A 46,191-nucleotide genomic window follows, 5' to 3' on the forward strand; every position below is an offset into this window, starting at 1 on the left:
CTCTCTGCCATACCGCTGAATGGCCGCTATTCGCCGCGAGGCGCGGCTCCTACGAGAAGCAGCGACGCGGTTAACCCAGCAGGTTTTGCACAGTGCTGCGCAGCAGATCCAATGAGTAGGGCTTGGTGATGGTAGCTGTGGCAGCGCCTTCGCCGGTCTGGCTCGGTACACCCTCGCCATAGCCGCTGGCGAACAACACAGGCAATTGCGGGCGTAGGCTGCGGGCGCGAATCATCAGTTGGTGGCCGTCCATGCCTGGCAGGCCGATGTCGGTCATCAGCAGATCCAGCGGCTGATCGCTTTCCAGAACGACCAACGCCTGTTGCGCATCCGCCGCTTCAAGTACCTGATACTCCAGCTCCATAAGCACTTCGAGGGTGAGCATGCGCACGATGTCGTCATCCTCGACCAACAGAATGGTGCAGTCGCCAGCACTGCGCAGTGCATCGTCATCGGTGCCGTGAGTCCGGTCTTGCATCCAGTAACCTCGTTTGGGCGGGGCGGCTTCGCGACCGGCACCCTCTAATGGGCCGGCGAGTTTATTCGACACTTTTCGACACGTGTGGGTTCAGAAGACCGACGGTCTTATAGTACGCCGCGCATCGTTGTTCAGGCACAGTCCTGGGCCGCGCCGCGCGGTTTTTTCTTCGATCTTGGAAATGCGTGCTTTTTCGCCAGGCTTTACGGCAGAATTCCCGAAATTTCCCGCCAATTGGAATGGATGATGAACCCTATGTCGACTGTGGACGAACGCAGCTTTCGTCGTGTGCTGCGGCGTAACCTGGCGTTACCCCTGGGCATAGGTGTCTTCACGGCTGTGTTTTTTGTGGGCCTGATTGTCTACCTGCTGAGCGTGCTCAAGTGGGTGGAACACACCGACCGGGTCATCGGTAACGCGGGTGAAGCGGTGAAGTTGTCCATCGACCTGGAAACCGGCCTGCGTGGCTTTTTGATTACCGGCGATGAGGCCTTCCTGGCGCCTTATGAGGTGGCCAAACCGCGCATCCGTGCCGAGCTCGAAAGCCTGGCCGAGCAAGTGGCGGACAACCCCGATCAGCTTGACCGCCTGCGGCGGATTCAGGCCCTGCATCAGGAGTGGGAAGGCTTCGCTGACGAGATGAAAACTGTGCGCCGCAGCGAGGGCGACTATGCCGATGTGGTAAGCAGTGGTCGCGGTAAACGCCTGACCGATCAGCTACGCGAGGAGTACGACGCGTTCGTCGCGGTCGAACAGCAATTGCGCCAGACGCGCAACCAGGCCGCTAACCGCACGGTAGTGATCAGCGTGGTCGCTTTTCTGCTGGTCAGTCTGAGCCTCAGCGCGGCGCTCGCCCTGTTTGGCCGGCGTGAGTTGATGCGTCTATCGCAGAGCTATGCGCACAGTCTCGAGTTGCAGCGCCTCACGGCTGAGCAGATTGAGGAGAAAGCCTGGTTGCGCAGCGGCCAGAGTGCCCTGGCCGAACAGGTACTGGGCCAGCTCACCTTGCCGGTACTGGGGCGCAATGTGCTGCGTTATCTGGCGGCCTACCTGGATTCACCGGTGGGCGCGTTTTATGTGCGTGATGATCAGGGCGCGCTGGCGCGGGTCGCCAGCTATGGCTTCAGCCGTGAGCAGGAGCAGGCCGAGCAGCGTTTCCATGGCCAGGACACCCTGGTCGGCCAGGCAGCTGCCGAGGGCCGCATGCTGAGCCTGGAAAACCTTCCGGTCGATTACCTGAAAGTCACCAGCGGCCTGGGCGATACCACGCCATTGCAGGTGCTGGTGCTGCCGATTCGCAGTGAACAACAGGTCAATGGGGTACTCGAGCTGGGCTTCCTGCGGCCGTTACAGGCGCGTGACCGCGAATTCCTCGAGTTGATTGCGGAGAACATCGGGACCTCCATCGAGGCGGCCAAGTACCGTCAGCGTCTGCAGGATGTGCTCGCCGAGACCCAGCAACTCAACGAGGAGCTGCAGGTTCAGCAGGAAGAACTGCGCACCGCCAACGAGGAGCTGGAGGAACAGTCGCGGGTGCTCAAGGAGTCCCAGGCGCACCTGGAAATCCAGCAGGCGGAGTTGGAGCAGACCAACGAACAACTGGCCGCGCAGACGCAGATGCTCGCCGAACAGCGTGACGCCCTGGATGACAAGAACGCCGTGCTCAACCGCGTTCAGGTGCAGTTGGAGGAGCGCGCCGAAGAGTTGCAGCGCGCCAGCCTGTACAAGTCCGAGTTCCTCGCCAACATGTCCCATGAGCTGCGTACGCCGCTCAACAGTTCGCTGATCCTGGCCAAATTGCTCGCTGACAACGCCAAGGGCAATCTGGATGCCGAGCAGGTGAAGTTCGCCGAGTCGATCTACGCAGCCGGCAATGATCTGCTCAACCTGATCAACGACATCCTCGATATTTCCAAGGTTGAAGCTGGCAAGCTCGATGTGCGCCCACACGACATGCGCATCGATCGTCTGATCGACGGCCTGCAGCGGGTATTCGCGCCCATCGCAGGGGAAAAGCAGCTGAGCTTCAGCGTCGACACCCTCGCGGGTGTGCCGCAGATCCTCCACAGCGATCAGCAACGGGTCGAGCAGATCCTCAAGAACCTGCTGTCCAACGCGCTCAAGTTCACCGAGCGCGGCGGCGTCACCCTGACCGTCTCACGCCAGCCCGGCGCCGGGATCGCCTTTGCGGTCAAGGACAGTGGCATCGGTATCCGCGCCGAGCAGCAAGAGGCGATCTTCGAGGCGTTCCGCCAGGCCGATGGCACCACCAACCGCCGCTATGGCGGCACCGGCCTGGGCTTGTCGATCTCCCGCGACCTGGCCGCCCTGCTCGGCGGCTCGATCAGCGTGGTCAGCGTGCCAGGTGAAGGCAGTACCTTTACCCTGAACCTGCCGGAAACCTTCGAGCCTTCGCTCAGCAGCCCGGCACCGGCACTGCTGCCGCAGATGCCCGCCGTGTTGCCGGTCGCGGCCGCCGCGCCGCAACCCAAGCCCGAAGTGCCGCGTTTTGCCGATGACCGTGAGCTGTTGCCCAGCGAGGGGCGCTGCATCCTGGTCATCGAGGACGAGCCCAAGTTCGCGCAGATTCTCTACGACCTGGCCCATGAGCTGGGTTATCGCTGCCTGGTCGCCCACGGCGCCGACGACGGCCTGACCCTGGCCGAAAACCTGCAGCCCGACGCCGTGCTGCTGGACATGCGCCTGCCCGATGCCTCGGGCCTGACCGTGCTGCAGCGGCTCAAGGAAAACGCCGTTACCCGGCATATTCCGGTGCATGTGATCTCGGTCGAGGACCGCATGGAGGCAGCCCTGCAACTGGGCGCCATCGGCTATGCGGTGAAGCCGGCCACCCGCGAGCAGCTCAAGGATGTGTTCGCCAAGCTCGATGCCAAGCTGGCCCAGCAGGTCAAACGCGTGCTGCTGGTCGAGGACGATGCCCGCCAGCGCGAGAGCATTGCCCGGCTGATCGGCGACGATGACATCGAGATCACGGCCGTGGAGTTTGGCGAGCAGGCCCTGCAACTGCTGCGCTCACAGGTGTTCGACTGCATGATCATCGACCTCAAGCTGCCCGACATGCAGGGCAATGAGTTGCTCAAGCGCATGTCCAGTGAGGACATCCGCGCCTTCCCGCCGGTCATTGTCTACACCGGTCGCAACCTGACCCGCGATGAAGAAGCCGACCTGATGAAGTACTCGCGCTCGATCATCATCAAGGGTGCACGCTCGCCCGAGCGCCTGCTCGACGAGGTCACGCTGTTCCTGCACAAGGTCGAGTCGCAGCTCTCCAGTGACCGGCAGAACATGCTCAAGACTGCGCGCGCCCGTGACAAGGTGTTCGAGGGGCGGCGCATCCTCTTGGTTGACGATGACGTGCGCAATATCTTTGCCCTGACCAGCGCGCTGGAACAAAAGGGCGCACTGGTCGAGGTCGGCCGCAATGGCCATGAAGCCCTGGCGCGGCTCAATGAAGTGGCCGATATCGACCTGGTGCTGATGGATGTGATGATGCCGGAAATGGACGGCTACACCGCCACTCAGGAAATCCGCAAAGACCCGCGCTGGCGCAAGCTGCCGATCATCGCTGTGACCGCCAAGGCCATGAAGGATGACCAGGACCGCTGCCTCAAGGCCGGCGCCAACGACTACCTGGCCAAGCCCATCGATCTGGATCGGCTGTTCTCGCTGATCCGGGTGTGGATGCCCAAACTGGAACGCATCTGATGGCTCCCGAACGCGATATCGAGATTGAACTGCGCCTGCTGATCGAGGCCATTTACCTCAAGTACGACTACGACTTTCGCGACTACTCCGGTGCATCGCTCAAGCGCCGGGTGCGCCATGCCCTGGTGCAGTTCGAGTGCCAGACCGTCTCGGCCCTGCAGGAGCGCATCCTGCACGACCCCAACGCGTTCATGCAGTTGCTGCAGTACCTGACGATTCCGGTCAGCGAGATGTTCCGCGACCCGGGCTACTTTCTCGCCCTGCGCGAGCAAGTGGTGCCGCTGCTGCGCACCTACCCTTCGGTGAAGATCTGGGTGGCAGGCTGCAGCACCGGCGAGGAGGTCTATTCGCTGGCGATCCTGTTGCGCGAGGAAGGCCTGCTGGAGCGCTCGATCATCTATGCCACCGACATCAACCCGCGCTCGCTGGAAAAGGCCGAGCGCGGCATCTACCCCCTCGAGGCTATTCAAGGCTTTACCAACAACTACCAGAAGGCCGGCGGTCGCCAAGCGCTGTCCGATTACTACACCGCCGCCTACGATGGCGCGCTGTTCGACAAGTCGTTGCGCGCCCAGGTGACGTTCGCCGACCACAGCCTGGCGACCGACAGTGTGTTTTCCGAAACCCAGCTGGTCTCCTGCCGCAACGTGCTGATCTACTTCAACAAGACCCTGCAGGACCGCGCCTTCGGGCTGTTCCACGAGTCGCTCTGTCACCGCGGCTTCCTCGGCCTGGGCAGCAAGGAGAGTTTGGATTTTTCCAGCTTTGCGCGCGCTTTCGAGCCGGTGAGCAAGCACGAACGGATCTTTCGCAAGCGATGAGCGCGCCACTGTTACCCCGACGTATACCCCTTCAGGCGCTGATGCTCGGTGGCTCTGCGGGCGGCGTGACCGCGCTGCTGTGTCTGCTGGAGACGCTGCCGGCCGATTACCGCCTGCCGGTGGTGATGTTGCTGCACCTGCCCGATGACCGTCACAGCGAGCTGGCCCAGGTGTTCCAGCGGCGTCTGGCACTGCGCGTCAAGGAGGCCGAGGGCGGTGAGACATTGCAGCCTGCCTGCGTTTATGTGGCGCCACCGGGCTATCACCTGCTGATTGAGCAGGACCGCAGCTTTTCCCTGAGTCGCGAGGCGCCACAGCACCATTCGCGGCCCTCGATCGACGTGCTCTTCGAATCTGCCGCCGATGCCTATGGCGCGGCGCTGGCCGCTGTGTTGCTGACCGGCGCCAACCAGGACGGCGCCGCCGGCCTGGCCGCTGTCAAAGCACGCGGTGGCCTGACCATCGTGCAAGACCCCACCGATGCCCAGGTGCCGACCATGCCGGAAGCGGCACTGGCCCTGCACACGCCAGACTATGTCCTGGCGCTACCCGACCTACGCGCGTTGCTCAAGGAGCTGGACAAGAGCCCATGCTAAGCAAAATTGAGGCGAAACTACTGATCGTCGACGATCTGCCGGAAAACCTGCTGGCACTGGAGGGACTGATCAGGGGCGATGACCGGCAGGTGTACCAGGCCAGTAGTGCCGATGAGGCACTGTCGCTGTTGCTGCAGCATGAGTTCGCCCTGGCCATTCTCGACGTGCAGATGCCGGGCATGAATGGCTTCGAGCTGGCCGAGCTGATGCGCGGTACGGAAAAGACCAAGCACATTCCTATCGTCTTCGTCAGCGCGGCAGGGCGTGAGCTCAATTACGCCTTCAAGGGCTATGAAAGCGGTGCAGTGGATTTCCTGCACAAGCCGCTGGATATCAAGGCGGTCACCAGCAAGGTCACCGTGTTCGTCGAGCTGTATCGCCAGCGCCAGGCCATCAAGCAACAGGTTCAGGCGTTGGAGAAGAGCCGGCAGGAGCAGGACACCCTGCTGGCCGAGCTGCGCGCCACCCAGGAGGAGCTGCAACTGGCCGTGCGCATGCGCGATGACTTCATGTCCATCGTCTCCCATGAAGTACGCACACCGCTCAATGGCCTGATGCTGGAAACCCAACTGCGCAAGCTGCACCTGGACAAGGGCAATATGGCGGCCTTCACCCCGGAGAAGCTGCGGGCGATGAGCGAGCGCGACGAGCGCCAGATCAACAGCCTGACCCGGCTGATCGAGGACATGCTGGATGTTTCGCGCATCCGTACCGGCAAATTGTCGATCTTGCCCACCGCTGTGGACCTGGCCGAACTGGTGGCGCGGGTTGTCGAAAACTTCGAGTCGCAGCTCAGTGCTGCCGGCTGCAGCATCAGCCTCGATGTACAGCCGGTGACCGGTTACTGGGATGCCTTCCGGCTTGAGCAGGTGGTGGCCAACCTGCTGACCAATGCCCTGCGTTACGGCGCCCGCCAGCCCGTCGAGATCAGTGTCGAACGCCAGGGCGAGCAGGCCTGCCTGCGGGTGCGTGACCACGGCATCGGCATCAGCAGCACAGATCAGGAGCGTATTTTTCAGCAGTTCGAGCGCGTAGCCTCGACCTCGGTGCGCCAGGGACTGGGGCTGGGATTATTCATCACCCGGCAGATAGTCGCGGCGCACCAGGGCCATATTCAGGTGTACAGCGAGCTCGGCCAGGGGGCCTGCTTCGAGGTGAGCTTGCCGCTATCGCCCAGCTGAACTAATTGCCGTGCGGCTCGACTAAGAGACGCTACCGTCTACCCCCCGCTTGCTGGAAATCGCAGTCATGGCCACTGAAACACGCAAAATCGTGCTGATCGTTGAAGATGAACCGGTGTTTCTGTCGATCCTCGCCGAATACCTCGACGAGGAAGGCTATCAGGTGCTGCAGGCCCGCTCGGCCAGTGAAGCGTTCAACATCCTCGCCAGCAAGCCCAAGCTCGACCTGCTGATCACCGACTTTCGCCTGCCTGACGGGGTCAGCGGCGTGATGATCGCCGAGCCGGCGCTCAAACTGCGCCCCGAGCTGCGCATCATCTACATGAGCGGTCACCCGGCGGAAATTTTCGACTCCGGCACGCCGACCCTGGCAGTGGCCCCGATTCTGGCCAAGCCGTTCTCCCTTGACGCGCTCAAAACCCAGATTGAACGCGCGGTAGGCTGAGTTTCGCTACGCCCAGCGTGGGACCGGCTTAAGTGCGACACCGAACAATCGTGCAACTTGCAATGTCCGTAATGGTGCATCGTGCAGACTGCAACACCGCGCCCCTCTTATGTTGTCGTAACTATATGATTTTATTGAATATTTAGGCGTGTTCCGGGTTGGCACGAGCGCTGCTAATCACCTCTGTATTGATTGATGCAGATGGAGATGCTCCCATGACCCGCCCACTTCCGCTGTTTTGCGCCGCTGCCATCGCCCTGAGTGCCGTGTTTGGCCTGCCGTCGCTGCCGGCTTCTCCGGTGCTCGATACCGATTCGCAGTCACTGGCCGAGCGCCGCGCGATTTACCAGGTCATGCAGGCTCAGGCCGCGCGGCCTGCTGCTCAGCACCTGGCCATCAAAGTTCAGGGCAACTCGGCGCTTGCGCCGGTGGCCGGCCATCCGCCAGTGACCGAACGCTGGGTGTTCTAAGCGCGCTCCCGAGGAAGGAAGAAGACCATGTCCAAAGCCGCATTCACGTTACTCGTTCTGCTGAGCCTGGCCGGCGCTGTGCTGCTGTTCGTACCGCTGCCTGAGGCCCTGGTGACTATGGCCAAGGTGTTGTTCGCGGTGCTATTGGCTGGCTTCGTGGTCGCCCTGGCACTGGGCCGACGTTTCAAATTTGATCCGGTTTTGCGTTCCAGTATTCGCTAGAGCGGCAGTGCCATATAGAACTGCGAGCCTTCTCCCGGCCGCGAATACAGGCTGATCCGCCCCCCGTGCAACTGCACGATCTCCTTGCACAGCGCCAGGCCAAGGCCGGCGCCGCCCTTCTTGCGACCGATCTGCACGAACGGCTCGAAGATCCGTCCCTGCTGGCTGAAGTCGATGCCCTCGCCACTGTCCTGCACGCTGAGAATCAGGCGCTTGCCATGCCGGCGTGCCTGCAGCGTGATGGTGCCGCCGGCCTGGCTATGGCGCAGGGCGTTGGCCATCAGGTTGTCGAGTACCCGCTCGATCTGTGCGCGGTCGAGCTGGATGAAGGGCATCTGGCCCATGACCTCTGCAGTCAGGGCGAGCCCGCCGGCTGCGGCCGCCTCGGCATGACGTAGGCGGGTCTGCTCGACCAGATCCGCAATGTCCACGGGCGCCAGTTCCAGGGTCTGCAGGCCATTCTGGTAGCGCGAGAAGTTGAGCAGGTCGCTGATCAACTGCACCAGGCGCGCCATCTCCTCGTTGACGGTCTCGGCCAGGTCCAGCTCGCGTGAGCCGTCGGCCAGGTGCAGGCGCTCTTGCAGCAGGCTGAAGGCCATTTGCATGCCGGTGACCGGGGTGCGCAGCTCATGGGAGGCGCGCAGGACGAATTCGCTGCGCACGCGCTCGAAGGTGCGTTGTTCGGTCACGTCACGCAGCACCATGACCGCGCCAACACTACGGCCGTCGTTATGGCTGATTGGGGTAAGCGCCCAGGCCAGCTGGCGCGTTTCACCGGCGGTTTCGATCTGCAGGTCCTGGGGCGCCTGTTCCAGCAGCTCGCCGCGCAACACCCGCGTCGTGGCGTCGTCGAGATAGGGGCGGCTAAGCAGCTCGCCGAGGGTGCGACCGCGGGGCTCGGCCAGCCAGAACAATTGACGGATGGCTACCGGGTTGGCGTGTTCGACCCGCCCCTGAGGGTCGATGATCACCAGGCCATAGTCGATGCTGTCCAGCACCGCCTGGAGGCGCGTCTGGCTGGCCAGCAGTTCGTCGACATTGTTCGCGGTGTGGTGGCGCAGCGCTTCGGCCATCAGGCCAAAGCGGCGGCTGAGCAGGGCCATTTCCGCCCAGGGAGACACCGGCAGCACCACGTCGAAGTTGCCCTGGCCGATATTGTCGGCGGCCTTGGCCAACGCTTCGATCGGCGCGCCGAAGCGCCGGGCAACACTGTGCGCAGTGAGCACGCCAATCGCCAGGACGGCGACAGCCAACACACCGAGCAGGCCGGCGATCAGCTTGCCTCGCTCACGGCCTAAGGCTTCTTCCTTCCGGATACCGCTAATGGCTTGGTTCTGCAGGTCGATCACGCGCATGCGTGCAGCGTTGAAGGTCTGGCTGAAGGCATTGCCATCGAGCAGCACCCAGCGAATGCCGGCGTGCTGGCTGATGGTCTGTTGGAACTGCTCGTAAGCCTCCTGAACCGGCTCGAAATGCGCGCGGGTCTGCGCATTGCCACTGCCCAGGCCACGGCTGAGCAATTGCTCGAACTCAGCATCAGACGCGGCCAGGTAGGCGAGGTTGGGGCTTTCGCTGATCAGGTTGACCAACTGATCACCCAGGTTGCGGCGCATTTCCTGGCTCAGCTCGAAGGTGATCAGGCTTTTACGAACGGCGTTTTCCTGGTTGAGGTTCATCTGCATGACGCTGACCACACCAAGCACCAGGCCGAGCAGGGCCACGGTGATCAGCGCGGAAAAGCTCAGAAACAGCCGCGTACGCAGCGCCATGGCAAGCTTCATAGGTTGTACTGTTTGCGCTTGCGGTACAGGGTTGATGCATCGATACCAAGGGTGCGGGCCGCCTGGTCGAGGGTGTCGCTATTGGCCAGTACCGCGCTGATATGGGCTTTTTCCAGGGCCTCGAGGCTGAGCTCGGCGCCGACCCGCGGGGCGTGGCTGCCCACCTGCGGAGTCAGGCCCAGGTGGCTGATGTCGACCTGCTCCTGGGGGCAGATGATGCTGGCGCGCTCGATGACATTGCGCAGCTCGCGGATGTTACCCGGCCAGCGGTAATCCAGCAGGGCGTTGCGCGCTTCATCGGTGAAACCCCGGGCAGGGCGCGCGTAATCCTTGACGAAGCGCGCGAGAAAGCCCTCAGCGAGGGTCATCACGTCATCGGTGCGCTCGCGCAGCGGTGGCAACTTCAGGGTGATCACGTTGAGGCGGTAAAGCAGGTCCTCGCGAAAGCGCCCATCGCGGACCATTTCGTCCAGGTTGAGGTTGGTCGCCGCGAGAATGCGTACGTCGGCGCGGCGGGTCACCGGGTCACCCACTCGCTCGTATTCCTTGTCCTGAATAAAGCGCAGCAGCTTGGGCTGCAAGGTCAGCGGGAAATCGCCGATCTCGTCGAGGAACAGGGTGCCGCCATCGGCCTGGTTGACCCGGCCGAGGGTGCTTTCGCTGGCCCCGGTGAAGGCGCCGCGGCTATGGCCGAACAGCTCGCTTTCCATCAGTTCTGCGGTCAGCGACGGGCAGTTGATGGTGACGCAGGACTTCTTCGCCCGTTGGCTCCAGCCATGGATGGCCCGTGCCAACTCGCCCTTGCCGGTGCCAGACTCGCCGAGGATAAGAATATTGGCATCGGTGTTGGCGACCTGCCGGGCGGTTTCCAGCACCGCCATCATCGCCGGGCTGTGCGAGTCGAGGGCATCCTTGACGTTACGGACCTCGCCTTCTAGCGCTTCCAGGCGTGCTGCCAGGGCGCGCACTTCGAGCTGCTTGGCGGCGGCCAGGCGCAGTTGGTCGGGGCTGCAGGGTTTGACCAGGTAATCAGCGGCGCCGATCTGCATGGCGTCCACCGCAGTGTCCACCGCCGAATGAGCGGTGACGATGACCACGCGCATCCAGGGGGCCTGCAGGCGCATTTGTGCGAGCACATCCAGGCCACTGTCTTCGCCAAGGCGCAGGTCGAGAAAGCACAGGTCGAAGACCTGGCGCTGCAGCAGGGTCTCGGCCTGGGCGGCACTGTTGGCTGTGGCCACCTGATAACCCTGGTCTTCCAGGCAGTAGCGAAAGGTGCGCAGGATTGCCGGTTCGTCATCGACCAGCAGGATGCGTCCGCTGCGTTGTTCGACTGCGTCCATCTAAAAGGGCTCCGAAGTGATTGCAGAGTTTAGTCCAGAAAGGTTCGTGCAAGTTGCACGAAAATTTTTCAGGCCGCCATGCCGGGCCCTAGGCCTCATTGCACTTCTTACTGTTAAGGGTGTTGAGGTCGTTGAACCAAGCCGCAGGCGGTCGTGCAAAACGCCCGAGGGCAAAATCGGTGATCGTGCAGGATGCCGTTCCAAATAATTTTTGTGTTTTTTAAGTTATTGATTTTATTGATTATTTTTAACGATAAAGGTTGGCATGAGCGCTGCAATATCCTGAGTATTAGCAAGGCACGAAGCGTTGTGACCTTGCCCCTATAGAGACCCGCAGGAGGACTTCAGGATGAAACGCCAGCATCTGTATGCACTGCTTCTCGGCAATGGATTGTTCACTGCTGCGGCCCTGACGGTACTTGTCGGGGGCGCAGTAGCAACGCCTGCAATTAACGCCACGCCTAGCTCGTCGCTGAGTCTGTCCGCACCGGTTCAGCAGCAGTGGTCCCCTGCGCCGATGGGGCATGTATTGCCCGTCGCGCGTACGGTTTCGAGTGAGTCCAGCCAGCGCCCCGGTTTACCGACTTGGGTCTTCTGAGGAGTCATCACCATGCTGATGTTGATCATTCTACTTGCGGTGCTGGTCAGTGTTTTATTGGCCATGTTGGGCAGTGCGCTGTTGATGGGTAACGCCTTGTGCGAAAGCCATTACCTCAATGACCTGGACGATGCGCGCAGCGCCGAGCCTGAGTCGACCCCGAATTCTGCCTGGCAGGACAACGCTCTGCCAGGCTGACGTTTGCACCTGTGTCATCGCAACACCCTTCCATTGAAAAAAGGAGATACACCATGTTGAGTTGGGCTATTACGTTTCTGATCATCGCCATCATTGCTGCTGTTCTGGGCTTCGGTGGTATTGCAGGTACCGCGACCGGTATCGCCAAAATCCTCTTCGTGGTTTTTCTGGTGATGTTCGTGGTCTCGTTCATCATGGGCCGCCGACCGCGCGGTTAGAACGGCCTTAACGCCCGATGCGTGCCTGTGGGCATGCCCGGGCGGGCATCACGCGGCGCCCCCAGGGGCGCTACGCTGATTTCGGTTACAAGGAGAATGCCATGACCCCGTGCAAAGGCTTAAAAGGCCTGTTCGCTGGGCTGATGCTGGCAGCGGCGGTGCCTGCAGTAGCGGATACCGATGCGCAATTTCGCCTCAATGAATTACTGTCCAGCGACGCTGAGTACCGTGAAACCTGGCAATCGCTGGTCGAGCACGAAAGCCGCCTGCCGGAATGGGTGCTCAACTTGAGTGGCGTGGCTACGCCCATGAACGCCGTCGAAGACGATGGTGATCGCTATCTGGTGGGCCAACTGTGCGAAACCGAGCGCTGCGATAAGCGTCTGTATGTCGCCTTCAGCTGGGACAAGGACAGTGCCTATGCGCTTTACGTGCAGGTGCCGGCCGGTTTGCCAGCCGACAAGTCGCCTAGCCAACACGCCGACAAACGCTGGTTTGGCGAGCCCGACGAGACCCAGCAGGCGATCCTCGAAGAAGCGCTCAAGCGCGACCCCACCTGGTATTAAGGCGTCTGGCACAGCGACTAGCGCCGCTTGATCCAGAGGCGTATCGCGCACGACCTCAGACCCCCTCACCGCCTCTGGCACGTTATCATCCCCGGCATTGACTGGAGGTGATGCATGCTCAACGGCCTGTGGCTGAGTTTTTTCGTGGTGGCGGCAATCGCCGGCTTTTCGCGCTGGCTAATAGGCGATGACCCTGGCGTGTTCAGCGCCATGGTGGAAAGCCTGTTCGCCATGGCCAAGCTGTCCGTTGAGGTGATGGTGCTGCTGTTCGGTACCCTGACCCTCTGGCTGGGCCTGCTGCGTATCGCCGAGCAGGCCGGATTGGTGAATGCCTTGGCGCGGGCCCTCGGGCCACTGTTCGCGCGGCTGATGCCCGAAGTGCCACGGGGCCACCCGGCGCTCGGGCTGATCACCATGAACTTCGCCGCCAACGGCCTGGGATTGGACAACGCCGCCACGCCCATTGGCCTCAAGGCAATGCGTGCGCTGCAGGAGCTGAACCCCAGCAGCAACACGGCGAGCAACGCGCAGATCCTCTTTCTGGTGCTCAACGCATCCTCGTTGACCCTGTTGCCGGTGACCATCTTCATGTACCGCGCCCAGCAGGGCGCGCCCGACCCTACCCTGGTGTTCCTGCCGATTCTCCTGGCGACCAGCGCCTCGACCCTGGTCGGCCTGCTGTCGGTGGCGCTGATGCAGCGCCTGCGCCTGTGGGACCCGGTGGTACTGGCCTATCTGATCCCCGGCGCGCTGGCCCTGGGCGGCTTTATGGCGCTGCTCGCCGGGCTGTCGGCCACGGCTCTGGGCGCGCTGTCCTCGCTGCTCGGCAACCTCACCTTGTTCGGCATCATCCTGCTATTTCTGCTGCTGGGCGCGGTAAAGCGGGTACCGGTCTACGAGCAGTTTATCGAAGGTGCGCGAGAGGGCTTCGATGTCGCCAAGAGCTTGCTGCCGTACCTGGTGGCGATGCTCTGCGCGGTCGGCGTGCTGCGTGCTTCCGGGGCTCTGGAATTCGGCCTCGATGGCATCCGCTGGCTGGTCGAGTGGGGTGGCTGGGACACCCGCTTTGTCGATGCACTGCCAACTGCTCTGGTCAAACCCTTCTCTGGCAGTGCGGCCCGCGCGATGCTGATCGAAACCATGCAGACCCAGGGTGTCGACAGCTTTCCGGCGCTGATCGCCGCGACCATTCAGGGCAGCACCGAAACCACCTTCTATGTGCTGGCCGTGTACTTCGGCGCCGTGGGCATTCAGCGCGCCCGCCATGCGGTGGGCTGTGCCCTGCTCGCCGAGTTTGCCGGCGTGGTGGCGGCTATTATGGTGTGTTACTGGTTCTTCGCCTGACGGGCAAGCTGAGTTGCGATGCCGAAGGTGGCTGCTCAAGCAGCAGTGGTTCCAGCCGACAACTGTACTATCGTTGTATGTTTAAAGGCCGAGGTATAGGTATGTGGTCGGTTCGTGCGCGTTTGATCAGTCTGGCGATGACCATGCTGCTGAGCTGCCTGGTGATTGGGGTATTCGGTCTCTACGGCTTGAAGAGCACCGTGGCTGGCCTCAACACCGTCTACCTGGATCGCGTGGTGCCCCTGCGCGACTTGAAGCTAATCGCCGACTTATATGCCGTGCAGGTGGTCGACGCCAGTCACAAGGCGCGCAACGGTAACTTCAGCTACGCCGAAGGATTGCGTGAAATCGAAAAGGCTGAAGCCGATATTGAGCGTATCTGGCAGGCTTACCTGGCCACACATTTGATCACCGAGGAGCAGCGCCTGATCGAGCGCATCACGCCGCTGATGGCAGCCTCCCAGGAGCCCTTGCAGCGTCTCAAGGCCAGCCTGCGTAATAACGATTCTGCGCTGCTCGATGGGTTTGTCCGCGATGAGCTCTATGCCCTTATTGACCCGCTCTCCGGCCTGTTTTCCGAATTGATCGAGGTGCAACTGGGCGAAGCACGTCGGCAGTACGAGCTGGGCCAGGCCACGTATGCATCTAATCGCCTACTGGTGTTCTCGTTGGTACTGCTAACCCTGGGTGGTGGCGCCTTGTTCGCTTGGCTGATTGGCCGGCAGTTGCTCAGGCAACTGGGTGCCGAGCCGGTCGAGCTGGAGCAGCGCGCTCGCATGGTTGCCGAAGGGCAACTGACGGCTACGGCGCAACAGGGTGAACCGACGGGCGTATTACGTTCAGTAGAAACCATGCGCAAGAACCTGCACGGCATGATCCAGCAGATCAGTGGCGGCAGCGAGCAGATCGAGACGGCTGCACTGCAACTGGCGACGTCCGCCGATCAGGTGCTCATTGGCGCCAATCAGCAGGCGGCTGTCGCCTCCAGCATGGCCGCTGCCGTGGAGCAATTGTCCGTGAGCATCGGGCAGATTGCCGACAGTGCCCAGCAGGCTGACAGCACGGCACAGGTGGCGGGTGATGCCAGCGAGGCGGGGATGCAGGTGATGGGCGAAGCCCTGCGCGAGATCGAGCAAGTGGCCCAGATGGTGGCAAACAGTGCGAGCGATATCGATGCCCTGGCTGCGCAGTCGGCCACTATTACCAGCATTGTTGGTGTGATCCGCGGTATCGCTGAGCAGACTAATCTGCTGGCCCTTAACGCGGCTATCGAGGCCGCGCGTGCGGGCGATCAGGGCCGAGGTTTTGCCGTGGTCGCCGATGAGGTGCGCAACCTGGCAGCGCGTACCGCGCAGTCGACCACGGAGATCGTTAGCCTGGTTTCGGCGATTCAGACCGGCATGGGCACGGCCCGCGAGAGCATGGCCAGTGGGCGCGAACGGGTCGGTTCAGGGTTGCAGTTGGTGGGCCAGGTGGGCGAGGCCATGGCGCGGATCAAACACGCACTGCGCGACAGCCAGGTCGCGACCGGAGGCATTGCGTTGTCGCTCAAGGAGCAGCGCGCGGCCAGCGACGAGGTGGCGCTGAACGTTGAGCGTGTGGCGCAGATTGTCGAAGAAAACACTGCCGCGCAGCAGGGCATTGCCCAGTCTACCCAAGCCCTGCAGGCCCTGGGTTATGATCTGGCTCAGCTGACCCGACGCTTTCGCCTTTAGGGTTTGTTGACGCTTGGTTCGCGGCTTGCGACGAAACCTCAACAGACCCTTGGCCTCAATCAACTCGAAAGCGCAGCACACCAATCATCTGCCCGGCCTCGGTGAGCACCTGGACCTGCCAGCGCCCGGCAGGCTCGGCGGGGAAGTTCTGCTTGTGGGTCCAGGCGCGATAGCCATTCTTGCGCCCGCCGTGGATGTCCAGAGCGATCCGATCCACTTCCTGGCCGTTGTGCCGCCAGACGTGGTAAATCCGCTCATCGAGACCACGCGGGGCGTTGATCGCGGTGTAGGCGAACAGCCCGGTACTGCGCAGCGCTTCGCTGCTGACCTGCTGCAAGCCTTCGCCCGGTGAGCGATTGGCGTCGTCGAACTGAGTCGTCACTGCCACTTCGGTCAGCCACAGCGTCGCGGGCGGCACCCAGGTGCGCGCCAGCCAGCCACCGGCGCCCAGGGCCAGGGTCAGGCCGATCAACAACAGTCCACGCCACCAGCGGCGCACGGTAATCAGGCCGAGCAGGCTGGGAAACGACAGCAGCACGGCAGCGCCCAGGGCCAGCTGGTAGCTCTGCGGTGTGGTCAGTTTGAGGATGATTGGCAGGGCCGTGAGCAGCACGGCGAATAGCGCCAGGGTGTGGTACGCCAGGTACAGCCAGCGCCGTGGCGCCAGCCAGCGGTAATACAGTGGGTCGACGATCGACACCAGCGCAGCGCCGGCGAGCAGGCCGCTGAACAGCAGTTGGCCGCTGTTCCAGGTGGTGGTGATAAAGAAGAACGGCAGGACGAAGAACAGGCTTTCCTGGTGGATCATTTGCGTCGCGTAGCGCAGCAACGGGGGCGGCAGCTCGAAACCGAACCAGGCGGCGATGCGTTCGCGCAGGACATTTTCGAGAAACAGCCACAACCAACTGACCAGCATCACGGCGGCGAGGACCCGCGCCAGTTCGGCCTGGCGATCGACCAGCAGAAAACTGCCGACCCCGGAAACGAAACCAAATACCGCAACCGCACCGGGATGCCGCTGGATCAGCGCAATCAGACGCAGGACGATGTGTTTGCAGTGGCTCAGGGCGCTCAAGAGGCTCTCGCGGATTGATCAATGGCGGCGCGCAGGATACTGCATCGGCGCATGGCATGCGGTTGCCATTCGCCGCCGTTTATCTGCGCCACTGCCTTCGCGCCGAGCACACGTGGCATAGTCGCAAAAGCTGCGCCAGGCGGGGTCTGGCACGGCTGGTTACATCCGTGCAGCGGCTTTTATGGCCAGGAATCACGCAAAACGCTCGCCAGCGGTTAGACTTTCAGGCCTCCGTGCGTGGCCCACGAGGTGCGTGCGGATCAACAACAACCAGAAAAGGAAACTTCCCATGAAAGGCAAATCCTTGGCATGGGCCCTGTCGGCTGCTCTCGCGGGTATCACCCTGAGTGGCGCAGCACAGGCCGAAGATAAATTCGTCACCATTGGCACCGGCGGTCAGACCGGCGTCTATTACGTGGCTGGTCAGTCCATCTGCCGTTTCGTCAACCGTGCCTCGGCTGAGCACGGCATCAAGTGCAACGCCCCGGCCAGCGGTGGCGGTGTGGCCAACGTCAATGGCATTCGCAGTGGCGAATTCAACTTCGGCATCATGCAGTCCGACCATCAGTACAAAGCGCTCAATGGTGTGGCGCCGTTCGCCGCCGAAGGCGCAATGAGCGACATCCGTGCAGTCTTCTCGCTGCAGAGCGAGGTGTTCACCATCCTCGCCCGCCGCGATGCCAACATCAAAAGCTTCGATGACCTCAAGGGCAAGCGCGTCAACATCGGTAACCCGGGTTCGGGTCAGCGCGATACCCTCGAAGAAATCATGGCTGTCAAAGGCTGGGAGCGTTCCGCGTTTGCCCTGGCGGCTGAACTCAAGCCCGCCGAGCAGGCTTCTGCTCTGGGTGACAACAATATCGATGCGATGACCTACTTCGTCGGTCACCCCAACGGCGCCATCCAGGAAGCCACCACCACCACCGACGCGGTGCTGGTACCGGTGACCGGTGCTGACATCGACAAGCTGCTGGCCGAGAAGAGCTACTACACCAAGGCTGACATCCCCGGTGGCCTGTACAAAGGCAACGATGCACCGACTCCGTCGATTGGTGGCAAGGCTGTGCTGTCCACCTCCGCCAGTGCCGACCCGGAAGTGGTCTACCAACTGGTCAAGTCGGTATTCGACAACCTCGATCGCTTCAAGCGTCTGCACCCTGCATTTGCTGACCTGAAAGAAGAAGACATGATCAAGGTTGGTCTCACCGCACCGCTGCATGAAGGCGCTGCGCGCTACTACAAGGAACGTGGCTGGCTGTAATTCGGACCGGCCTTGGCGATGCCAGGCCGGCTCCAGGGTCCGCGGTCGCCGGACCTGACCTACGCTTGAACCAAGCCCGCGTGCCGTAAGGCCGCGGGTTTTGCTGTTTTCCGATTACTCGAATGCAGGTTCCATCCCATGCATGACAAGCCACTGTCCACCGAAGAACTGATCGCCCAGGATGTCGGTGCACGCAGCCCGCTCGGCCCGATGGCCCTGGTGATCACCGGCCTGGCCCTGCTCTGGTCGCTGTTCCAGTTGTGGATTGCTTCGCCGCTGCCCTTTGTTTTTGGTTTTGGTGTGCTCAACGACACCGAAACCCGCGCCATTCACTTGGCCTTTGCGCTGCTGTTGGCCTTTCTCGCCTATCCGGCCCTGCGCAGCTCGCCGCGCGACCGCGTGCCGCTGCTCGACATCGCCCTGGGCCTGATCGCTGCGGCCAGTGCCGCCTACCTGTTTGTCTGCTACCAGCAGCTCGCCTTACGCCCGGGTAGCCTGACCACGGCTGACCTGGTCACCGCCTGTATCGGTATTCCGCTGCTGCTCGAAGCCACCCGCCGCGCCCTTGGCCCACCCCTGGCGATCATCGCCCTGCTGTTTATTGCCTACAGCCTGGCCGGTCCCTATATGCCTGGCCTGCTCGCCCATCGCGGGGTGAGCTTCAATGCCATGGCCAACCACCAGTGGATCACCACCGAGGGCGTATTTGGTATCGCCCTGGGCGTGTCCACCAGCTTCGTGTTTCTCTTCGTGCTGTTCGGTGCGCTGCTTGAACGCGCGGGCGCCGGGCACTATTTCATCCAGCTGGCGTTCAGCATGCTTGGGCACTTCCGCGGTGGCCCAGCGAAAGCCGCAGTACTCGCCTCAGGCCTGACCGGGATGATTTCCGGCTCCTCGATCGCCAACGTAGTGACCACGGGTACCTTCACCATCCCCATGATGAAGCGCACCGGTTTCTCGGCCGAGAGAGCCGGCGCGGTGGAAGTGGCGGCCTCGGTCAACGGCCAGATCATGCCGCCGGTGATGGGTGCGGCAGCGTTCCTGATGGTCGAATACATCGGCATGCCCTATGTCGAGATCATCAAGCACGCGTTCCTGCCGGCGGCGATTTCCTATATCGCGCTGCTCTACATCGTTCACCTGGAAGCGCTCAAGCTCGGCCTGCAGCCCATCGGCGGGCATCAGCCCAAGCCCTGGCTGCGTCGTCTGACCGGCTTTGCCTTTGGCGCTGCGCTGATCTCCGGGATTTCCCTGGTGGTGTATTACGGCCTGGGCTGGCTCAAGCCGGCACTGGGTGACTTCGCTCTGCCGGGCATCGGCCTGATCCTGGCCGCGGTCTACCTGGCGCTGCTCAAGGTAGCGGCCAGCGTCCCGCCACTGCCGGAAGAGGACCCCAATGCACCGCTGGAAACCCTGCCCAAGACTCGCGCGGTTCTTCTCTCGGGCCTGCACTTCTTGCTGCCGGTGGTGGTGCTGGTCTGGTGCCTGATGATCGAGCGCCTGTCGCCCGGCCTGTCAGCCTTCTGGGGCAGCGTGATGCTGATCATCATCCTGCTGACTCAGCGCCCGCTGCTGAGCTGGATGCGCACTGACGGCAGCCACGAGCACGGCACTTTCAAGGACGGCGTGATCGACCTGCGTGAAGGCCTGATTGCCGGCGCGCGCAATATGATCGGCATTGGTATCGCCACAGCGGCGGCCGGGATCATCGTCGGCGCGGTGTCACAGACCGGCGTTGGTCTGGTGCTGGCCGACCTGGTCGAGCTGCTGTCGATGGGGAACCTGCTGCTGATGCTGGTGCTGATCGCGGTCTTCAGTCTGGTTCTCGGCATGGGCCTGCCGACCACCGCCAACTACATCGTGGTCTCCAGCCTGCTGGCGCCGGTGGTGGTGACCCTGGGTCAGCAGAACGGCCTGATCGTGCCGCTGATCGCGGTGCATCTGTTCGTCTTCTACTTCGGCATCATGGCCGACGTCACGCCACCAGTCGGTCTGGCCTCGTTCGCCGCTGCGGCGGTGTCCAAGGGCGACCCGATCAAGACCGGCATCGTGGCGTTCTTCTACAGCCTGCGTACTGCGGTGCTGCCGTTCCTGTTTATCTTCAACACCGACCTGCTGTTGATCGACGTGGACTTCTGGCACGGCGTGCTGATTTTCATTGTGGCGACCATCGCCATGCTGATTTTCGCCGCCGCCACCCAGGGTTACTTCCTGGTGCGCAGCCGCTGGTACGAAAGTGCCGTGCTGCTGCTGGTGGCCTTCACCCTTTTCCGCCCAGGGTTCTGGATGGACATGCTGCACGACCCCTACCGCGACATTGCCCCGACTGAGTTGACTCAGGCCCTGGGTGAGATCGAAGACGGCAGCCAGCTGCGTCTGCGTGTGATGGGCGAAAACGCGGTGGGCGACCCCCGTGAATTCTCCCTGTTGCTCGCCGTACCGGATGGCGACAGTGGCGAGGAGCGCCTGGAGAAACTCGGCCTGTTGACCTACGTGGACAACGGCAAGCTGTTGATCGACAGCGTGACCTTCGGCAGCCCCGCTGCCGAAGCCGGGTTGGAGTTTGACCAGGAAATCCTCCGCCTGCGTGCGCCCACCGAGCGCTGGACCAAGGAGCTGATGTGGCTCCCGGGGTTTGCCCTGTTCGTCCTGGTGGTCTGGTTGCAGCGTCGGCGTCAGCCGCGCGTCGCTCTAGCCACCGCGTAACGGCGGGACGCATGACAAAGGGCAGCTTCGGCTGCCCTTTGTCGTTTATGGCTGTCGCTCAGGGCTTGCCCGGGGTCGCGTCGAGCACCGCCGTGCCAGGCCCGCGCCGGTTAGCGTAAGGGCTACAGCCCAACGGACCCGGAGCGCCCCAACCATGACAGCAGCCCTTGCCGACAGCCCCAATGTCGACCCCGCCACCCTGCGCAAGGTAATCGCCGCCTCGGCCATCGGCAATTTCGTCGAGTGGTTCGATTTTGCCGTGTACGGCTTTCTCGCCGTGACCATCGCCAGTCTGTTCTTCCCGCCGGGCAACGCCTCGCTGGCGCTGCTGCAGACCTTTGCGGTGTTTGCCGTGTCCTTCGCCCTGCGACCGCTGGGTGGGATTTTCTTTGGCATTCTGGGCGACCGCATCGGCCGCAAGCGCGTGCTGGCCTTCACCGTCTTGCTGATGGCCGGGGCGACCACGCTGATCGGTTTGCTGCCCACCTATGCCTCAATCGGCCTGTTCGCTCCGCTGCTGCTGGCCCTGGCACGTTGCGCCCAGGGCTTTTCCGCCGGCGGTGAGTACGCCGGGGCCTGCGCCTTTGTCATGGAGCACGCACCCACCGAGCGCAAGGCGCGTTATGGCAGCTTCGTCCCGGTCTCGACCTTTATGGCTTTTGCCTGCGCCGCCGCGCTGGTGTTCGGCCTGGGGTTGCTGCTCAGCGAGGCGCAGATGCAGGCCTGGGGTTGGCGCCTGCCGTTTCTGATCGCCGCGCCCCTGGGCTTGGTCGGCCTGTATATGCGCCTGCACCTGGATGAGTCGCCGGCCTTTCGCGCCCTGGCGGCGCGACCCCTGGCCCAGCACTCGCCGTTGCGCGAAACCCTGGGCAGCCATGGCCGGACCATCGTCTGCCTGTCGGCGTTTATCTCGGCCACGGCACTGTCGTTCTATATGTTCACCACCTACCTGACCACCTACATGCAGGTGGTCGGCGGGGCTTCACGACCCACCGCGCTGCTGGCCAGTTTGATGGCGCTGCTGTTTGCCGCCGCGCTCTGCCCCTTTGTTGGCCGTTACTCGGATTGGGTCGGGCGCAGGCGCACCATCCTGACCGCCTGCCTGTGCCTGATTCTCGCGGTGTACCCCGCATTTATGCTGGCCGGCTCGGGTCAGTTGCTGGCCTCGGCCCTGGGGGCGATGTTGCTGGCGGTGGGCGCGGTGACCTGTGGCGTGGTCACCGCCGTGCTGCTGTCCGAGCAGTTCCCCACGCGGGTGCGCTACACCGCCTCGGCCTTTACCTACAACCTGGCGTACACCATTTTTGGCGGCACCGCGCCGCTGATCGCCACCTGGCTGATTGAGCTGAGCGGCCAGCGTATGGCCCCGGCCTATTACCTGATAGCCATCGCCGTGCTGGCCCTGGTCGGTGGTCTGTCGTTGCCGGAGTCGAGCAAGCGCTCGCTGAATTATCAGCCGGCATAACTGGTAGCAGCAGGCGACGGTCATGCAAGCGACATGGCCTGTCGCCCTGGCCTGCCAGACTGGGTACCCTAGGCGTTCGCCTTGCCGTCACGGACGCCCCGCCCCCGATGCTCACCCTCTACCACGCCCCCGATCTGGAAACCCTTGGCGAGCTGGCCACCACGCTGCTCGCCCAGCCGCTGCGCGAGCCCTTCGCCCCGGCGCTGGTGGTGGTGCCGAGCCAGGGTATGGGACGCTGGTTGACCCTGGAGCTGGCGCGCAAGCAGGGCATTGCCATGCAACTGGAGGTGCAGTTGCCGGCGCGCTTTGTCTGGGATTTATCGCGCCTGGCCCTGGGCCAGTTGCCCGAGCAGTCGGCCTTCGCCCCCAGCACCCTGGCCTGGCGCCTGTACGACTGGCTGTGCGAGCCGCAGCACCTCGCCGAAACGCCACGCCTGGCGCATTACCTGGACGGTGGCGATGAGCGCCGGCGGCTGTCGCTGGCGCTGAAAATCGCCGACGTGTTCGACCAATACCTGCTGTACCGCGACGACTGGCTGGCCGCCTGGGAGCGCAACGAGCTGCTTGACCTCGGCGCCGACGAAGCCTGGCAGGCCCTGCTCTGGCGCGAGCTGACCCGCGACGGCCACCCGCACCGCGCGCGGCTGTTAGAAGACCTGCTGCGCCGCCTGCACGACGCCACGCCCATCGCCGGCCTGCCCGAGCGACTGGTGGTGTTCGGTATCAGCAGCCTGCCCAGCCACCACCTGCGGGTGCTCGAAGGCCTGGCGCGGCACACCGAGGTGTTTCTCTTCGCCCTCAACCCGTGCCGCGAGGCCTGGGGCGACATCCGTGATATTCGTGAGCTGGCGCGCCAACCTGAGCTAAGCCCGGACGACTGGTACCTGGACGTCGGCCACCCGCTGCTCGCCAGCCTCGGCAAACAGGGTCGGGACTTCTTCGACAGCCTGTTCAGCCTGGCCTCGGCCGAAGGCAGCCAGGAGATCGGCCTGTACTCCGAGGACGACGCGCTGCACGACAGCAGCCTGCTCCAGGCCCTGCAAAACGACATCCTGCGCCTGCACACGCGTCGGCCCGAAGAGCGCCTGCGCTTGCGTGCCGACGACCGCTCGCTGGAGCTGCACATCGCCCATTCGCCGCTGCGTGAAGTGGAAATCCTGCATGACCAGTTGCTCGCCCGCTTCGCCGCCGACCCGAGCCTGACGCCCGACCAGGTGGTGGTGCTGACCCCGGATATCGAGCGCTATGCACCCTATATCGAGGCCGTGTTCGCCCCGCGCAGCTCGGCGCCGCGCATCCCTTTCAGCCTGGCCGACCGCAGCCTGCGCGCAGAAATCCCCCTGCTTGAAGCCTTCCTTGGCCTGCTGGCGTTGCCCGACAGCCGCTTTACCGCCGAAGAGCTGCTGACCTGGCTGGAACAACCAGCCCTGGCACGCCGCGCCGGTATCGAGGCTGAAGACCTGCCGCTGCTGCGCGATTGGCTGCGCGACGCCGGCGTGCGTTGGGGCCGCGACGCTGCGCACCGTAGCCAGCTCGGCCTGCCGGCGGACGACGCCTTCACCTGGCGCCAGGGCCTCGACCGCCTGTTGCTGGGCTTTGCCGCGCCGCCACAGCTGGCCGGTGACCAGGTGCCCTTGCTCGGCGCCAGTTGGCCGCTGGATGCGCTGGAAGGCGGCCGCGCGCAATTGCTCGGGCGCTTGGTCGCCTTCGTCGAGCGCCTGGCCAGCCTGGCCCAGAGCCTGCAAAGGCCGCGTCCGCTGGCAGAGTGGGCGCAGAGCCTGCAACAGCTGATCGACCAGTTGTTTGATGAGCGGGAAGCCGGCGACACCCTGTTGCTGCTGGCCAAGGCCTGCGCCGCGCTGCACGAGCAGGGTGTCGCCGCCGGCATCGAGCGGCCGATCGAGCTGGCGCTGGTGCGCCAGCAACTGACCACGGCCCTGGAGCAAGGCAGCGCCGCCTCGGGCTTTTTGACCGGCGCGGTAACGTTCTGCACCATGGTGCCGATGCGCAGCCTGCCGTTTCGCCAGGTCTGCCTGCTCGGCCTGGACGACGGCGCCCTGCCACGGCGCACGCCTTCCGCCGGCTTCGACCTGATCAGCCACAAGCCCCGGCGCGGCGACCGCGCCCGACGCCTCGACGACCGCTACCTGCTGCTGGAAATCCTCCTCTCGGCGCGCAGCGGCCTGTACCTCAGCTACGTCGGCCGCGACCCGCGCAGCAACGCGGTGCTGCCGCCCTCGGTGCTGGTCAGCGAACTGCTCGACGTAATCGACCTGACCGCCGTCTGCGCCGATGCCTCGCGCGCCAGCGTACAACTGACCGTCGAGCACCCGCTGCAACCCTTCGCCCCCGGCAACTTCGCCGGTGGCCAGCACTTGGGTTTTGCCGGTTCCTGGCACCGCGCCGCCCAGCGCCTGAGCGAGCCGGTGGCTGCGCCCGTGCCCTTTGCCGGCGTGCTGGCGAGCGCCGATGACCAGTTGCTGACCCTGGAGCCGAGCCAGCTCATCCACTGTTTCAAACACCCGGCGCGCTTTCTCCTGGAGCAGCGCCTGGGCCTGCGCCTGGCCGAGGTCGATGAAGCCCTGGCCGGCGATGAGCCGTTCAGCGTCGAATGGACCCGCCAGCACGGCCTACGCCAACTGGCCCTCCAGGCCGTCGAGCAGGGTTGGAGCGAGCAGCAGGAGCGCGCGGTGGCCGCTGCCTCGGGCTGGCTGCCGGTCGGCGAGCTGGGCCAGGCCTACTGGGGGCGCATTCGTGGGCCGATCCGCGCGTTCGCGCCGATCCTGCTCGACGAGCGCCCGGCGGAGGCGGCGCAGCCGCTGCTGGTCGACCTCGAACTGGCTGGCGTACGCATCCACGGCTGGTTGGAGGGCGTCACCGCCGAGGGCCTGTTCGACTACCGCTTGCGCGACCTCGGCGCCTGGGAGCTGGCACCGTTCTGGCTGCGCCACCTGCTGCTCAACTGCGCCGCCACCCCGGGCATCGCCCGCGACAGCCGCCTGCTCTCGCCGAAAAGCGAGTGGCGCCTCGGCCCCCTGGCTGATGCCCGCGCGCTGCTCGAACCCTGGCTGCACGCCTACCAGCAGGCGCTGTGCGAACCGCTGCCGCTGTTCGCCAAATGCAGCCACGGCTTCGCCCACAAATGGCGTCACCCCGGCCGCAAAGAGCCGATCGACGCCGCGCGCAGCGAGGCGCGGGTGATGTGGCAGGGCAACGACTTTATGACCGGCGAAAGCCAGGACCCCTGGAACGCCCTGGCCTGGCGCGACCGCGAACCGCTCGACGCACGCTTCGAGGCACTGGCCGAACAGCTCTACGGCCCGGCCCTGGATGCGCTGCAAGGCAGCGATGAGGAAGACGCATGAGCACCGCCGGCTTGAACCTGCTGCACGACAGCTTTACCGGTCGCACGCTGATCGAAGCCAGTGCCGGCACCGGCAAGACCTGGACGCTGACCGCGCTCTATGCCCGTCTGTTGCTGGAAAAGCAGCTGAGTGTCGGGCAGATCCTAGTGGTCACCTTTACCACCGCCGCCACGGCGGAGCTGCGCGAGCGCATTCGCCTGCGCCTGGCCGAGCTGCTCGCGGTCTATGAACAAGGCCCCGGCGCGGATGCGCTGCTCAATGAGCTGCACGCCCAGTACCCGGACCCGGCCAGCCACCGCCGGTTGTTACTGGCGGTGCACGGCTTTGATGAAGCTGCGATCTTCACCATCCACGGTTTCTGCCAGCGTGCGTTGCAGGATGCGGCGTTCGAGGCCGGCGGCGATTTCGACAACGAGCTGACCCATGATGACCGCGAGATCATCGATGCGCTGCTCGCCGACCTCTGGCGTCACGAGCTGGCCAGCGCCGAGCCTGAGTGGGCGGCGTTTCTGGTGCAGCAGAAGATCACCCCGCAGAGCCTGCGTCAGCGTCTGCGCAATCACCTCGGCAAGCCCTACCTGCGTATCGAGCCGCAACCCGGCGCTCGCTCCGACCTGGGCGCGCTGCGAGCGGCCTGGCAACACGCTCACAGCTTCTGGCAGCGCGACAGCAGCGCCTGGCTGGAGCAGCTCAAGGCGTTCGATGGTTTCAAGAGCAATATGGTCGATGTCGCCAAACTGGGCGCCTGGCAGGTCGAGTTGCAGGGCTATTTCAGTGACGCCGCGGCGCTATTCGGCAAGACCGATGCCTACCGCCGGCTGTCTCGTGAGGGCCTGAACAAGGCCTGCAAAAAGGGCAGTACTGTCCCGGACAGTCCGCTGGCCGATGCCCTGCAAGGGCTCTGCGATGCTCTGGATGCGGCGCAGCCCGAGGCCGAGCAACGGCTGATCGACCTGCAGGTGCGGCTGATCGGCCAGCTCGATGCGCAGCTGCCGGCGCGCAAGGCCGCCCAGCGCCTGCTGGCCTTCGATGACCTGCTCAACCGCCTGCAGCAGGCGTTGCAGGGCGAGGCCGGCGAGCACCTGGCCGCGACCCTGCGCGCGCAGTACCCGGTGGCACTGATCGACGAATTTCAGGACACCGACCCGGTGCAGTACCAGGTGTTCCAGCGCATCTACGCGCAGGCCGGCGACCTGTGTTTTGTCGGCGACCCAAAGCAGGCGATCTATGCCTTCCGCGGCGCCGACCTGGCCACCTACCTCAAGGCCCGCAACGAGGCGGCCCGGCAATACAGCCTGGCCACCAACCACCGCTCCACGCCGGAGCTGATCGCTGCGCTCAACCAGATGTTCGACCGGCCGATGCCGTTCGCCGAGCCGGGCCTGGACTACCCGCCGGTGGGCGCCAGCACCCGCGCCCGGGCGCAACTGGTGCTGCCCGCCGTGGCCGATGAAACGGATGCGCCCCTGGCGCTGGTCTGGCTGGGCGATGACTACCTGGGCAAAGGCGAGGCCGGCAGTTTGGTCGCCCCGGATACCGCCCGGCGCATCGCCGCCCTGTTGGTGGCCAGCAGCCAGGGTGAAGCTTACTTCGCCACTGAAGATGCGCGTACGCCGCTCAAGGGCGGCGACATCGCCGTGCTGGTGGCCAGCCACCGCCAGGCTGCCGAGGTCGCCGCCGAGTTGGCCGCGCGCGGCGTGCCCAGTGTGCGCCGTGGCAAGGAAAACGTCTGGCACAGCGAGGAGGCGGCGGAGCTGGCTGCGGTGCTGGCTGCCTACGCCGAGCCAGGCCGCGAAGGCGCCCTGCGCTATGCCCTGGCCAGCCGTTTGCTCGGGCGCAGCGCGGCCGATCTCGCCGCCTGCACGGACAACGCCCAGGCCTGGGACGCCGAGCGCGAAGCGGCCGAGCGTTACCACCAGCTGTGGCAGCAGCACGGCTTTATGCGCGCCTTCCGCGCCTGGCTCGACGAGCAACAGGTGGCGCAGCGGCTGCTCGCGCTGGTGGATGGCGAACGCCGCCTGACCAACCTGCTGCACCTGGCCGAGCTGCTGCAAAGCGAGAGTCTGCAACGCCCCGGTCTGGAGCAACTGCTGAGCTGGTTCAACGCCCAGCGCAGCGCCGAGAGCCACGGTGAAGAGGCTCTGCTGCGCCTGGAAAGCGATGCCGAGCGGGTGCAGATCGTCACCATCCACACCTCCAAGGGCCTGGAGTACCCGCTGGTGTTCTGCCCCTACCTGTGGGACGGCGCCCTGTTGCGTCAGTTTGAGGACATCAGCTGTCACGCCGACGACGGTACGCCGCTGCTCGACCTTGGCGGCGAGCAGTTCGACCTGCACCGTGAACGCGCGCGGCATGAACGCTTTGCGGAGAAACTGCGTCTGGCCTACGTCGCCCTGACCCGCGCCCGTGATCGCCTCTGGCTGCACTGGGGCCCGGTGGACTGCAAGCCGAAAAAGGACGGCAGCCTGGCTGACAGCGGCCTGCACAGCAGCGCCCTGGCTTGGCTGCTACACGGCCGCACGCTGCCCGGTACGGACGCCCTGAGTGAACTCGGCGGCCACCTGCAAAGCCTCAGCCCCCAAGGGCTGCGTGGCGAAGTTGAGCAACTGGTCAGCCGCAGCCAGGGGCAGATGGCGGTGCAGGTACTGCGCCAGGACGAGGCCAGCGCCAGCGGCGAGCAACGTGCCCCGGCGCCCAATCCCTTGGCCAGCCTGCAACGCAGCCTGCACAGCGCCTGGCGCATCGGCAGCTTCTCCGGCCTGGCCGCCGGCATGCACGTTGAGGCGCCCGACCGCGACGGCCTGGTGATCCCGGCAGCCAGCGAGCCTGGCAGTGGTTTTTTCGCCTTTCCCCGTGGCGCGCGGGCCGGTACCTGCCTGCATGCGATCCTTGAAGACTGGGCGCGCGACAAGGCCCCGCTGGCCGAGCTGGTCGAGCCGGCGCTGAGCAGCCACGGTATCAGCAGCGACTGGACGGCCATCGCCCAGCAGCACTTGCAGCAGGTGCTCGACAGCGACCTCGATGGTCAGGGCCTGACCCTGGCCGGCCTGCGCGGCGCGCGGCGCCTGCCCGAACTGGGCTTCACCTTCCCGGTGGCCGGCCTCGATGTGCAGCGCCTGCGGGCGATTCTCTGCGATCCGGCCCATGGCTTGACCGAGCCAATGCGCAACGCCGCCGCACGCCTGGAGTTCGACCAGCTAAAGGGCTTTCTCAAGGGCTTTATCGACCTTACGTTCGAGCACCAGGGGCGCTGGTACATCGCCGACTATAAATCCAACTGGCTTGGCCCGGATGTCAGCTACTACGGCGGCCAGCGGCTGGAACAGGCCCTGGCCGCCGAACACTATTACCTGCAGTACCTGATCTACCTGGTGGCGCTGCGGCGCTTTTTGCGCCAGCGTCTGGTCGACTTCGACGGCAGCCAGTTGGGAGGCGCCTATTACCTATTCTTGCGCGGCATGCCCACGGCTGGGGTGTACTTCTCGCGCCCTGGCGATGAGCTGCTGGATGCGCTGGACGCGCTGTTCGAGGGCAGCGTATGAACAGGCTGCAAACACGCGTCGTAGGGTGCGCCGCGCGCACCATCGCGGTTGATCTTGGTGCGCAGGGCGCACCCTACGGGGGATATGTATGACGGTTGCCGATCTGCCACTCGGCCCGCTGGAGCGCGCCCTGGTCGGCAGCCTGCAGCGCCTCGACCCTGGGGCCACGCCGCTGGTGCTGGCCTCGGCGGCGCTGGTCTGCGCGGCGCTGGAGCAGGGCGACGTATGCCTGCCCCTGGCGCGCTTGGCCGGGCGTCGTCCCTGGCCAGAGCTGCCGTTTGCACTGCCGGCGCTGGATGCTTGGCAGGCGCAATTATTGGCCTCGCCGCTGGTTGCCGAAGACGGCGGCTTCGCGCCGTTGCTGCTCGACCACGGCCGCCTGTACCTGGCGCGCTACCAGGCCTACGAACGGCAACTGGCGGCGCAGCTGCTGGCGCGCGCGGCCGACCGGCCACAGGTCGATGAGGCCCGCCTGAGCGACAGCCTGACCCGGTTGTTCGCTTTCAACCAGCAACAACCGGACTGGCAGCGTTTAGCCGCCGCTCAAGCGGTGCGTCGACGCCTGGCTGTGATCTCCGGCGGCCCCGGCACCGGCAAAACCACCACCGTGGTGCGCCTGCTCGCCGCGCTGCTGGAGCAGTCTGATACGCCCCTGGCCATCGGCCTGGCTGCCCCCACCGGCAAGGCCGCCGCGCGCATGGCCGAAGCGATTCGCGCGGCCAAGGCCAGCCTGCCGGTAAGCGAGGCGATCAAGGCTGCGTTACCCGAGGAGGCGCGCACCCTGCATCGCCTGCTCGGCAGCCGTGGTGACAGCCCCCAGGTGCGCCACCACGCCGGCAACCCCCTGGCGCTGGACGTGCTGGTGGTCGATGAAGCCTCGATGGTTGACCTGGCGCTGATGGCCAAGCTGGTCGATGCCTTGCCGCCGAACGCGCGGCTGATCCTGCTCGGCGACAAGGACCAACTGGCTGCCGTGGAGGCCGGCGCGGTGTTTGCCGAACTCTGCGAAGGCCGCGGCTTCGATGCCGAGGCCGCTGCACAGTTGCAGCGCCTGACCGGCCAAGCCGTGCCGGTCAGCGCGCCGACCTCACGTTTGGGCGATGCCGTGGTGCTGCTCAGCCACAGCCACCGTTTTGCCGGTGACAGCGGCATCGGCGAGCTGGCGCGGCGGATCAACGCCGGCGACGTCGCCGGCACCCAGAGCCTGCTAAAGGAGCCGCGCAGCGACCTGCGCTGGAATGCCCAGCCCACTACGGCCGAGCTGCTCGAGCGCCTGGACCAGGGCTACGGCGCCTTTCTCGAGGCCGCCAAAGCCGGTGATCCGCAGGCCGCCTTTGCCGCGTTCAATGGTTTTCGCGCGCTGACGGCACAACGCGAAGGCGTCTGGGGCGTGGCCGGTATCAGCGAGGCGCTGGAGGCGCGGATCAAACGGCGCAGCCAGGTGGCCAGCCGCGAGCGCTGGTATGTCGGCCGGCCGGTGATGGTGCGGCAGAACGACTATGCCCTGGGCCTGTTCAATGGCGATGTCGGCCTGTGCCTGCACACCGAGTACGGCCTGCGGGTGTTCTTTGAGGGCGAAGACGGCTACCGGCCGTTCGCCCCGGCGCGGCTGCCCAGCCACGACACGGCTTTCGCCATGACCGTGCACAAAAGCCAGGGCTCGGAGTTTCGTGAGGTGCTGCTGGTGCTGCCCGAGCAACCCAGCCCGTTGCTCAGCCGCAGCCTGCTCTACACCGGGATTACCCGGGCCAAGCAGCTGGTCGAGGTCTGGGCCTTGCCGGCACGCCTGGCCGATGCCGTGGCCACCCGCGCCGAGCGTGCGGCGGGTTTGGCGGAGCGTTTGGCGCAGGCTGCGCCGAATGCACCGCCGCCAACCGCTAATGTCACTACGGCGCAGGATCAACTGAGCCTGTTCTGACCACGCAGAAACGACAACGGGGCCCGCAGGCCCCGTTGTCGTATGCCGGATCTGTTACTGCCCCGGCACATCCTTGCGCAGCTTGACCGGCTCGACGTCTTTATTGCGGCGAGCGGTGCGCATCTTGATGTTGATCGCTTCGACCGCCAGCGAGAAGGCCATGGCGAAGTAGACGTAGCCCTTGGGCACGTGCACATCGAAAGCTTCGGCGATCAGCACGGTGCCGACCACGATGAGGAACGACAGCGCGAGCATTTTCAGCGACGGGTGTTTGTCGATGAAATCGCTGATGGTGCCGGCAGCCAGCATCATCACCAGTACGGCGACGATGATCGCGGCGACCATCACCGGTACGTGGTCAACCATGCCCACCGCGGTGATCACCGAGTCTAGGGAGAAGACGATGTCGATGATGGCGATCTGGATGATGGTGCCGATGAAGTGACGCCCGGCTGCGCCTGTTGCGCTCTGCTCGCTTTCGTCTTCACCTTCGAGGCCGTGGTAGATCTCGCTGCTACTCTTCCACAGCAGGAACAGCCCGCCGAAGAACAGAATCAGGTCGCGCCCAGAGATGCCTTGGCCCAGCACCTGGAACAGATCATTGGTCAGCTGCATGATCCAGCTGATCGACAGCAGCAGGCCAATGCGTGTGACCATCGCCAGGGCCAGGCCGAAAAAGCGCGTGCGCGCCTGCATGTGCGGCGGCATACGCCCCACCAGGATGGCGATCATGATGATGTTGTCGATACCCAGGACGATCTCCAGGGCGGTCAGGGTCAAGAAGGCGACCCAGATTTCCGGGCTGCTCAGCCACTCCATGATGCGGTTTCCTCGCGAATGTCTTGCGTGGGTAATAGCGTGCAGAAACCGGCGCACTGCCGGCTTCCTCAATAATGTCCAGGCGTGGCTCAAGGGTGGCCAAACAGCGGAAACACACCCAGTAACAAAGCGGCGAGCAGAATACACAGGCAGATCATGATCGCCCACTTCAATGTGAAGCGCTGATGGTCGCCGAACTCGATTTTGGCCAGGCCCACCAGCAGATAGGTAGAGGGCACTAGGGGGCTGAGCAGGTGCACCGGCTGTCCGACGATGGAGGCCCGCGCCATTTCCACCGGGCTGATGCCATAGTGGCTGGCCGCTTCGGTCAACACAGGCAGCACACCGTAGTAGAAGGCGTCGTTGGACATGAAAAAGGTGAACGGCATGCTGACCACGGCAGTGATCACCGCCATGTAGGGGCCAAGCTCCGGCGGAATGACCGCCAGCAGGCTTTTTGACATGGCCTCGACCATGCCGGTACCGGAGAGAATGCCGGTAAAGATGCCGGCGGCGAAGATCAGCCCGACCACCGCCAGGACGTTGCCGGCGTGGGCCGCGATGCGCTCCTTCTGCTGCTGCAGGCAGGGGTAGTTGATCACCATGGCGATGCTGAAGGCGATCATGAACAGCACAGGCAGCGGCAGCAGGCCGGCGATCAGCGTGGCCATCAAGGTCGCGGTCAGCGCGCCGTTGATCCACAGCAGTTTGGGCCGCCGCGCCTCGGGGAACTGCGAAACACTGATGTCGTCGTGGTTGGCCTGGTCATCTGGCAACTGCAGCACGCCCAGGCGTGCCCGCTCTCGTTTGCCATAGACCCAGGCGACTGCGAACAGAGCAATGCAGCCGGCGATCATGGCCGGGATCATCGGCACGAAGATGTCCGAGGGGTCGACATGCAGCGCACTGGCTGCACGGGCGGTCGGGCCACCCCAGGGCGTCATGTTCATGATCCCGCCGGCGAGGATGATCAGCCCGGCCATGATCAGTGGGCTCATGCCCAGGCGGCTGTACAGCGGCAACATGGCCGCCACGCAGATCATGTAGGTGGTGGCGCCGTCACCGTCGAGCGACACGATCAAGGCCAGGGCTGCTGTGCCCACCGAGACCTTCAACGGGTCGCCCTTGACCAGCTTGAGGATCTTGCGCACGGCCGGGTCGAACAGGCCGGAGTCGATCATCAGGGCGAAATAGAGGATGGCGAACATCAGCATCACCCCCGTGGGGGCAAGCTTACCGATGCCTTCGAGCATCATCGGGCCGATGCCGGCGGCAAAACCCCCGAGCAGGGCGAAGACGATGGGTACGATGATCAAGGCAATCAGCGCGGAAAGGCGCTTGCTCATGATCAGGTACATGAAGGTCATGACCATGGCAAAGCCAAGGAAGGTCAGCATGGGGCAGTCTCCAGAAAGCGCGGCGTGAGCTGGGGATCAGCGCGAGGCCATCAGCGGTTGGAGAGCAGGTACAGGGGCGGCACAGCGGTTTGCAAAGCGCATGACAATCACCATGTTGTTGTTATCGGGATTGGCCGAGGCGGAGCATCGGCATACCGGTCGAGTGCCGGCGTTGTGCGCACACTAGAGGGGCAAGCTTTCAGCAAGCTGTCGCTGCGTAATTATTGTTACGGGGTATGTTGGGGTGTAATGAGCGAGCGCGGGCCATCGTGGATAGCCCACCAGACTTCGCGCTAAGCGGCTTGTACCAGCAGCAGAATCAGCGCCAGGCTGGCCGCCGCCAGCAGGGTTTGCAGGGTAATGATGCCGGCCATCAGTTGGCTGTCACCGCCCAACTGGCGCGTCAGCACGTAAGCCGTGGGCGCGGTGGGCAGGGCGAAGAACAGCACCAGCACGACACTTTCCATCGGCGGCAGCTGCAGCGCCCAGGCCACACTCCAGGCGAGCAACGGCATGGCCAGCAGGCGCAGGAGGCTGTTCCAGGCCAGAGCTGGCACTTCGCCGCCGAGCTCCTCCGGTTTCAAGGCTGCACCCACGCACAGCAGGCCCAAGGGCAGGCTGGCGGCGGCGAGCAGGCCAAGCAGGCGATCCGTGCCGCCGGGCAGGCCGATGCCGCTGAGGTTGACCAGCGCGCCGCCCAAGCAGGCAAGAATCAGCGGATTCTTGATGATTGGCAGCAGCAGGCTGCGCGCGCTGACGCCGCGCTCGGCGGTCAGCGACCAGACAGACAGCACGTTTACCGTTGGCACCATCAGCGCCAGCATCAGCGCGGCCAGAGTTAACCCCTCCTGGCCAAACAGACTGCCGACCGCGGCCAGGCCCAGGTAAGTGTTGAAACGCAAAATACCTTGGCTGAACGCGCCAAAGCGGCTTGCTGGCCAGCCGCGCAGGCGGCGCACCAGCAGCAACGCCAGCCAGGCGATGCCCAAGCCAAGCAGCACCGCCAGCGCCAGACGCGGCAGCGCCGGGTTGTCCAGCGGGGCGCGGGCCAGACTGGAAAACAGCAGCGCCGGGAACAGAATGAAATAGTTGATGCGCTCGGCACCTGGCCAGAACGCCTCGTTGGGAAACGCCCAGCGGCGCAGGTAGTAGCCGGCCACGATCAGGGCGAACAATGGCCACAAGGCCAGCAACAGATCAATCACAGGAGCCCCCGGTGGTGGTAGGCGGCTATCTTGCGCAGCGCCCGGCCTGGGTGCAAGGTTGGCGTTAGTCACTCTAGTGGCGCAACACGAAGCATTTGTCGCGTTCTATAGGAGCTGTAGGAGCGAATTCATTCGCGATATATCTTGAAAGCGCTGAAAAATTCGCGGCTAAAGTGGAGCGCTGCCCGGCCCCTCCCACGCGCGGGAATTGGCCGACATTTGATGAGTGCCGCGACACTCCGGGAGGTGGTATGACAGAACAGCATGACGGTGGTTGCCAATGTGGCGCCTTGCGTTACCGCTTCCAGGCTCCCTTGCAGGACATCGCGCACTGCCACTGCAGCATTTGCCGGCGCAGCACCGGCGGCATTGTCACCACCTGGATCACCGTCCCGGCCACGGCATTTCAGTGGCTGCGCGGTACGCCCCAGGCCTACGCTTCATCCGCGACCTGTACGCGCTACTTCTGCCCGACTTGCGGCGCGCACCTGGCGCTCGCCACCACGCTGAGTCCTGCCACGCTGGATGTGACCGTGGCCACTCTCGATGAGCCCGACCGCGCGGTACCGGATCGGCATATCTGGGTGCAAAGCCGTCTGCCTTGGCTCGACCTCGACGATCATTTGCCGCAAGAGCAGCAGGAAGTGATCGACTAGTGTCGCAACACGAATCATCTGTCGCTCTCTGCAGGAGCAAATTTATTCGCGATAGATCTTGAAAGCGCCGCGGCTAGAGCTGAGCGCCGCCCGGCCCCTCCCACGGGCATGGAATTGACCGGTATTTGATGCTTGATACGACACTAGCCCGTAGCCTGGGTTAGCCCAGCGTAATCCGGGTTTCGCCTGCCGCCGCTCAGGGCAACTGCACCCCACCACTGGCCTTGTGCAGGGTGCGCAGGTGTTCGCCGAGCGCGGCCAGGTTGGCTTCGCTGGCCTCCAGCTCGGCCAGGCGCTGTGGCTCCAGAAGGCTGCGCACTTCCTGGTCGAGGTCGTCGTTGAGCTGGCGCAGTTGCTGTTGGCGCACCTGGCTTTCGTGCTCCAGGCGCTGCCATTCGGCGCTCTGCGGCAGGCCGTAGCCGCCTTCGAGGAGTTCTGCCGGGCGGCTGAGAAAGCCGCTGTTGGCAAGAATCTGCTCCAGCGCGCCGCCGGCTTTGTTCAGGGTTGGATCCTGGGCGGCGCGGCCGGTTAGATAGCGGCGTTTCAACTCGTCCTGGGCCAGCAGCAGTTGCCGGCGCAACGCTGCCTGTTCGAGCAGCAGCAGGGCGGCGCTGGCGCGTAGGTCGGCCTGGGCGAACCAGGGTTGGCGCGCGCTGGCGGGCTGGTCCAGCCAGCTGTCGACACTGGTTTGCGGGATCGGCAGGCGTTGGCTGAGCACCTTGAACATGGCTTCGTAACGGTCACGGAAGGAGTCGAAGCGGTAGCCCAGGCGCCGGGCTTCGGCGGCGTCATCAAGCACGCTGCGGTCGGCCAGACCGCGAGCCGCCAGACTGTCGAGCAAGCCATTGGGCAGGATGCTGTCGAGGGCCTGCAGCTGCGGGTGCTGACTGCCACTGCGCAACAGTTTCAGGGTTTCCACTGCGCAGTTGTTGGAGACGAAGAAGTAGTCGCCGTCGTAACTCCAGTGCTGCTCGGCGGCGCGGGCCACCAACTGCTCAAGTTGCGGCCGGTCCAGGGTCAGGGGGATGGACGCCAGGCTGCGCAGTTCGACCTTGGTGTATTCCTCGATCACCTGCTCCAGCGGTAGAACGAACAGGCGCGACGGGTAGGCTCCCGTCAAACCGTCCCAGCTGGACAGCTGCACATCGCCGACAAAGGCGCGGTAGGACAGTACCAGGTGTTCGTCAAGATCGAGCCGGCAGTCCGGACCGCGCGGCCGTCCCGGGGCGCAGATAACCAGGCGCAGCATGCTGTGGCCCCAGCGGCTGGCCCAGGCCTGGTTGGCCTCGGCCAGCAGGTAGTCGATCTGGTAGACGCGTTCGGGGTCGATGCTACCCAGGGGCGAGCGGGCGAAATCCCGGCCGGCGTTGAGGTAGGCGTAGCCTTCGGCGCAGGTCGCTTGTTGCGCCGGCTGCCAGGGCGTGTCGACACTGCCGAAGTGTTCGCTCAGGTAGCGTACCAGCGAGGGGCGGCGGCAAGCGTAGCCGGGGTCGAGGAGGAAGTACTCCATATTCACCGCGACGAACTCGCGCGGGTTGCTCAGCTCGTATGGGTCTGGCGTGCGCGCAACCTGGTGGTTGGTCTGCTCGCGCTCACCGCGGCGGCCGACCTGCTGCGGCCAGCCTGCCAGGTCGAGCAGGCGTGGATCATCACTGAGGGTAAAGCGGCGTTCGGTTTGCCCGCGGCAATCCTCGGGCAGGCCGACATCGCCCAGGCTGCTGGCGCGTTGGCGGCAGCGCTGCAGGGCCTGACGCTCGCTTGCGCGCCAGTATTGGCCACGGTCGTAGAGGTGGGTCAGCTCGTGCAGCACCGTGGCCAGCAACTCCTGGCGTACGGTGCCGTGGCTGCGCTGGGTCTGGGTTTGCGCGGCGCTGCCATCGGTCAGCGCCACCAGCAGGCCGGCATTCAGATCAATGCCGGTAAAGCGCCCGGCCTGGCCATAAATCGTTTCGGGTAGATCGCGCCAGCGCACCGCGACGGTTCGGTCTAGCTGGCTGATAAGGCGCGGCGGCAAGGCCGCCATGGCTTCGTCGAGCAGCGTCTGGCTGGCTTGACGCTGCGCCGTGCTCAGCGACTCGCCGTCGAGCTGCAAGTGCAGCGCGGCCTGGCTGATGCTGCTCAGGCACAGCGTGGTCAGCAGCAGCCAGGCGCGGGCGAATCTCACAGCGCGAGTATGGCTTCGGCCAGTACCAGGTCGGAAGCCTGACGGGCTTCGGGGACTTCGGCGCGGATTGCCAGCAGCGCTGCTTCCAGTTGCGCACCGCGGATATCGCCTTCACTGGCGACAAAGCTGGCGGCGTCATCGCGGGCCGCGAGCACGACCTTGGAGTCGCGGATCGAGGTGGTGGTGTCCGAGCTGAAGTTGATGGTGCGGTCGATGGCACGCACGATGATATTGCTGGTGGCGACCAGCGTTTGGGCCTGGGCGCTGCCTGCCATAAAAGCGAGAGCGGCCGTGGCGGCGAGCAATGAGCGGTGCATGTGCGAACTCCAAAAACAAAAGTCAGGGTTGGACGAGAAAATCGGGCCGCAGTTCCGGCCGGTCGGCGCCAGCTGCGCGTGGGCGGCACGGGTCGGGCGTGTGCCGGCGCAAGGCTAGCGGAATGCGCTGTGGACGGCTAGTTACGCCCGGTCTGTCGGGGGCGCTCAGGCGTAGGTTTAACGGCTGAGAATGGCCTGGGCCAGTTGCAGATCGCTGGCGCTGGTCAGGCTGGGTGCCGCCTGACGCAGATGCTGCAGCGCCGCTTCCAGGCGCGCCCCGCGCAGGCTGCCGGCAGTGGCGACGAAGCTGGCAGCATCATCACGAGCGGCGAGCACGACCTTGCTCTCGCGCAGGGAGGAGCTGGCGTCCGAGCTTGCTTCTGCGCTGGCGGCCAGGGCGCCACCCACGGTGTCTGTGGTGGCGATGAAACTGCTGGCGCTGGCAGCACTGGCAAGGCTCAGCAGTGTCGCGGCAGCGAAAAAACGAAGGGTCATATCGGCATCCTGTTTAAGCCAGAGGCGCCTGGCCCCGGGCGCGGCGTGCAGGCCGCTGTTGACGTTACAGGATTTCTGCCGAGTAGAAACGCAGAAACCCGCTGGCAGACTATGACAGCGGGTTTCGTGAGGTACCGCGAGGTCAGGCTTAACGCCAGAACGGACGGCTCAGCTCGGCTTGGCGTTGTGCTTCGCTGATACCAGCGTCGGCCAGCAGGCGAGCATCCAGACGCGCGAGTTGGCGACGGCTGACGATGCGACGCTGCCACAGCAGCAGGGTGGCCAGTACGCGCAGCGGCAGGGCACTGGCAGGGCGGCTTTGGTTGGACTGGAACAGCAGATCGGAACTGAGGGTACGTTCCATGGTGACTTCCTTCCGCTTGTGGCGGTACGTTGCGTGTGTGATGGGGCTATTTTCCATCTTGCGCAAGCAGCACAGTAGTCACAGCTGGCAGATATAACTACCAAAATAGATAGTTTGCTTTGTAACTGTTTTGTCTGTTTTTAACTCAGCTGTACGGGTGATAAGTGAGGTCTACTGTAAATACAGAATAGGCAGGATTTATCACTGCCTTAGCCACGTATTTCAGGATTTTAGGTGCGGTACAGTTTGGAATTGATCGGTCGGTGTTCCTGACCTGTTATTCAGTTTTTATTCTGCGCGGCAGCATTGCGTCAACGGTCCTGGCAGGCAGAAAAAACCCGGCGCGAGGCCGGGTCTTGTTCATTCAGCAGGTGTTACTCAACTGCTTTGACCATGTCCTCGATGACCTTCTTGGCGTCGCCGAAGACCATCATGGTCTTGTCCATGTAGAACAGTTCGTTGTCCAGGCCGGCGTAGCCGCTGGCCATCGAGCGCTTGTTGACGATCACGGTCTTGGCTTTGTAAGCCTCGAGGATCGGCATGCCGGCAATCGGCGACTTCGGATCGTTCTTCGCCGCCGGGTTGACCACGTCGTTGGCACCCAGCACCAACACCACGTCGGCCTGGCCGAACTCGGAGTTGATGTCGTCCATTTCGAACACCTGCTCGTAAGGCACTTCGGCCTCGGCCAGCAGCACGTTCATGTGGCCCGGCATACGCCCGGCAACCGGGTGGATCGCGTACTTCACGGTGACGCCGCGGTGGGTCAGCTTCTCCGCCAGTTCCATCAGCGCGTGCTGAGCGCGGGCGACTGCCAGGCCGTAGCCCGGCACGATGATCACGGTGTCGGCGTTGGTCAGCAGGAAGGCCGCGTCGTCGCTTGAGCCGGACTTAACCGGGCGAGCCTCCTGGGCTCCGGCTGGGCCGGCTGCATCTGCTGCGCCACCGAAACCACCGAGGATCACGTTGAAGAACGAACGGTTCATCGCCTTGCACATGATGTACGAGAGGATTGCACCGCTCGAGCCCACCAGAGAGCCTGCGATGATCAGCATCGAGTTGTTCAGCGAGAAGCCGATACCGGCCGCCGCCCAACCCGAGTAGCTGTTAAGCATCGACACGACTACCGGCATGTCCGCGCCGCCGATCGGGATGATGATCAGCACGCCGATGACGAAGGCCAGGGCCAGCAGGATGGCGAAGGCGGTGATATCACCGGTGAAGGTGTACACCAGACCCAGGCCAAGAATCGCCAGGCCGATGGCTAGGTTGACCCAATGTTGACCCTTGAACTGTACCGGTGCGCCCTGGAACAGGCGAAATTTGTACTTACCAGACAGCTTGCCGAAGGCGATCACCGAACCGGAGAAGGTGATGGCGCCGATGGCCGCACCGAGGAACAGCTCCAGACGGTTACCTGCCGGAATCGCGTCGCCCAGCGCCGCAACGATACCCAGGGACTGCGGCTCAACCACCGCGGCAATGGCGATAAACACCGCCGCCAGGCCGATCATGCTGTGCATGAAAGCGACCAGTTCCGGCATCTTGGTCATTTCTACGCGTTTGGCCATTACGGTGCCGACCGTACCGCCGACCAGCAGACCGATAATCACGTAACCGATACCGGCAGTAGCAACCTCGGCGCCAAGCTTGTAGATCAGGCCGACAGTAGTCAGCACCGCCAGGCCCATGCCGAGCATGCCGAACAGATTGCCACGACGCGAGGTAGTCGGGTGTGACAGGCCCTTGAGCGCCTGGATAAAGCAGATCGAGGCGACGAGGTAGAGAACAGTGATCAGGTTCATGCTCATCAGTGGTTCTCTCCCTGGGTGGCAGCCACCTGCGCCTTAGGCGCTTTCTTCTTGAACATTTCCAGCATGCGTCGGGTGACCAGGAAACCACCGAACACGTTAACCGCTGCCAAAGCCACAGCCAGAGTGCCCATGGTTTTACCCAGCGGGGTTACGGTCAGGGCGGCGGCGAGCATGGCGCCGACGATAACGATCGCGGAAATCGCGTTGGTTACCGCCATCAGCGGGGTGTGCAGGGCTGGAGTCACGTTCCACACCACGTGGTAGCCCACGTAAATGGCCAGCACGAAGATGATCAGGTTGTAGATGCCGTCAGAAATCATATCCATGAGCGGTGCTCCCCTTAGCCGTTAGTGCGCACGACGTTGCCGTCACGGCACATCAGGCACGCGCTAACGATGTCGTCTTCAAGGTTGAGGTGGAACTTGCCTTCGCCGTCGATCACCAGCTTGAGGAAGTCCAGCAGATTGCGTGCGTACAGCGCCGAAGCATCGGCTGGCACCAGGGCCGCCAGGTTGCTGTGGCCGACGATGGTCACGCCGTTGCTGACGATCACTTGTTCGGCGACGGTCAGCGGGCAGTTGCCGCCTTGCGCTGCAGCCAGGTCGATGATCACCGAGCCAGGCTTCATTTCCGCCACGGTGGCGGCATGCAGCAGGGTCGGCGCTTTGCGGCCCGGAATCAGCGCGGTGGTGATAACGATGTCAGCCTGCTTGGCGCGCTCGTGCACCGCCTTGGCCTGACGCTCCATCCACGACGCCGGCATTGGCCGCGCGTAGCCGCCAACACCTTGGGCGCATTCGCGCTCTTCATCGGTCTCGAATGGCACGTCGACGAACTTGGCGCCGAGCGACTCGATCTGCTCCTTTACCGCCGGACGCACGTCCGATGCCTCGATCACCGCACCCAGGCGCTTGGCCGTGGCGATGGCCTGCAGCCCGGCAACACCGGCGCCGAGTATCAGAATACGCGCGGCCTTAACGGTACCGGCAGCCGTCATCAGCATCGGCATAAAGCGCGGATAGTGATGCGCGGCCAGCAGCACGGCCTTGTAGCCGGCGATGTTGGCCTGCGAGCTGAGCACGTCCAGGCTCTGCGCGCGGGACGTACGCGGGGCAGCTTCCAGGGCGAAGGCAGTGACGCCACGAGCATTGATGCGCGCGATGGTCTCATTGCTGAACGGGTTGAGCATGCCGACCAGTACGGCGCCGCTGCGCATCAGTGCCAACTCTTCATCGTTCGGCGCGATGACCTTGAGCACCAGATCAGCGGCGAATACCGTGCTGGCATCACCGAGGCTGGCACCTGCTGCGCTGTAGGCTGCGTCGGTAATGCTGGCGCTCAGACCGGCAGCATATTGCACCGTGACCTGATGGCCCTGGCCGATCAGCTTCTTGAGGGTTTCGGGAGTTGCGGCAACGCGCGTCTCACCAGCATGGGTTTCGAGGGGAACACCGATGTGCACGTGAAATCTCCTGCGTGATCTTTTTAGTGAACCTGCACGCTACGGATGGCGCGCCGGTAAGGGGAGGATCAGCACAAACCCGCCCGGGCTGATAGCCCATAGGTCGAGGCACGGCATTTTGCAGGTGAAGAACTCGGGCTTCAATGGTTTTTGGAGTAAAACTTTATAGTAACTACAAGTCATCTAGTGACTAGTGGTTCTTATAAAAAGGTTTAGGCCGCGCATTGCATGGCCTAGGGTGGGCTTTCAGGGATTATTGGCGCGAAACTTATCCTTCTTGTGAATGCTCACCGATTAACGCAGTTTTACGCGTCGTAAAATGGGCGTCAGGTCAATGGCAGTAGGCATTCGAGGGGTATCGCGTGTTCAATAAATTGAACGCTGCGTTGTGCGCGAGCTAATGCGCCATGTAGCTATTTTTAGAGGCTGACTACGAGGTCAGTTTAAGAGGCGAGACTAAAAAACCGATTCACCGCAACCCATTGGCCTCGGCATAGTGTTCTGCTTCGTCGGTGAGCCAGGCGGCAAATGCTTTAAGGGCTGCAGACTCGACCTTGCGCTCCGGAATCATCAGGTGATAAGCCCGGTCACTGTGGTAGGCGTGTGGGTGGGCAAGTACCAGGCGACCTTCAGCGAGCTCTCGTTCAATCAGAAACGGCGGTATCAGCGCCACCCCCATCTCATGCATGGCCGCTTGAGCGAGCATCGAGAACAGTTCATAGCGTGCGCCGCTCATGTCCCGTGCAACCGTGCTGCCCTGGGCCGCGAACCACTGCCGCCATGCGTAAGGGCGTGTGGTTTGCTGCAGCAGGGGCAACTGGGCGATCTGTTCAACGCTTAGCAGTGTCTGACCAGCCAGCAAGGCAGGGCTGCAGACTGGCATCGGGTTCTCACGCATCAATAGGTGAGAGACAGTGCCGGACCAGTCGGCATCGCCAAAGTAGATCGCAGCATCGAAGGCGGTGTCGGCAAACAGGAAGGGCCGCGTGCGGTTGGTCAGGTTTACGGTCACCTGCGGGTGGATCGCCTGGAAGTGTTTCAGGCGCGGCAGTAGCCACTGCGTACCGAATGTCGGCACCACCGCCAGCTCGATGGTCATGGCGCCTTGTTGGCCCATGATTGCCAAGGTGTCGCGTTCGACCGCATCCAGTTGTGCAGACACTCGCCGGGCATAGGCCATGCCGGCCTCGGTCAACTGAACGCCACGCCGCGAACGGCGAAACAACGCCACGCCAAGAAAAGCCTCCAGGCCGGCGATCTGTCGGCAGATGGCGCTCTGGGTCAGCGCCAACTCATCGGCAGCCTTGGTGAAGCTCTGGTGGCGTGCTGCGGTTTCAAAGGCGACCAGCGCGCCTGTGCTGGGGATTTTACGACGCATCTATGCGAACACCTCATTCAAACTGCTGGCAGTGACGCAGTGAGGCTATCTTGAAGTGCATAAAACGCACAATAGGCTGAGAAATGCTCAGTTGTGGCTCGCCTGGTGTGGGTCTAGGATGCCTGAAACCCTTGGAGCGCAGGTCGGCAGACCCTGGTGCTCTGACATCTGCATCAATGAGGTTTCGACATGGCTAACGCACGCTTCAATTGGATCGACCCGCTGCTGCTCGACCAGCAACTGACCGAAGAAGAACGCATGGTGCGTGACAGCGCCCAGCAGTTCGCTGACGACAAACTGGCCCCGCGCGTGCTCGAAGCCTTTCGCCATGAGCAGACCGATCCTGCGATCTTCCGCGAGATGGGCGACACCGGCCTGCTCGGCGCCACCATCCCAGCCGAATACGGCGGCAGCGGCCTGAACTATGTGTGCTATGGCCTGATCGCCCGCGAAGTCGAGCGCGTCGACTCCGGCTATCGCTCGATGATGAGCGTGCAGTCGTCTCTGGTGATGGTGCCGATCTTCGAGTTCGGTAACGAGGCGGCCAAGCAGAAGTACCTGCCCAAGTTGGCATCCGGCGAATATATCGGCTGCTTTGGCCTGACCGAGCCGAACCACGGTTCCGACCCAGGCTCGATGATCACCCGCGCCAAGAAGGTCGATGGCGGCTACCGCCTCAGCGGCGCCAAGATGTGGATTACCAACAGCCCGATCGCCGATGTATTCGTGGTTTGGGCTAAGGACGATGCTGGTGAGATCCGCGGCTTTGTTCTTGAGAAAGGCTGGCAAGGCCTGAGCACGCCAACTATCCATGGCAAGGTCGGCCTGCGTGCCTCGATCACTGGCGAGATTGTTATGGACAATGTGTTCTGTCCGGAAGAAAACGCCTTCCCTGATGTGCGCGGCCTGAAAGGCCCGTTCACCTGCCTGAATTCGGCCCGTTATGGCATCAGCTGGGGTGCGCTGGGTGCGGCAGAGTACTGCTGGCACACCGCGCGCCAGTACACCCTCGACCGCCAGCAGTTCGGCCGCCCGTTAGCCGCGAATCAACTGATCCAGAAGAAGCTGGCCGATATGCAGACCGAAATCACCCTGGCCCTGCAAGGATGTCTGCGCCTCGGTCGGATGAAAGACGAAGGCACTGCCGCGGTGGAAATCACCTCGATCATGAAGCGCAACAGCTGCGGCAAAGCTCTGGATATCGCCCGCCTGGCCCGCGACATGCTCGGTGGTAACGGTATCAGCGACGAGTTCGGTGTGGCCCGACATCTGGTCAACCTGGAAGTGGTGAACACCTATGAAGGTACCCATGATGTCCATGCGCTGATCCTCGGTCGCGCGCAGACGGGTATCCAGGCGTTTTTCTAAACAGCAGTGCCACGCCTCAAGCCTCATTAGCACCTAACAGCAGTTTGGCTTGCGGCTTGGCGCTTACCGCTTGTAACTCCGCGAAGAGGTTTCCATGTCCGGCGCACTTTCCCATATACGTGTCCTCGATCTGTCCCGTGTTCTCGCGGGGCCTTGGGCCGGACAGATTCTTGGTGACCTGGGGGCTGACGTCATAAAGGTGGAGCGCCCTGGCGTGGGAGACGATACCCGTCATTGGGGGCCGCCCTTTCTTAAAGATGCGGCAGGTGTGGATACGAGCGAGGCGGCCTACTACCTGGCGGCCAACCGTAACAAGCAATCCGTCACGCTCGATTTCACCTGTGCAGAAGGCCAGCGCCTTGTGCGCGAGCTTGCTGTCGCCAGCGACGTACTGATCGAGAACTTCAAGGTCGGAGGCTTGGCTGCCTATGGGCTGGATTACGCCGCTTTAAAGGCATTCAACCCGCGGCTGATCTACTGCTCGATTACCGGCTTCGGTCAGGATGGTCCTTATGCCAAGCGTGCTGGATACGACTTTATGATCCAGGGGCTCGGCGGCTTGATGAGCCTGACCGGGCGTGCCGAGGGCGAGGACGGCGCAGGTCCGGTCAAGGTTGGCGTAGCGCTGACAGACATTCTGACCGGGCTGTACGCCACCTCGGCGATTCTTGCCGCCTTGGCCAGTCGTGAGCAGACCGGCAAAGGCCAGCATATCGATATGGCTCTGCTGGACGTTCAGGTGGCTTGCCTGGCCAACCAGGCGATGAACTACCTGACCACCGGCAATGCGCCGCGCCGCCTGGGCAATGCGCATCCTAATATAGTGCCCTACCAGGACTTCCCCACGGCGGACGGTGACTTCATTCTCACCATCGGCAATGACAGCCAGTTTCGCCGCTTCTGTACGGTCGCCGGGCATGCGGAGTGGGCCGATGATCCGCGCTTCTGCAGTAACCAGGTACGCGTCGCCCATCGCGCTGAACTGATCCCCTTGATTCGTCAGGTGACCGTCTTCAAGACCACGGCCGAGTGGGTCTCACTGCTGGAGCGGGCGGGCGTGCCCTGTGGGCCTATCAATGATCTAGCTCAGGTCTTCAATGATCCCCAGGTAAAAGCTCGTGGCCTGCAGTTTGATCTGCCTCATGTGATGGCCGGCAGCGTGCCGCAGGTAGCCAGCCCTATACGCCTATCTGGTACCCCCATAGAGCACCGCAATGCGCCGCCTTTATTAGGTGAGCACACCGATGCGGTTTTGCAGCGTGTGCTGGGACTGGATACCAAAGCCATTGCCACCTTGCGTGAGCAAGGCGTGCTTTGAGTAGGTATAGAAGGGCTATTACATATATAGAAGAGCAATTTCGAGTCGGGTGGAGAAAACAGCTTGACGGCATTTCTGCTGTGCCTATAATGCGCACCTCTTCCGGCGCGGACTTCTCGGATAACTCGTTTTAAATCAATGAGTTAGCTTAAAAAGAGGGGTTGCAAAGCAGCGAAAGCTGTGTAGAATGCGCCGGGCTGACGAGGTGGTGGTTTTAGCGTCGTTGGCAGGTTGGTCGAAGTTGAGTTGAGGCGGTAAAAGAGGTGGTTGACAGCGGTTTGAAACGCTGTAGAATTCGCCTCCCGCTGACGAGAGACTTGGATTGATCGTAAGTGCAAGCGGTTGAAGTTGAAAAGAAATTTTCGAAATCGCTTGACAGGAAATGAGGCTGCTGTAAGAT

The 46,191-nt window shown here is 63.5% G+C and carries 36 protein-coding genes and 2 pseudogenes; 22 read left to right on the forward strand and 16 right to left on the reverse strand.

From position 1 onward, the window contains the following. Positions 1 to 70 precede the first annotated feature (70 nt). Entirely contained in the window at positions 71 to 478 is a 408-nt protein-coding gene (locus BMW49_RS22745; RefSeq protein WP_069521427.1) for a response regulator, read from the reverse strand. Positions 479 to 724: 246 nt separating this feature from the next. Here BMW49_RS22745 and BMW49_RS22750 point away from each other — a divergent pair, with 246 nt between their 5' ends. The 7 genes from BMW49_RS22750 to BMW49_RS22780 all read left to right on the forward strand — a co-directional run bounded on the left by BMW49_RS22750 (position 725) and on the right by BMW49_RS22780 (position 7,939). Further along, positions 725 to 4,204, forward strand: coding sequence for a response regulator (locus BMW49_RS22750; RefSeq protein WP_069521429.1), 3,480 nt, complete (start codon positions 725 to 727; stop codon positions 4,202 to 4,204). Continuing rightward, entirely contained in the window at positions 4,204 to 5,025 is an 822-nt protein-coding gene (locus BMW49_RS22755; RefSeq protein WP_069521431.1) for a CheR family methyltransferase, read from the forward strand. Before BMW49_RS22750 ends, BMW49_RS22755 begins: the two co-directional genes overlap by 1 nt. After that, positions 5,022 to 5,621 (forward strand): chemotaxis protein CheB, encoded by a 600-nt coding sequence (locus BMW49_RS22760; RefSeq protein WP_069521433.1) that lies wholly within the window; start codon positions 5,022 to 5,024, stop codon positions 5,619 to 5,621. Before BMW49_RS22755 ends, BMW49_RS22760 begins: the two co-directional genes overlap by 4 nt. After that, complete coding sequence (locus BMW49_RS22765; RefSeq protein WP_069521435.1) at positions 5,615 to 6,802, forward strand: hybrid sensor histidine kinase/response regulator; 1,188 nt, start codon at positions 5,615 to 5,617, stop codon at positions 6,800 to 6,802. Before BMW49_RS22760 ends, BMW49_RS22765 begins: the two co-directional genes overlap by 7 nt. A 67-nt stretch (positions 6,803 to 6,869) precedes the next feature. Then, positions 6,870 to 7,247: a response regulator gene (locus BMW49_RS22770; RefSeq protein ID WP_069521438.1), complete on the forward strand. Its 378-nt coding sequence runs from the start codon at positions 6,870 to 6,872 to the stop codon at positions 7,245 to 7,247. 215 nt (positions 7,248 to 7,462) lie between these two features. Then, a complete protein-coding gene (locus BMW49_RS22775; protein ID WP_069521439.1) occupies positions 7,463 to 7,717 on the forward strand; it encodes a hypothetical protein in 255 nt (84 codons plus the stop codon). A 27-nt stretch (positions 7,718 to 7,744) separates the two neighbouring features. Then, positions 7,745 to 7,939 (forward strand): PA3371 family protein, encoded by a 195-nt coding sequence (locus BMW49_RS22780; protein WP_069521441.1) that lies wholly within the window; start codon positions 7,745 to 7,747, stop codon positions 7,937 to 7,939. Here the strand turns inward: BMW49_RS22780 and BMW49_RS22785 are convergent. Both BMW49_RS22785 and algB read right to left on the reverse strand, forming a co-directional pair. Further along, a complete protein-coding gene (locus tag BMW49_RS22785; RefSeq protein ID WP_069521443.1) occupies positions 7,936 to 9,720 on the reverse strand; it encodes an ATP-binding protein in 1,785 nt (594 codons plus the stop codon). The two genes, BMW49_RS22780 and BMW49_RS22785, sit on opposite strands and share 4 nt — an antisense overlap. Next, the gene (algB, locus tag BMW49_RS22790) at positions 9,717 to 11,063 is read right to left on the reverse strand and encodes a sigma-54-dependent response regulator transcription factor AlgB (protein WP_069521445.1); all 1,347 of its coding nucleotides are present in this window, start codon (positions 11,061 to 11,063) and stop codon (positions 9,717 to 9,719) included. Before algB ends, BMW49_RS22785 begins: the two co-directional genes overlap by 4 nt. A 610-nt stretch (positions 11,064 to 11,673) precedes the next feature. On the opposite strand from algB, the gene BMW49_RS22795 reads away from it, so the two are divergent. The 6 genes and pseudogenes from BMW49_RS22795 to BMW49_RS25725 all read left to right on the forward strand — a co-directional run bounded on the left by BMW49_RS22795 (position 11,674) and on the right by BMW49_RS25725 (position 15,702). Then, the gene (locus tag BMW49_RS22795; RefSeq protein ID WP_069521447.1) at positions 11,674 to 11,859 is read left to right on the forward strand and encodes a hypothetical protein; all 186 of its coding nucleotides are present in this window, start codon (positions 11,674 to 11,676) and stop codon (positions 11,857 to 11,859) included. A gap of 53 nt (positions 11,860 to 11,912) precedes the next feature. Next, positions 11,913 to 12,077 (forward strand): DUF1328 domain-containing protein, encoded by a 165-nt coding sequence (locus BMW49_RS22800; RefSeq protein ID WP_069521449.1) that lies wholly within the window; start codon positions 11,913 to 11,915, stop codon positions 12,075 to 12,077. A gap of 101 nt (positions 12,078 to 12,178) precedes the next feature. Continuing rightward, positions 12,179 to 12,643: an inhibitor of vertebrate lysozyme family protein gene (locus BMW49_RS22805; RefSeq protein WP_069521451.1), complete on the forward strand. Its 465-nt coding sequence runs from the start codon at positions 12,179 to 12,181 to the stop codon at positions 12,641 to 12,643. Positions 12,644 to 12,757: 114 nt separating this feature from the next. Then, on the forward strand, positions 12,758 to 13,987 hold the full coding sequence (locus tag BMW49_RS22810; RefSeq protein ID WP_069521454.1) for a nucleoside recognition domain-containing protein: 1,230 nt from the start codon (positions 12,758 to 12,760) through the stop codon (positions 13,985 to 13,987). Positions 13,988 to 14,088: 101 nt separating this feature from the next. Continuing rightward, a pseudogene (locus tag BMW49_RS25720) lies at positions 14,089 to 14,616 on the forward strand (MCP four helix bundle domain-containing protein); the annotation flags it as partial. Positions 14,617 to 15,093: 477 nt separating this feature from the next. Then, positions 15,094 to 15,702: a methyl-accepting chemotaxis protein gene (locus BMW49_RS25725; protein ID WP_371850896.1), complete on the forward strand. Its 609-nt coding sequence runs from the start codon at positions 15,094 to 15,096 to the stop codon at positions 15,700 to 15,702. A 55-nt stretch (positions 15,703 to 15,757) separates the two neighbouring features. Here the strand turns inward: BMW49_RS25725 and BMW49_RS22820 are convergent, their stop codons facing one another. Further along, complete coding sequence (locus tag BMW49_RS22820) at positions 15,758 to 16,768, reverse strand: DUF5924 family protein (protein WP_069521500.1); 1,011 nt, start codon at positions 16,766 to 16,768, stop codon at positions 15,758 to 15,760. A 298-nt stretch (positions 16,769 to 17,066) separates the two neighbouring features. Here BMW49_RS22820 and BMW49_RS22825 point away from each other — a divergent pair, with 298 nt between their 5' ends. The 6 genes from BMW49_RS22825 to recD all read left to right on the forward strand — a co-directional run bounded on the left by BMW49_RS22825 (position 17,067) and on the right by recD (position 31,034). After that, complete coding sequence (locus BMW49_RS22825; protein WP_069521458.1) at positions 17,067 to 18,038, forward strand: TAXI family TRAP transporter solute-binding subunit; 972 nt, start codon at positions 17,067 to 17,069, stop codon at positions 18,036 to 18,038. A 138-nt stretch (positions 18,039 to 18,176) separates the two neighbouring features. Beyond that, positions 18,177 to 20,744, forward strand: a complete 2,568-nt coding sequence (locus tag BMW49_RS22830) for a TRAP transporter permease (RefSeq protein ID WP_069521461.1) — start codon at positions 18,177 to 18,179, stop codon at positions 20,742 to 20,744. 154 nt (positions 20,745 to 20,898) lie between these two features. Beyond that, a complete protein-coding gene (locus tag BMW49_RS22835) occupies positions 20,899 to 22,209 on the forward strand; it encodes an MFS transporter (protein ID WP_069521463.1) in 1,311 nt (436 codons plus the stop codon). A gap of 107 nt (positions 22,210 to 22,316) precedes the next feature. After that, on the forward strand, positions 22,317 to 25,574 hold the full coding sequence (recC, locus tag BMW49_RS22840; protein ID WP_069521466.1) for an exodeoxyribonuclease V subunit gamma: 3,258 nt from the start codon (positions 22,317 to 22,319) through the stop codon (positions 25,572 to 25,574). Continuing rightward, complete coding sequence (recB, locus tag BMW49_RS22845) at positions 25,571 to 29,116, forward strand: exodeoxyribonuclease V subunit beta (protein ID WP_069521468.1); 3,546 nt, start codon at positions 25,571 to 25,573, stop codon at positions 29,114 to 29,116. The genes recC and recB overlap by 4 nt, the downstream gene beginning before the upstream one ends. Positions 29,117 to 29,204: 88 nt before the next feature. Continuing rightward, positions 29,205 to 31,034 carry an exodeoxyribonuclease V subunit alpha gene (gene recD / locus BMW49_RS22850; protein ID WP_069521470.1) on the forward strand — a complete coding sequence of 610 codons (1,830 nt, stop codon included), beginning with the start codon at positions 29,205 to 29,207 and terminating at the stop codon, positions 31,032 to 31,034. A 54-nt stretch (positions 31,035 to 31,088) separates the two neighbouring features. Here recD and BMW49_RS22855 read toward each other — a convergent pair whose 3' ends face one another. The 3 genes from BMW49_RS22855 to BMW49_RS22865 form a co-directional block, all read right to left on the reverse strand. Further along, a complete protein-coding gene (locus tag BMW49_RS22855; protein WP_069521472.1) occupies positions 31,089 to 31,853 on the reverse strand; it encodes a TerC family protein in 765 nt (254 codons plus the stop codon). A gap of 89 nt (positions 31,854 to 31,942) precedes the next feature. Beyond that, a complete protein-coding gene (locus BMW49_RS22860) occupies positions 31,943 to 33,250 on the reverse strand; it encodes a CitMHS family transporter (protein WP_069521474.1) in 1,308 nt (435 codons plus the stop codon). A 293-nt stretch (positions 33,251 to 33,543) separates the two neighbouring features. After that, positions 33,544 to 34,455, reverse strand: coding sequence for an AEC family transporter (locus BMW49_RS22865; protein WP_069521476.1), 912 nt, complete (start codon positions 34,453 to 34,455; stop codon positions 33,544 to 33,546). A gap of 251 nt (positions 34,456 to 34,706) precedes the next feature. On the opposite strand from BMW49_RS22865, the gene BMW49_RS22870 reads away from it, so the two are divergent. Then, the gene (locus BMW49_RS22870) at positions 34,707 to 35,111 is read left to right on the forward strand and encodes a GFA family protein (protein ID WP_069521478.1); all 405 of its coding nucleotides are present in this window, start codon (positions 34,707 to 34,709) and stop codon (positions 35,109 to 35,111) included. A gap of 196 nt (positions 35,112 to 35,307) precedes the next feature. Here BMW49_RS22870 and BMW49_RS22875 read toward each other — a convergent pair whose 3' ends face one another. The 8 genes from BMW49_RS22875 to BMW49_RS22910 form a co-directional block, all read right to left on the reverse strand. Further along, positions 35,308 to 37,275: a DUF7844 domain-containing protein gene (locus tag BMW49_RS22875; protein WP_069521481.1), complete on the reverse strand. Its 1,968-nt coding sequence runs from the start codon at positions 37,273 to 37,275 to the stop codon at positions 35,308 to 35,310. Further along, on the reverse strand, positions 37,272 to 37,592 hold the full coding sequence (locus BMW49_RS22880) for a DUF2388 domain-containing protein (RefSeq protein ID WP_069521483.1): 321 nt from the start codon (positions 37,590 to 37,592) through the stop codon (positions 37,272 to 37,274). The genes BMW49_RS22875 and BMW49_RS22880 overlap by 4 nt, the downstream gene beginning before the upstream one ends. A gap of 177 nt (positions 37,593 to 37,769) precedes the next feature. Further along, entirely contained in the window at positions 37,770 to 38,087 is a 318-nt protein-coding gene (locus BMW49_RS22885; protein ID WP_069521485.1) for a DUF2388 domain-containing protein, read from the reverse strand. 148 nt (positions 38,088 to 38,235) lie between these two features. Beyond that, positions 38,236 to 38,451, reverse strand: coding sequence for a DUF1127 domain-containing protein (locus BMW49_RS22890; protein WP_069521487.1), 216 nt, complete (start codon positions 38,449 to 38,451; stop codon positions 38,236 to 38,238). Between the two features lie 374 nt (positions 38,452 to 38,825). Next, positions 38,826 to 40,262 carry an NAD(P)(+) transhydrogenase (Re/Si-specific) subunit beta gene (locus BMW49_RS22895; RefSeq protein WP_069521489.1) on the reverse strand — a complete coding sequence of 479 codons (1,437 nt, stop codon included), beginning with the start codon at positions 40,260 to 40,262 and terminating at the stop codon, positions 38,826 to 38,828. Continuing rightward, complete coding sequence (locus BMW49_RS22900) at positions 40,262 to 40,591, reverse strand: NAD(P) transhydrogenase subunit alpha part 2 (RefSeq protein ID WP_069521491.1); 330 nt, start codon at positions 40,589 to 40,591, stop codon at positions 40,262 to 40,264. The genes BMW49_RS22895 and BMW49_RS22900 overlap by 1 nt, the downstream gene beginning before the upstream one ends. 14 nt (positions 40,592 to 40,605) lie before the next feature. After that, positions 40,606 to 41,727, reverse strand: coding sequence for a Re/Si-specific NAD(P)(+) transhydrogenase subunit alpha (locus BMW49_RS22905; protein ID WP_069521493.1), 1,122 nt, complete (start codon positions 41,725 to 41,727; stop codon positions 40,606 to 40,608). Between the two features lie 469 nt (positions 41,728 to 42,196). Then, positions 42,197 to 43,105: a LysR family transcriptional regulator gene (locus BMW49_RS22910; protein ID WP_069521494.1), complete on the reverse strand. Its 909-nt coding sequence runs from the start codon at positions 43,103 to 43,105 to the stop codon at positions 42,197 to 42,199. A gap of 189 nt (positions 43,106 to 43,294) precedes the next feature. Between BMW49_RS22910 and BMW49_RS22915 the strand changes: the two genes are divergently transcribed. Next, positions 43,295 to 44,473: an acyl-CoA dehydrogenase gene (locus BMW49_RS22915; RefSeq protein ID WP_069521496.1), complete on the forward strand. Its 1,179-nt coding sequence runs from the start codon at positions 43,295 to 43,297 to the stop codon at positions 44,471 to 44,473. Between the two features lie 94 nt (positions 44,474 to 44,567). Further along, the gene (locus BMW49_RS22920) at positions 44,568 to 45,791 is read left to right on the forward strand and encodes a CaiB/BaiF CoA transferase family protein (protein WP_069521498.1); all 1,224 of its coding nucleotides are present in this window, start codon (positions 44,568 to 44,570) and stop codon (positions 45,789 to 45,791) included. 143 nt (positions 45,792 to 45,934) lie between these two features. Here the strand turns inward: BMW49_RS22920 and BMW49_RS25005 are convergent. After that, a pseudogene (locus tag BMW49_RS25005) lies at positions 45,935 to 46,191 on the reverse strand (hypothetical protein); the annotation flags it as partial.

The sequence above is a fragment of the Pseudomonas cuatrocienegasensis genome (assembly GCF_900110925.1).
GTDB classification, from domain to species: Bacteria; Pseudomonadota; Gammaproteobacteria; order Pseudomonadales; family Pseudomonadaceae; genus Aquipseudomonas; species Aquipseudomonas cuatrocienegasensis.

Bases quoted from the DNA above. Each gene is read 5' to 3' on its own strand.
- BMW49_RS22800 (WP_069521449.1), top strand. From the start codon at position 11,913: ATGTTGAGTTGGGCTATTACGTTTCTGATCATCGCCATCATTGCTGCT.
- BMW49_RS22885 (WP_069521485.1), bottom strand. From the start codon at position 38,087: ATGACCCTTCGTTTTTTCGCTGCCGCGACACTGCTGAGCCTTGCCAGT.
- BMW49_RS22920 (WP_069521498.1), top strand. From the start codon at position 44,568: ATGTCCGGCGCACTTTCCCATATACGTGTCCTCGATCTGTCCCGTGTT.
- recB (WP_069521468.1), top strand. From the start codon at position 25,571: ATGAGCACCGCCGGCTTGAACCTGCTGCACGACAGCTTTACCGGTCGC.
- BMW49_RS22770 (WP_069521438.1), top strand. From the start codon at position 6,870: ATGGCCACTGAAACACGCAAAATCGTGCTGATCGTTGAAGATGAACCG.
- BMW49_RS22895 (WP_069521489.1), bottom strand. From the start codon at position 40,262: ATGAGCATGAACCTGATCACTGTTCTCTACCTCGTCGCCTCGATCTGC.
- BMW49_RS22900 (WP_069521491.1), bottom strand. From the start codon at position 40,591: ATGGATATGATTTCTGACGGCATCTACAACCTGATCATCTTCGTGCTG.
- BMW49_RS22860 (WP_069521474.1), bottom strand. From the start codon at position 33,250: ATGCTGACCTTCCTTGGCTTTGCCATGGTCATGACCTTCATGTACCTG.
- BMW49_RS22775 (WP_069521439.1), top strand. From the start codon at position 7,463: ATGACCCGCCCACTTCCGCTGTTTTGCGCCGCTGCCATCGCCCTGAGT.
- recD (WP_069521470.1), top strand. From the start codon at position 29,205: ATGACGGTTGCCGATCTGCCACTCGGCCCGCTGGAGCGCGCCCTGGTC.
- recC (WP_069521466.1), top strand. From the start codon at position 22,317: ATGCTCACCCTCTACCACGCCCCCGATCTGGAAACCCTTGGCGAGCTG.
- BMW49_RS25725 (WP_371850896.1), top strand. From the start codon at position 15,094: ATGGGCGAAGCCCTGCGCGAGATCGAGCAAGTGGCCCAGATGGTGGCA.
- algB (WP_069521445.1), bottom strand. From the start codon at position 11,063: ATGGACGCAGTCGAACAACGCAGCGGACGCATCCTGCTGGTCGATGAC.
- BMW49_RS22750 (WP_069521429.1), top strand. From the start codon at position 725: ATGAACCCTATGTCGACTGTGGACGAACGCAGCTTTCGTCGTGTGCTG.
- BMW49_RS22855 (WP_069521472.1), bottom strand. From the start codon at position 31,853: ATGGAGTGGCTGAGCAGCCCGGAAATCTGGGTCGCCTTCTTGACCCTG.
- BMW49_RS22915 (WP_069521496.1), top strand. From the start codon at position 43,295: ATGGCTAACGCACGCTTCAATTGGATCGACCCGCTGCTGCTCGACCAG.
- BMW49_RS22810 (WP_069521454.1), top strand. From the start codon at position 12,758: ATGCTCAACGGCCTGTGGCTGAGTTTTTTCGTGGTGGCGGCAATCGCC.
- BMW49_RS22830 (WP_069521461.1), top strand. From the start codon at position 18,177: ATGCATGACAAGCCACTGTCCACCGAAGAACTGATCGCCCAGGATGTC.
- BMW49_RS22745 (WP_069521427.1), bottom strand. From the start codon at position 478: ATGCAAGACCGGACTCACGGCACCGATGACGATGCACTGCGCAGTGCT.
- BMW49_RS22755 (WP_069521431.1), top strand. From the start codon at position 4,204: ATGGCTCCCGAACGCGATATCGAGATTGAACTGCGCCTGCTGATCGAG.
- BMW49_RS22890 (WP_069521487.1), bottom strand. From the start codon at position 38,451: ATGGAACGTACCCTCAGTTCCGATCTGCTGTTCCAGTCCAACCAAAGC.
- BMW49_RS22765 (WP_069521435.1), top strand. From the start codon at position 5,615: ATGCTAAGCAAAATTGAGGCGAAACTACTGATCGTCGACGATCTGCCG.
- BMW49_RS22805 (WP_069521451.1), top strand. From the start codon at position 12,179: ATGACCCCGTGCAAAGGCTTAAAAGGCCTGTTCGCTGGGCTGATGCTG.
- BMW49_RS22835 (WP_069521463.1), top strand. From the start codon at position 20,899: ATGACAGCAGCCCTTGCCGACAGCCCCAATGTCGACCCCGCCACCCTG.
- BMW49_RS22870 (WP_069521478.1), top strand. From the start codon at position 34,707: ATGACAGAACAGCATGACGGTGGTTGCCAATGTGGCGCCTTGCGTTAC.
- BMW49_RS22760 (WP_069521433.1), top strand. From the start codon at position 5,022: ATGAGCGCGCCACTGTTACCCCGACGTATACCCCTTCAGGCGCTGATG.
- BMW49_RS22780 (WP_069521441.1), top strand. From the start codon at position 7,745: ATGTCCAAAGCCGCATTCACGTTACTCGTTCTGCTGAGCCTGGCCGGC.
- BMW49_RS22910 (WP_069521494.1), bottom strand. From the start codon at position 43,105: ATGCGTCGTAAAATCCCCAGCACAGGCGCGCTGGTCGCCTTTGAAACC.
- BMW49_RS22825 (WP_069521458.1), top strand. From the start codon at position 17,067: ATGAAAGGCAAATCCTTGGCATGGGCCCTGTCGGCTGCTCTCGCGGGT.
- BMW49_RS22795 (WP_069521447.1), top strand. From the start codon at position 11,674: ATGCTGATGTTGATCATTCTACTTGCGGTGCTGGTCAGTGTTTTATTG.
- BMW49_RS22785 (WP_069521443.1), bottom strand. From the start codon at position 9,720: ATGAAGCTTGCCATGGCGCTGCGTACGCGGCTGTTTCTGAGCTTTTCC.
- BMW49_RS22880 (WP_069521483.1), bottom strand. From the start codon at position 37,592: ATGCACCGCTCATTGCTCGCCGCCACGGCCGCTCTCGCTTTTATGGCA.